This is a genomic window from Paenibacillus sp. GYB006 (assembly GCF_036577645.1).
In the GTDB taxonomy this organism is placed as follows: domain Bacteria; phylum Bacillota; class Bacilli; order Paenibacillales; family Paenibacillaceae; genus Paenibacillus.
Map to the genome: position 1 here is coordinate 1 of NZ_JARBDA010000020.1, position 51,082 is coordinate 51,082.

Below are 51,082 nucleotides of genomic sequence, written 5' to 3' on the forward strand. Positions count from 1 at the left end.
GAAGGTGTATTTTGCAGATCCTTATTCTTCTTGGCAACGAGGTTCCAATGAGAATGGAAACGGCTTGTTACGAGAGTTCTTTCCAAAAGGAAAAGACTTCGCAGAGGTATGTGATGAAGAATTGGAATATGCCCTCCATCTCATTAACAACAGACCAAGAAAATGTTTAGGATGGAAAACAGCCCACGAATCTTTTGAGTATGAAGTGTCGCACTTGGATTGACAATCCGTCAAGATTAAAATAATTTATATTCTGCTATAACTCATATATAATCAAGGCACATGGATTCTTTAACCTGGAGGAAAGGAATAGTGACAATGGATCAGCGAATTAATCTCCACCCCGAGGAGCTGCAGCAGCTCTCCAAAGAATTTGCTCAAGCTTCTCAGAATGGACAAACCATTATTCAGCAGTTGAATACCATTATTCAACAATCGGATGGACAATGGGAAGGCGACCGGCATAAAGAATTCTACCCGCGCATCCAAGAAAGCCTTTCCCTTGTAAAGTCCTATCTGAAGGGACTTCAGGAAACAAGCACGGAACTTCAGCAGACAGCATCACGCTTCCGCGAAGCAGATCAATCCCACTAAAGATAAGAATCGACCTTCAAAGCAAATAAATCCATGGATCTCAGCTTGATACGGAGAACCATGGATTTATTTATTAGGCATCTAATCAGGATGACTCCTTCAGCCGGGAAGAGAACTGTTCTTCCTCTTCGTCGATAAAGCCGGTAAATACGATCTCTTCAATATCCTCATGATTGAAGGCATACGTATAATCAGGATTGATATAACCTTCCGGATACAAACAGCCAATATAGTCAAACGAACGGGGAGGCTCAGTCATCATCATTTGCTTACGTCCATAAATGACTAGCTTCTTACTCCCTTCTTTCAATCGAACGATCGATCCATTGGGGAGAAGCGTTATAGATTCATTCAATGCAGGAAACCTCCTTTATATATGTTGGGGCGGATGTTTTTCTTTTTCTGGTGAGGACTTACTTCCATAAGTTTGCTTAAGCCAATAATAACGATGAAGCTCCAGAATAAAATGAAACATGACAAAGGCCAGCATGGAGTATACGCACATGAGTACGATTGCTACTGTATCTTCGCTTACAAACATTAAGGAAAGATTGGCGAGCAAATAACCGAGACCCGTTAATGCGGTGAGTGTCACCATGGATATACGTGATCCCTCTTCCCTCTTATTACGTGGTAGCTTCAGTTTCCGGATATGAGTGCGGATGTACTGATATAGCGCAAATCCATAGGCCGCAAATGATCCGAGAGCGTACCAAGGAGTCTCAAACCCAAGTCCCTCATAAGCAAATTTCTGAGTTACGATCATAAATCCAAGCGAACAGACGATACCGAACACACCTCTAAACAAGACATAATTCAGTTGAAGCTTTCGGGGAGCAGCTATTAGGGCCATGGCCCATACATTCATGACAGCAAGCGGCAGAAATAGAATATAGGCATATATCGGTTTATACGGCACGCTCATCACAGGGATGATCAAAAACAGATTAAGGAAAAACAGAACCAGTATCCCTGCATTCAGCCTGATGCCACTCACCGGATACATAGAGAGATAGTCCTGAAACGCCCTCCGGTCGTAATTCGTTCCTTCCCAAGTCTTTCCTTTGGCTTCGTTTTTCTTATGATTCGCCATCTATTTGAACCACCCCGAAACAGTAGACCAGGCTTTTTTGGCACCATGCTTGACGACGTCTTTCAAGGAATCATCCTGCCCATCCTTATCAAGATCCACATCCATCTTGATGCCTTCCGCCAAATAGGTCAGCCCTACCGAGACGCCGAATCCTACAGCACCTACCGCCATTACGGGTGCTGCCGCAGGCATAATAGCAGCTGTCAGGAGTGTCGCCCCTACGGTGGTAGCTCCCCCAACGACAACGTTACCAATAACATCTCCGGCAATCTTGTCAGCGGAAGCATGATTATCTATATTTTCTTTCGTGTCCGTAAACACATCTATACCAACACTTGCCCAACCAAGCTTGTCTTTAAGTGCTGTTTTTGCTCCGTAGAAAGGATCAGTCATAGCATAGATCTCTTTAATTTTAGGAGAGGCTGTTCCGTTCTTGATCGCTTTCTCCATCGAATCTAAATAGTAAATTTTATGCTGCCGCGGACGTCCGTTAACCATCGGATTATTTTGTACTGAACTATAGCTGTCTCGTACTAAGATACGCGGGCTTCTTCGATCCAGATTCTGCGTGACCTTATAACCGTTATGCACCCGATAACCTAAACTGGCCACCGCAGCAGCACCCGTTACCGTTCCCATAATATTACCCAAACCATCGATCGGAGCCATCGGATTAAAACCTGTTAGGCCGAATGTTCCTCCCGATTGATCCTTCTGTTCGAATTGTTCTCTAGTTGTTCTTACGAATTGTGAAAGCTGATTCATGCTCTCGGCTGCGGACTGAAAATTCCGCTGATGGGACTGATACATCCCAATAATGACCTCACGGTTAGATGACTGCCATAATGTACCCGTTAGAGCACTGTGAAGCGAAGAATCTATCTGTTGCAGCTGCTGTGAGACCTGTTCGATCTGCCTTGCGAGCGTGTCCAGATAGGATGACTTCATTACGATCCGACTCATGCTTCTCCTCCTCGGCTTTATTTTTTAGTAGCAACAATGCTAAACCGGGGCAAGTACTTTTAATGTCCCTGCGGCAATTAAGTACAAAGTTTGAATCAGTTCAGGTTCCGTCAAAGAATAACCTTGCATGAGCCTTTCTTCATTCTGAATAAATATCCAGTTTGCAGCTGTACTTCCGATAAAATAGACGGACCGAGAACGAAGATCTGTCCCTCGAATAACCGCGTCAAATGTACCCCACTGCTGAATAGAATGGCAAGATTGCATCAAAGAAGCAACCGTGGATGCGTCTGTCTGCGCCGCTGGGTCGCTCCTCAAAATAGACTCATACGCATTCATATTTTTTGAACCCCATTGTTCCTGGAGCTGTATCAGTGTCGCAGGCTGCAGACAAATACGAACATCCTGTGCAGTGACGTCAGGCAGCTGAAGTTCCTCCCCTATTAGGGATAACAACTCTTTGAGGCTCTCTTGAAATGAAGTAAGTACGACTTTATCTTCAGCTGAACTCCAAATCATACGAACAATCTGGCCACCAGATATAAAAGTATAGGAAACCGAAGATCTGTTTTCTAAACTGCTTGATTGAAGCAGCAGAACTGCACTGCTGTACTTGCAGGCTTGTAAGAGATTCAGCAGGCCGGGTTCAAGCGTAATCTCTTTTTCGGCGGATTGAAGCAGTTCGGCTTCCTCCAGCTGTTTTATCAAATTCTGTTGATCAGTAAATATAACTTCCTTGGATGCATTAGCACCAAAAATAACAGGGAGTGTTTCTCCCTCCGGAATACCCATCAGCTGAAATAATAGTGCTGCTTCATTAACCGTTAATTGATACAAATACGGTAATGCCAACGATTCCTCCTCCTTATTATGAGTACTTAATTATTTTGATTTTTCCGATTTCCATTATAAACCAAATGTTACATGTTTCATATTTCAAAATAAGGAACCCTATCAGCTGATTTGATTACATATTCGTAACTCTTCTCTCCTCTACCCGGTTCACTGCGCCCCAAGGAAGATAGAAGAAAAGTACATACAGCATAAGAAAAAGAATAAGCGCTAGTATTTCTTCCATTACGATATAAAACGGATAGGGACCCAGCAGATCCAGGATAGATGGCGTATCCGGCTTATGTGAGAGGAACATGTAATTCGCTCCTGTCATCTGATTGATCAGCCACACGAAACCGGCCGCCACATTGAGCATGACAAAACCGATCGGTACCGATGTAAATGATAATTTTTCATTCTCGATCCACGACATATAAAGAGCAGACAAAATAATCGCTCCATGGGCGATAAAAAATTGAATAAACCGGAAATGCGGAAAAGCATAAGCTAAGTTAGGGGTGAGCAAGGCAGCCAGTGCTCCGCATATTCCCGCATAAAACACAAAAATATACAGGATTCTGCTTTTTGTGACCAGCATCAGAATCGATAAAATAAGCGTAAGGCTGCATAGTTCAAGCGGCAACGTATTTTTTATATCCCATAGTCCAAATCCTTGATACCATATTTCTAGCGTGAGTTGCGATAATATTAAAATGGCAGCAAGACTCCACCTTAACAGTTCTTTCAGCAGAGGTGATCGGCGTAACCGAAACCTAAATAAGAACAATAATAAAAGCAGCGCGAAAATAATGAGAAGCACAGTAACATGAGAACCTGACATATACTCAAACGTCCCGGCATGAAAGGGATCAAATATAGACAAACCACGTGAGATGAAATACACTCTGCTCCCCCGATCTTTTATTTACATTGGAATAAGTCTCTGAGAGCCAACCGAAGTAACAGAACAGATCATTCGTTTGTTCGCTAAAGGGAATATTACACAAATAATTGATAAATTGGAATCGATTCAGTCCCTTTTTTGTTATTTGACGAAGTATGTATATCTATGAATTAGGCGGTCTGGTATCCTCGTCACTTTGGTAGATTCATTGCATATCATATTTTATAGAGATAAAAAGACTGCGCTTTCATTTTATTTCCAACTTTAGGTCTGATTGATGTATACTATTATTGCTTGGTGGAAAGATGATATTTTACAATAAACTATCGCAAGCTATATTTTACATCATAATAGCTTCCTACTGGAGGGAACGTTTGTGTCTGAAACGGTAAGAGTTGAACGAGATTTTATTGGTGAACTGAGTATTCCTGCGTCTGCCTACTATGGCATTCAAACGATGCGGGCGGTAGATAATTTCCCTATTACCGGAGTACCTATTGAAAAAGAACTCATATTTGCTCTCGCCGCTGTGAAGAAAGCCGCAGCGATGGCTAACATGGATATGAAAATGCTGCCGCCGAAAATCGGAGAAGTGATTATCAAAGCAGCAGAAGAAGTAATGCAAGGTCAACTTCTGGATCAGTTTATCGTTGATTCCATTCAGGGTGGTGCAGGCACCTCCATTAATATGAATATGAATGAAGTCCTTGCCAATCGAGGACTTGAGCTTCTATCTAAAGTGAAAGGCGATTATTTTCACTGTAACCCGAATAACCATGTAAATATGTCCCAATCTACCAATGATGCAATCCCAACAGCCCTGCGGATTGCAGCCTATCGTCATGCAATGACGCTTTTACAGACGATGGAGCAGCTTCACGGCGGGTTTGTCCAAAAGCAGGTAGAATTCGATGATGTAGTCAAAGTGGGAAGAACGCATCTGCAGGATGCTGTTCCGATTAGACTGGGACAAGAATTTGGCGCCTATGCGAAAGTGCTCTCTAGAGATATGGAACGACTTCAAGAAGCGTCCAAACGTCTTCTTTCCATTAATATGGGAGCAACGGCTGTTGGTACGGGGCTAAATGCAAAAACGGCGTATATCCAAAAAGTGACCGAACATCTCGGTGCGATTACAGGCTTACCTTTATATACTGCAGAAGATCTGGTAGATGCTACACAAAATACGGATGCGTATCTGGAGATGTCCGCTGCACTCAAAGTATGTGCCGTTAATATGTCCAAGATTTGTAACGACATTCGGCTTATGGCCTCCGGTCCAAGAGCAGGTTTCTCAGAACTTCTGCTTCCGGCAAGACAACCAGGTTCCTCCATCATGCCAGGTAAAGTAAATCCCGTGATGGTTGAAGTCATGAACCAGATTTCATTCCAGGTCATCGGTAACGATCATACGATCGCGCTGGCCTGCGGTGCAGGACAGTTTGAACTAAACGTAATGGGTCCGGTTATTGCCTTTAACCTGTTACAATCGCTCAAGATTATGAATAACGGAATGGATGTATTCCACCGGTTTGCCATTAAGGAACTGGATGCGAACCGTGACCATATCAAGCGAGTGCTGGATCAAAGTTTCACCATGATTACCGCTCTAAATCCGCATCTTGGGTATGATGTAGCGGCTGGAATCGTAAAAGAAGCGCTTCGTACCAAGCAGACGATTACCTCCATTATTTTAGAGCGAGGACTGCTGACAATCGAAGAGCTCCAAGAAATTATGCATCCGGAACAAATGACGACACCAGGTATTGCAGGTGAACGTTTCCTTCATATGGGATAGCTCACGCTAGAATGAATAGTAAGAAGCCATGTTTCCTCTGTAGAGGGCATGGCTTCTTTTTTACTCGGGTTAGATTAGGAATTTAGTATTTCTCAGAGACAAGTTTGGCTTGTGTGAACAAAAGCAAGTAATCCCGTCCGCCTGCTTTGGAGTCTGTTCCCGACATATTAAATCCACCAAAAGGATGCACGCCTACTAATGCGCCCGTACATTTTCGGTTGAAATACAAGTTACCTGCAAAAAACACGGATCTGGCTTGTTCTAGATGAGTCCGGTTTCTGGAGAATACCGCACCGGTCAGTCCAAATTCCGTATTGTTCGCATACCGCAGTGCTTCTGAGAAGGATGAAGCCTTCGTAAATGCCACGACAGGACCAAAAATCTCTTCTTGCGATACACGCGAAGTAGGACTTACCCCCGCAATAATCGTCGGTTCGATGAAATACCCATCATTAATCTCTGCCTTTCCTCCAAGCACAATCTCCCCTTCTGTTCTTCCGATCTTGATGTAGTCTTGAATTTTTCGAAAAGCATGCGGATCAATCACCGGTCCGACGTTTGTCTCCGGCTGCAGCGGGCTGCCTACTTTGAGTTTCCGAGTAAGCTCAATGACCTTGGAAAGCACTTCATCATATACGCTCTCATGAATAATCGCTCGTGAGCAAGCAGAACACTTCTGACCTGCAAAACCAAATGCGGAGGCAGTAATGGCTTCTGCCGCGGCAGTGAGATCACTCCCTTCATCTACGATAATCGCATCCTTGCCGCCCATTTCCGCAATCACTCGCTTCATCCATCTCTGTCCGGGGGCTGTTTTTGCAGCCCGTTCATTGATCCGCAGCCCCACTTCTCTTGAGCCTGTGAAACTAATAAACCGGGTCAGTGGATGATCGACAAGGTAGTCACCGATTTCGCTCCCCGCCCCGGGTATGAAATTCACAACCCCGCTTGGTACCCCTGCTTCGATCAGGAGCTGTACAAACTTTGCGGCAATAACGGAAGTCGTACTGGCTGGTTTCAACACCACCGTATTGCCCGATACAATAGCAGCCGTGGTCATGCCTGCCATAATCGCAAGCGGGAAGTTCCAAGGGGGAATGATCACTCCTACCCCCAGCGGCACGTAGTATAGCTCATTATCTTCCCCTTCAATATGAACCAGCGGCTGCGGCTGCGCTAGACGCTGAGCTTCCCTGGCGTAGAATTCCATAAAATCGATGGCTTCTGCCGTATCTGCATCTGCCTCCCCCCACGTTTTCCCCGCCTCATATACCATCCAGGCAGAGAATTCATGCTTTCTCCGGCGAAGCAGTGTTGCTGCTTTGAATAAGTATCTCGCCCTCTCCGTGAAAGTCGTATAGCGCCAATGTTCAAATACCGCTTGGGCTGTGACAATCGCTTGCTCTGCCTGCTCCTCACCCGCCTGAGATAAACTCCCAATCACCTGATCTTTCTGGGAAGGATTTATGGAGATGGCTTTTGTTTTGGTCTCCATTTCCTTACCGCCAATGATCAGCGGATAATGCTTGCCAAGTTCGGATTCAACCAGCCTTAGCGCATTTTTAAACAATGTCTGATTTCCTTCAGCACTAAAGTCAGTAAAGGGTTCATTTTGAAATGGAACGGGCATATTTGTTCCTCCTTCTAATTACTGGTCAGGCTTGTTCTCAATTGGCTAGCGTGTGAGCACCCTGCTTTGTTGTAAGCGAAATGAGAAGAGTTCTGTATTTCATATGTATTCATCTTGACTTTCCCCCATACATATGAAACGTAGAAGGAGAGTTGATACCCATGAAAATTGGAACCGAACTATACCGAAAAACCTTGCTCACCGTCTCCGGTAATCCGCTGGTGGAGAAGTTGACCTTACGATACGGCAAGTCCTTGGCGAGAAAATTCATTGCCGCAAGTGATTTGGAAGGAGCCATTGAAGAAGTAAAAAAACTAAACAGTAAGGGAATCATGGCCACATTAGACCATTTAGGGGAAGGAATAACAAAGCTTGATCAAGCGTTGAGCTATCGTAACGAATACATTCGGCTTATCAAAGCAATTGCGGACTCTCGGGTAGAGGCGAATGTATCTTTGAAACCAACGCAAATGGGTCTCGCTCTAGATAAAGAGATTGGTTATGAACATATCCGTGCCGTGGTTCGGGAAGCAAAATACCACCGGAATTTTGTCCGGATTGATATGGAAGATTCGCCATACACGGATGCTACTTTAGAAATCGTATGGAAGCTCCACAAGGAACAGTTAACGAATGCAGGCACCGTCATTCAAGCTTACTTGTACCGTTCGGAACAAGATGTAGAGGATTGTATAGATCAAGGCATTCCCCTCCGGCTTGTAAAAGGAGCTTATAAGGAATCCTCTTCCATCGCCTATCAGAATACGAAGGATGTACTCTGGCAGTACAAACGAATCATCCAGATGCATCTAGATCACCATGTCTACACGGCTATCGCTTCTCATGATGACAAGATCATAAGATGGACGAAACAATATGCTCTCGAACATGATATTCCGAAGGACCGTTTTGAATTTCAAATGCTGTATGGACTTCGTATGCAGGAACAAGTGAAACTAGCAGAGGAAGGATATCGGGTGCGATGTTATGTACCTTACGGAACGATGTGGTATCCCTATTACACTAGGAGACTCGCAGAAAAGCCAGCCAATTTAATGATGGTACTAAAAAATATGGGAAGGTAAGTCATGGATATTTTTAAAATGCGGCATAACAAAAAGCGTACGTTCTCCCACAAACTGTACGCTTTTTGCATTCTCTTCATATAAATTTCTTTTATTTCATGACTCATTTCTACTATTTATCTCCAGAATTTGAATGTAACTCTTCATTTAATTTTCGATCCAACTTCTCATTTAAATTTTCGTTTAATTTGTTCAGTTTCTTAAAATGAGGCTCTAATTGTCCTACTACATGGGGTTTAGCAAGTTCTACAGCATATATAGAATTAATAGAAGAAGTATGGTTTTCTTTAAGAATATCAAGTGTTTTCTCCATAGAACGCAGTTCATCGGCAAGTAATCGTAAATGTTCACGTGCCTTATCATTAATAATTTTGGGGGAAGATTTCCAATAATCATAACTAATCGATCTTATAACCCACCATATCCCGCTGTCAGCTGACAGATATATATTAAATTGTTCCTCCGTATTCATGACCGTATGATTCACGACAATTTCAGGACTTCCATTTTCCGAATAGTCGTCACTGAATTCAATAAGTGCCTGCAGTTGCTCATCCATATGTGCTACCTCTTTTTTAGCGGTTTCAATAAGCTGCACAACTTTGGTAGGACTTTCGTCTTTTGCTGTATTGCTGATCGCTTCTAATGTTTCAGCTAGTGGGATGACAGAATCTATATTCTTCAATATGTACGCGAAGCCAGAATCATTTTTCATTTGATACCGTGACTTTAGATTGTCGTACTTCTCTTCAGACTCTTTATATACCATCGTAAAAACTACTGTATTCACACCCAAAAGTATGATTAATCCGATAATCGTAAATTTCGATACCTTTGACATCGTATGATTTTCCTTTCTGCATAAGACTATCTTGTAAAATCTGTAGATTGATCAACGATAAAGAAGTCTGTGATCTGACCGTCGTTGTCCTTATCCAGCAATCCTCAAATCCGAATAAAAATCTTGGTTCAATTTATCTATATTTAGAATAAAAGGCTGTATTTCTTTTAAAAGATATCTTTTTACGTTACTTGGATAATTTGAAGAAGAAGCCATCGAAGTTGCCATCTCTTTTGATTCGGAAAGTTTTTCATTCATAGATCGCAGCTCACCTGCTAACGATAATAAATATTCACGAGTTCTATCATCTATTAATTTGGGATTCGATTTCCAATAACCATAACTAATGGTTCGAATGGGATTCCAGGTCAATCTATGAGTTAAAAAAGATAGATCTGGATCATCAGATTTTGTATCCGTTTCTCCACCCGTATTCATATATTCCTCAATAAATTTATCATTATACCCACTAAATTTTATAAGCAGAAATAACTGCTCATCAATCTCTGTCGCTTGAATTTTGGCAGTTTCAATGAATTGTTGAACATTAGCAGGTCTCTCATTTTTCTTCGTGTTGCTTATAGATTCTAATGTGTCGGCAAGTGGAATGGATGATACCGTATGTTCCAGTATGTATAGAAAGGCAGTATCATCCTTTTCTTTGTACAAAGACATCAGAAGTTCATGCTTTTGGTTATTCTTTATTTCGGCATCTTTATATACCCTTGTGTAAATCATTGTGATTACACCCAAAAGTATAATAAATACGATAATGTATGATTTCTTTGACAACTTGTCTTCCTCCTGAGGTAAATTTACCCTGTTAAGGCTAACTTATTATCAGCCAAAAACAAAGCCAATATTTTCTATATCATTACCTATTCATTCTAAGAACGAAGCACTTTTGTTTACTAAAATGCAAAAAAACCGAGACAAGATAAGCTCTTGATCCCGGTTTGTGTAACGTGGATTATTTAATTTATATCGGTTTTTACAGGCACACATATTTCGCAATAATCATCCAGGATCATATCACCCTTGTATCTTTCAAGCACGGGTTTGTTATCCATAAGATATCCTCCGCTCTGTATCGCAGGGAAGATTTGATTCCAAGCTTTCTGAATATCTTCTGCTGTATGTTTTATTTTAAAAATAGCATAGTCACCACAAGGCAGCTCACTTTCACTAATGATATTATTCATTTGATAATCTCGGGGGATGACAATGCAAGCATCATATCGGCATTGTTCAGGAGGCGTTGTTTCGGGATTATCCTGTGAAATTCCGAACAGGACCGCAGATTCAGTAAGCAGATTTTCTTCCTTTGCCCACTCCTTTAATCTTTGCATTCCCTGGTTGTTATCAGAACCATATGGGCCTACTTGTCGTACATAGGCAATGCGAACACTTGGCAGAGTCTCAATATCAAAATTCATTTCTTCTTTCCTCCTCTTTCAACTATATTAGGTGCATTTCGAATGCTATCATGATATAAAAATTTATTCATATGTTTTTTTGAATGAATTGAATTTTCCTAAAGCCTGGGGGCTGATTACATCCACTTAAGTACATAGGTAAAATAAAAAAAAGACTGCAGGCAACTAGTTTAAACTAGTTTGTCTACAGTCTATTGCACACCTCATGTAAGAGGTGCCCTGTCATTTTAATACCAGTCAGTTAATCGGGTTTGATCAAAATCAACGCCGTACACCACATCATTTTCTATGATCTTCCAAGATTCCGCATTGACTACACAATGAATAAATGTAGATTTAAACACTTCAATCGTTGCAGGTACGGCCTTGATGACTCTTTCGATCGGTGAACCTTTGCCTGAATGGAAAGCTTCCACAGCCACTTCATTCGCTGCATTAGAAGCGAGGTCAAAGCAACCTTGTAATTCATTTATTATAAATTGATCCAAATGGTTTGGAAACTTCATATATGCATAGATCGTTAGTTCAGAGTCACGTCTTTTTAAACAAGGGTAAGTGAATTTCACTTTGCCAAATGGGGTTTTAAAAGCATTTTTACATGCTGCAATTTTAAATTCTGGAACTTTGATGGCAAATAACCTCTTATTGATCTGTTCTATTTCCGTTAATGGCTGAAGGGCAGGAAGAACGAACTCACTTTCATTAGGTACCAATTCATACTCGATATGTTCGGGGTCTGGCGTCGTGATAAAAAATTGCGGCATCGCCGCCTGAAGTTCTTTTTGAATATCAGAAGGCAGATCAATCAGATCAACTGCATCTCCGTGGTCTTCCACTTCCTCATAAGGAATCGGTTTATCTGATCGATAAAAATTGTAGGCCCACTGCGCTTTTATACGGTTCATGTATATCCTCCTCGTGCTTATCTCTAGGCTAATGTATGCACTCTCGACGCCGTATGTGAATGATGTACAGATAGATGGTTTGCTATGGTACACTTAAGCAGAAGGAAAAGATAGGAAGTGTTATTATTTGACCGGTTTTATTGGATTTTTGTTCATCATTTCAGGACTCATTGCAGCAATCTCTCCTTATTCAGCATGGTATTTATCTTATGGTTGGAGATTTAAAGATGCAGAACCGAGTGAGTTAGCATTAAGTACAGAGCGAATTGTCGGCATTGTCCTCGTAATCGCCGGGTTTATTACGGTGATATCCAGCTGTTCTGCGGGAAGCGCGGATCGAAATTGGCCAGATCAATTCAAAGAGAAACTTGCTGCAGGCGAGGTTCAAGAAATATCCATTGGTTTCGTAACTCCTGTAACCCTGACAACTGAAGAAACAACCGAAGTGGTCCGTATGATGGAGGAAGCAGAACTCATACCTATGGATTCAAGTAATGTGTATGGGGCAAACAATTCGGGTTTCATTAAGTTCACAAATCAGACCACTGTAGAAATCGAGTTTTTCGGTAATTCTGGCAGGATTGAGTTACACCCAAATCATATGGATAAAATATATATCATTGATAGCGAAGATCTAGAAAAGTGGTATACGGCGAATTATTCAAACAAGTAATCGTGCAAAACTGTTGCAAACTTTAACTCATTGGTAAATAGCGGTACACTAGAGAAGAGAAATGTAGTAAAACGGATCGCAAAAAAAGGAGATGGCCCGATATGGATTTTCAAACCAAGCTAAATAATTATGCAGAACTACTCGTGAAAGTCGGGGTAAATGTACAAAAAGGGCAAACCGTCGTCCTGAACATATCCATTGAATTACCTGAACTGGCTCGTGCTATCGTCAAAAAAGCATACGAAGCGGGTGCCTACAAAGTGAAAGTCAACTGGTCAGATGATGAAGTATCCCGTATTCACTATGATATGGCATCTGAGGAGTCTTTCCTGGATGTACCAAAACATACAGCAGCAGAACGTATCGAACAAGCAGAGAATGGTGCTGCTTTTATTACAATCAAGTCCGATGATCCTGATCTGCTCGCAGGTGTATCTTCTCAAAAAATCATTAACGCGAACAGAACACTCAGCACGGCACTGACACGTTTCCGTCAGCTGACTCAATCCTTTAAGGTAAGCTGGTCCCTTGGAGCTGCTCCTTCTAAGGGATGGGCTGCTAAAGTATTCCCTGACCTGCCGGAAGATCAGCAAATTGCGAAGCTATGGGACGTTATTTTCCAAATGGTGCGTGCCGATCAGCCTGATCCGGTTGGTGCTTGGGAGAAACATATCGCAACACTCAAAGAAAAAAGCAATTACCTGAACCAAAAACAATATAAAAAGCTGCGCTACGTTGCTCCAGGTACAGATCTTACGATGGAACTTCCAGAGAATCATATCTGGCTTGGCGGTAATAAGGAAAACGAAAAAGGCGTCTGGTTCGTACCGAACCTGCCGACAGAAGAAGTCTATTCTGCTCCGCTGCGTACAGGTGTGAACGGAAAAGTATCCAGCACGAAGCCGCTCAGCTACAGCGGGAACATCATCGACAACTTTACGTTTACATTTGAAAATGGACGTGTCGTTGACGTGACGGCAGAAAAAGGGGAAGAAACGCTGAAAGGTCTCGTTAACATGGACGAAGGCGCTCATTATCTCGGTGAAGTTGCCCTTGTACCGCACCATTCTCCGATCTCAGACAGCGGAGTCCTTTTCTACAAAACACTGTTCGATGAGAACGCAAGCTGCCATCTCGCGATCGGAAGTGCCTATTCTGCATGTATCGAGGGTGGAACCGAAATGACTCCTGAGCAGCTGAATGAGCATGGTCTGAACACGAGTACAGTTCACACCGACTTCATGATCGGCTCTGCCGAACTCGATATCTATGGTGTTACTGCGGACGGAACAGAAGAACCTGTATTTAAAAAAGGAAACTGGGCGTTTTAATTCACGCACATAACAAAGAAGAGGTTGTTCCTATTCACCGTATGGTGATTTCGGGCAACCTCTTCTTTTTATTTCAACACCCTATACTTCAATATTTAACAATGTAAGGGACAATACTTTATTTAGAAAGGAATTGTTCTCAGACTCTTTCGCAATCCATAGTAAAGTGTATGATCTACACTCTGGATAGCCCCGCCTTCGTTAGAGAGATCGATGCATTTTTAAAAGATGCTCCCCCAGTTGTATCGGCCTTGAAATCCTCTACTCCCTCTAGCATAATCAGAGGCTGAGATCGTTCTGCCATTGTACGGAGCACATACCAAAATTCCAAATCGCCCATGCCCAATTGATGAAGCGTATTGCCTACTTTACGAAATAGACCATCAGGAGAATGCTCTCCAGCAGCAATCTCTTTCATTACCTCCCGCTCCACACTCCCTATTCCATCAGGTTCTGACGACAGGCGAGAAAGGTAAGCAAGATACGCTTCTTTTGCAAAAGGTAAAGCCGAGGTATCGCCGTCCAATAACTGCCGCAGCTCATCTAAATCTCTTGATGCGTATGCTTTCCATAGTGCATCACCTAGCTGAAGTTCCTTGCTGCTTACCAATTGCCACGTACCGGATAGTGTCAGCAGCTGTTCAGTCGTTAACTGACCTAAGCCGCGGAACCGCTCAATACCTGGAAATTCGCCAATCGTAAGCAGATTAAGCTTCGTATTCCCCAGATCTTGATGAGCGAAAAAGGACAACAGATAACAAAGCATCGTCTGATCGAATAGATCATGTTCGAACCATAATACTACCTCGTCGTATTGCCGGAACTTAGCAAGTTGCTCTTCCTGCTGCTTAGAGGTCATCCTATATTGTTCAGCTGGAATGCCTAAATTCTGCTCTAAGTACTTCGCCCGCACAGTGAGATGAGCATCCGTATTCATCTCCTCGAATACAGGTCCAACCGTATAGATCTCTCTCCAGACCAGAATATCACCTTGTAACGACCCTTGCTTCAGCTTCTCTGCAACGACATCTCCATTCACAATATGCAGCATTTTTCTTCCTCCCTCATACAAGCTTGAAATACAGAGCTTTTGATAACTCACCGCATGGGCCATCCCGCTGAAATATCGCACGAGCTCCTAAAATGCTTCCGGGTCACCCTGTTGCACCTTTATTATCCGTGATTGCAAAATGAATCTCCTCTCCTGACGTCATTCTCCTGCTAGTTTTCTAAATAATAGACATTATATAGGATGCATTTCCACACCCTCCCACATAAAATTGTAATATAGCTACCACACATTATGGAATCTTATAAATGAGGTGATTCCCATGATTATTGGAGTACCGAAAGAAATAAAAAACAATGAAAATCGTGTTGCTCTCACCCCGCAAGGAGCGGCTGAATTCGTTCGCAAAGGACATCAGGTTTACGTGGAATCTAGTGCAGGTATAGGCAGTGGATTTACGGATGCAGAATATGTTGCTGCAGGTGCTGAACTGACGGATGTAACCTCTGTCTGGAATCAAGCGGACATGATTATGAAAGTAAAAGAACCTCTAACCAGTGAATATGGATACTTCAGACCTGGGCTTGTTTTGTTTACCTATCTTCACTTAGCGGCCGAGCCTTCCCTAACCCAAGCGCTGATCGATAGTGGCGTTACCGCCATTGCTTATGAAACGATCACGGCAGGTGGAACACTTCCGCTGCTCACACCGATGAGTGAAGTGGCAGGCCGTATGGCTGCGCAGATCGGTGCACAGCTGCTTGAGAAAAATAAAGGTGGAAAAGGAATTCTCCTATCCGGTATCCCTGGTGTAAGCCGCGGGAAAGTAACGATTATCGGCGGAGGTATTGTAGGAACAAATGCGGCCAAAATCGCCATCGGACTTGGAGCGGATGTTACGATCATCGATTTAAATGTAAATCGATTACGAGAATTGGACGATCTGTTTGGGAACAGCATTCACACCTTGATATCTACGCCAGCAAATATTGCTGATGCGGTTGCTTTTTCTGATCTGCTGATCTGTGCGGTACTCATTCCTGGCGCAAAAGCTCCTCGTCTCGTTACCGAAGACATGGTTAAACGCATGAGCCCAGGTTCCGTTATTGTCGATGTAGCGATAGACCAAGGCGGCATTGTGGAGACCATTGATCACATAACTACTCATGATAACCCAACGTATGTTAAACACGGCATCGTTCATTATGCTGTTGCGAATATGCCTGGTGCGGTCCCTCGTACTTCTACCCTCGGTCTTACCAATGCGACTTTACCCTATGCACTGAAGCTCGCAGACCACGGAGTCCTGGAAACGTTGAAGCTTGACCCTGCCGTACGTGCCGGACTTCATGTTTTCCAAGGACAAGTTACTTTCGAAGCAGTAGCAAGAGATTTAGGTTATGATTATACGCCGGCAGACAAAGCGATCACTAATGCATCTTCAACTTAATAATGCTGTCTTTACAGAAAAAAAGAGATTGCTCTCGTAGAATTCTACGTAAACAATCTCTGATTTGTTTCTGCTATCGAATCATTATATCCCCTATTTTACGATGACATGTGTGTCCCGGAAGCAGAAAGTTCTTCTTCTCTCATTAGAGTACTTGCGTTCATCTGCATTCCCTGTTTACGATCTAGACGATGAGACACCGCAGTAATCACAAGGGCAATGAGCGTAAACCCGGCGGCTACCCAAGGTAATGCCCTAAGCCCGCTAATATCAATCATTAAACCGCCTATAAAAGAACCGATCGCTATCCCCAGGTTATTTGCTACCGGCATGAGTGAGGTCGCGAAATCCTTTGCTTTTGGAACATACATGTAGGCAAGATCGATTAAATACAGCTGCGTGGAAGCATTCAGAATATAGGAAGTCAGCGCAATAAGAATCAGACTAATTAATCCGATGACCGGCAGTGCAGCCGTCAGCCCGAATAGAATAAAAATAACGGCTTGCAGGATAAATACAATCCTCAGCTTTCCTACATAATCCCCGGAAGCAATTCTTCCGCCAATTAGATTACTTACAATCGTAACTAGACCATAGGCGAATAACACCGTACTGAACAAGCTGCTTGGCAGCTGCATGACCTTACCCATGATCGGTGTAATATAGGTAAATACGGTAAAGATCGCTGCGGTACCCATGGCCGGAATAAAGAACGCAAGCAGGATCCGATAGTTAGTAAGGAGAACGAACTGTTCTTTCGCCGATACATTCACGATGGGTATATCTCTCGGTATGTAGATCCAGTTCAGTAAGAGGGCACCTGCCCCAAGAATGGAAACCAGAATAAATGTGGCTGGCCAGTCAAAATGTTGACCTACAAGGGTACCGATCGGTACACCAAATACATTTGCAATCGTAAATCCGCCAAGGATATAGGAAATTGCTCGTCCACGCCTTGCTTTTTCCACGTAATCACTTGCCACCGAAATGGCGAGCGATAAAGAAAGTCCGCACAAAATGGCAGTCACTACCCTCGTCCCCATGAGGAACGCAAAAGAGGTAGAGACCGCACTCAGCATATTTAGCACAATAATGAGCGTAATTCCTGTTAATAGAAGCAATCGTTTAGGCAAATGACCTAAGACACTCAGGATAAGCGGTGTCCCAATCGCATAGGCAAGCGCAAAACCAGAGATCAAAATACCTGCTGCTGCAAGTGTTACCCCAAAATCACCTGCAATTTCACTTAAAAGCCCCACGATGACATATTCCGTCGTTCCCAGAATAAATGCCATGAAAGTGAATGAAAATATCAATCCTTTTTCCTTTGGATATGGCATGGTTTTCTCCTTTATGTATCTAAATCTGTTCTTCATACAGCTTACGGCGGTAGTCTTCGATTCACAATGAAACATATTGCTCGTTTTTGTTACAATGTTATATATCTTGCTATTTTAGAGAGGAACGGATTACAAATGACTGACATGAATGCGGGGATAACCGGAACCTATACAGTAGAATTGGATGATCGCCTGCTGTATACAGGACACGTGAGCAATAACCCGGGCTGGCAGTTTCCAAGCCATAAGCATGAAGATCTGTTTGAGATACTGGTCATTAAAGAAGGAGAAGGCAAGTTCACCATTGGAGATATAGAGTATGATGCAGCCGAAGGTGACATCCTTATTTACAATAAAGGGATTCTCCATGCCGAGAAGTCTTCCAAAGACAAACCCATATATATTTGCTATTGCGGCTTTCACTCCAAAAAGGAATGGATCATTCCGCCGGATCGTGACCCTGTTATTCGTGCTAACAGCTATTCCGCTGAAATGATCACCCTGATGGAACTCCTATTCGAAGAATCTACGATTCGGGACGAAGGGCATGAACAGATCTGCCAGCACTTGCTGCAGTCGATCCTACTTCTTGTTTCTCGTATGCTAAGTAAGCAGACCCGTTCGCCAGACACCGGCAGACAACAAATAGTCCTTGATATTAAAGAATATATAGATATGAACTATACCCAGCCTCTGACTCTCAAAAAAATGGCTGACCATTTTAATATAAGTCCGTATTATTTCGCTCATTTATTTAAAAACCGTTACTCCACCTCCCCCATTCATTACATGATTCAGCGAAGGATGGGAGAAGCAACACGGCTCCTTGTACAAACAGAGATGAAAGTATGGGAAATTGCCAAATTAACAGGATACGAAAATGCGAATTATTTTTCCATACTTTTCACGAAAGTGGTAGGCATGTCCCCTCGTCAGTATCGCGATAACCATAAGAAAACTTTATCTTACCCCTCCAGAGAGTAGCCCTCTTGCTTCGCTGTAGGTAGAATAAACAACGACATCGACATACCAAAAAGACACTGGACATCATCCAGTGTCTAGTCACTACACCGCCCGCGAGCTGCAGATTTCACGAAAATTACATTCTCCGCATACTCTTCTTGACGGCATCGGTGTAAAGAAAGAGATGTCTTTGGGACGATTATAGTAATCATCAGCAAGACAGGATTTCATTTCTTCAATATATCGTAAGGTCGATGCAGATACTTTATCAATATCTTGCTGCGTAGCCTGATAGGTTTCACACTCGCCTGTAAGCAGATATTCAACTCGCATCTCGATGTGTTCGTACGGAACATTATAGTGCTCATGAACATAAAGCGCATAGAGATATAGCTGATCTGTAAAATCATTCTCTTTGCCAGTCTTCCAGTCTACAATGACAATATGTCCCTGCTCATTCCGGTACAGGACGTCCATCTTCACGTACACCCTCGTATCATGCAAAATCATATGATCCCATTTCTCGATCTCCATAATATGGGCCGCGCCGCTCTCTACTTCTTTCCATGTTCTCGTATGATACAGCTTGTCAACAACCGTTTGTATACGGGACTTAATAGAAGAAATTCGGTCTTTCAGCTTGTCATCTTCATCATAATAGATTTCGGATAACATGGTTTGATATTTAGGACGAAGATGCCAGCCGGTCACATCTTGCGACTCTTTGTACGCCTGGTTAAGCAGTTCTCTCATCTTTTGGTATAAAAAAGAAGCCTCCGGAACCTTGCGTTCCTTATCCCAGCTGCGAATCACGGACTCGCACATCTGATGAGCCAGATTCCCAAATACGAGATAAAGATTGCTGAGCTGTTTTAAACGGTAGGTCTGGACTTGGTCCGGTTCTGCCGTCTCTAATTTCCACCCATTATGAGAACCGTAATAATGGTAATAATATTTACGAAGACAATCATCAAATATGGCGGCTCTAGAACCAGAGTATGACCAAGGAGGATACGTTGTTATCATAAGCATCTTCTGCCTTTCTTTGCAATCTGTCATCGCTTTGTTGTATTGTATTTTATCATAGAATAGAAACAGAAACCTACGGCGGCCTACTCCTGTTTACACCGTTACTAAACAGAACAGGGCTCGAAATATGAAGGGGTTGTCACGTACATGGATCGTTACCCAAATCACTATTTGGAATTACCCGATCTAGAGAAAATTGATTCTCTCTTGAGTCAGGTTGATATCATCGGCAGCGATGATAATGAACTTGTGAGTATTACAAATCAAGCTGCTGGTGTATATTGTATCGGCGTTGGAACCGACGCAGCTGTATTTACAATCGAAGCATATCCGCAATTTGCATTTAAAATATATTCTCCTGAAGCGATGGAGAAGAAGACGATTGAAAAATCAGTCTACGACCGGCTTGCCGGTTCTCCCTTTTTCGCTGTCTGTTATGGAGAAGGTGATCGTTACCTGGTGCTCAGTATGGAAACAGGACCTACACTGGAAGATTGTCTTATGGAGGGAATTCCCGTTCCTGAACAGGTCATTCTTGATGTAAAAGAAGCCCGTGCGTATGCGGTAAGTGTAGGGCTTAACCCGAGAGACATCCACCTAAAAAATGTACTGAATCAGAATGGACGCGCCAAAGTCCTCGATGTTTCTGAATATGTAAAAGAAGGGGATGACCAGCGGTGGGATCATCTCGTTTGGGCTTATTACCATGTGTATCCACGGTTTAACCAGGTTAAGGTCCCGCGGTGGGTAATTGATACGGTTAAAAAGTGGTACCATCGCCGCAATAAAGCCTCGATGAATCTAGAAGATTTCGCTGCACGAGTAACTCGTTTATACGATAAAATGTCACGTAAAAAATAATTTTAAATCCCTGTAGCAAAAAGACTCCCTTACTTGGTTTAAGGGAGTCTTTTTGGCGCATATCGCAGGAGCATGTCCTACTAGATCAAAAGCCGAAATGTAATGTCTTTCCTGTCTCTGCGAGGGTTTTAATGTTACTAAGAATCATCCACCAGTGACTCTTTGTACTTTCGTAAGAGGGATGGTTTTCACTCCACTGATCATTAATTAAAGTCAGCTTCGTGCAGTCCCCAACCGGCTCAAACAGATACGTCATTCGTGAGGCAAGCTCCTCGTGATTCTCCTTGTAAGACGGACCCGGATGTTCTAAGCAGCTAAACTTAACTCCAGGTTCATATGACAATACCTCTCCATATAGATGAATGGTCCTCTCCCCGTCCTTTCCCGGACCTACATATTGAAAGGAAGACCCGGTCTCAAAAGAGGATTCAAGCGTACATCCATAGAATATTTTCTTAGTATTTTCAGGCTGAAACAGGGTATCCCATACTTGGTCTGGGCTTGCTCCAATATAAAACTCGTAATGCAAAACTTCCACTATAAATCACTCCCTATCTCATTTTTCACACAGCAGTGTAGTCCGCTTTTTGTCGTTATTTCTTTGAAGTTGTACTTCCATCTTACTCGCTTGATCTACTAAAAGTATTGTAAAAACGCGACTCTTCGCTGGAGGAGAACCTTATGTCTAAATCAATAGATCAGCGCTCTCTCGGCCTGCTTCATCATGAATACGGCAAGCAGCACTTTACTCTGAAACGTTACCATCCTCATGAAGAACTCAGCCGGTTTATTAAACATTACTGGATCGTAGAATGGAACCTCCCTCCTGGAGACATGTTTACTCAAGATGTCATTCCTAATCCTTGTGTAAACTTGGTCATTGAGCGAGGACGCACCTTCTTTTTTGGTCCTTCATCTACGAAGTATGGTCATCAGCTAAGAGAAGAAGGCTGCGTATTTGGCATCAAATTTAAGCCGGGCGGCTTCTATCCGTGGATTCAAAAACCGATCATGGGTTTAACTCATGCCCCTATTCCTGCTGAGTCTCTGCTTCCACACTCTAATCAGGAGCTGGAGTCTATATTTCTAAACAGACAGGTATCCCATAATGAACTTGTCCAGCAAATGGATCAGCTGCTCCTTCCCTTGCTGCCGTCTGTAGACGAGATGGGTCTCGAAGTAGAACGTATTACGACCTATATACAAGATCATCAAGAAATCACGAAGGTAGATGATGTGTGCACTTGTTTTCAAATCAACAAACGAAAGTTACAGCGTCTTTTTCAGCAATATGTCGGTCTGAGTCCCAAAACAGTCATACGACTCTACCGACTACAAAATGCAGCAGAAATATTAGGCCAGGGAGACACTCTCCAACTTCTGAAGCTAAGTATGGATCTTGGCTATCACGACCAGTCTCATTTTATTAAAGACTTTAAAGCCGCTGTTGGAACGACACCAGAAGCTTATGTACGCAGAGAACAAAAGAGGGTCACCCGGTCCTAGCCGGTGTGACCCTCTTTGTTTTTTCTGTTACTGCGCATTTTTTGTTAAATCTTTTACTGCGCGTACTTTTTGTTATAATCTGTTACTGCATACCTATAGTTACATTACCGTCCCTGTAATACTTGTTCCGCTTTTTTTAATTTTATAAGAGATAACCTCTCCGCTCCAGAAATGGAATTTTAAAATCACTTCTCCGTCGTTTACTTCATTGAAGAAATCGGGTTTGAGCGTGATTTTTCCAGAATCATAAGAAGGACTGAATGTATATTCGAACTCCTTATAGGAAGTCCAGTTCTGCGGACCTGCGTTTCCTCCACTCGTATAGACCGCTTCCATCGTAGCAAGCAGATCTCCGTTAAAAGCAGTAGGAATGGCAAAATCACTCGTTGTTCCTTGTTTATTTTGCAGCTGAGGTTTCGCGTTCACGATCACCCGGAAGTTCCAGTCTGCACCCTTATTGAACTTGGCTTTGATCACGGCATTAACCCCATAGTTCCCTGATGAAGTCAGCTTCGTTAACTGGCTAGCTTTTATCGTAAGAAGCTCGCCGCTGAGCGTGTAATCTTGACCAGATACCAGCTTTTGCCCATTCACACTCAGTTCGCTAAGCGTGTTGCCGTTAAGACTCAGCTGAATTTTCTTGTCCTCTACTGTCGCTCCTTTTTTCACGAATATGAGATCGGATGCCGCTGTAGAAGAACGTGTTGTAACTCCTGCTTTAATTGTGTTGTAGAGATCTTGGTCTGACCAAGTATAAGCCGTTCTGCTAAAGTGCTGTCCATTATCCCACAGCATATGTGTAATGTTCTTCTGTTTTAAGTAATTTGTAAGATATTCAAAAAATTTAAGTTTTTCTCCTTGTTCAATGACATTCGTATTTTTGTCAAAACCAAGGAGCCCATACTCACCTACAATGACAGGAATTCCTTTTGCAACAAAAGTGTTATAAACGTTATCAAAAGTTTGTTTAATGTCATTCTGGGAGTCTGTCTCAAAGCGTGTATATCCAGCAATGTTTACACTAAACGGCCAAAAGCCGTAGTAATGAACTGTCGCAATAATATTCGTGTCATTCAGCTTGGAGATTGTACTGTACAGTGCACTCATTCGCTCCTGAGTTGGTGATGCCTCAAGTGTTGATAACACGAGCGGACGTGCCGCATTTCCCCCTCCAGACTGACGGATAATCTTATGGAACGAAAGATTCAGCTCCTCTAGCATCTGTAGTTGCTTCTGCTCATCCGTTGTTCCGCCGTCGGTGAAGCGGGGTTCATTCACACTTTCAAACATTAGCTTGTTCGACGAATTCTTGAAACGATCGGCAATTTGAGTCCATATTGCATTGTATTTGGCTAGAACCTGATCATGATTTTTCTCCATATGGCTGATCCAGACCCAAGAATCGTGATGAACGTTAATCATGACGTAGAGTCCTTCGTCCAAAGCCCACTGCGTCACTTCCTGAACACGGTTTAGATAGGAAGCCTCTATCGTATAATTCGGTGCTGCTCCGATGTGGGAATCCCAGGTCACTGGAATTCGAATACTTTTGTACCCCTGTGCTGCAATTTTCTGAATTAATTCTTTCGTAATGCGTGGGTTCCCCCAAGCAGTCTCATCCGCACCTACGGCATCCAAAGAGTTTCCAAGGTTCCATCCGGGCTGCATATCACTTACATAGGACTGAATACTCGTGGCTGCTTGTACCTTATCCATTTTCAAACTAGAAGCAAACAAGGAAAAGACGAGAGTAAATGCCAGAGATAACATGAGACTGGATTTCCATTTTCGATTCAACCTTATACATCTCCTTTTCGTTTGTAAATTTGTAAGCGCTTACCAAAACAACATAACATATAACACAAATGCTGGATACCGTGTTAATTATCACTATAATCATGTAATATTACGACATTTCTATGAATTTAGTTCATAAGCATCTGTATTTTGAGCCTTAGTGCTTATCTAAAAAAACAAAAAAAGGGCCTCCGGACCGACCCGGTATGACCCTCTTTTGTTAAAAATATTTAGCCTGCTATAAGTCCTGCTTTGTATTACATTACAGTGCCTGTAATCGTAGTCCCGCTCTTATGGAGTTTGTAAGAAAGGATCTCTCCGCTCCAGAAATGGAATTTCAAAATGACTTCTCCATCTTTCACTTCGTTAAAGAAATTAGGTTTCAGCGTAATTTTTCCATCCTCATAAGAAGGGCTGAATGTGTATTCGAACTCCTTAAAGGAAGTCCAGTTTTGCGGACCTGCATTGCTTCCATCTGTATAAACAGCTTCCATCGTAGCAAGCAAATCGCCGTTGAATTGAACCGGAATTGCAAAATTATCCGTTGTTCCTTGTGCTTTCTGCAGCTCAGGTGTACTGTTTGTGATTACACGGAACTTCCAGTCTGCGCCTTTGTTGAACTCCGCAGTAATTACGGCATTCACTCCATACTCGCCTGAAGCTGTCAATTCTGCTAATTTTGCTGCTTTGATGGTGAGTTTCTCGCCAGAAAGGACATACTCTTTCCCTTTTTTCAGGTTCTTTCCATTGACACTCAGTTTCGTTAACCGATTGCCGTTCAAGTTCATTTGGATCTGCTGATCTTGCCCAGCTGCGCCTTTCTCCACAAAAATTAGATCCGTTTCAGCGGTAGCCGAACGTGTCTTCCGTCCTGCTTTCATCATGTCAAAAAGGTCCTGATCAGACCATTTGTATTCCGTTCTGCTAAAGTGCTGTCCGTTATCCCACAGCATATGTGTAATATTTTTTTCTTTTAGAACATGCGTAAGGTATTCAAAGAACTTCAGTTTTTCACCTTGTTCAATCGTATTCGTACTTTGGTCAAAACCAAGCAGCCCGTACTCACCTAAAATTACGGGTATACCTTTGGCTACAAAGGTGTTGTATACGTTATTAAAAGTTTGATCGATATCATTTTTTGTATCCTCTTCGAAACGAGTGTAGCCGGCAATGTTCACACTAAATGGCCAGAAGCCATAGTAATGAACGGTTGCAATGATGTTCTCATCGTTCAGTTTTGTAATTGTGCTAGACAGTGCGTCCATACGCTCTTGTGATGGAGATGCTTCAAGTGTAGATAATACGAGTGGACGAGTAGCGTTGATCCCGCCGGACTCACGGACTATTTTATAAAAAGATAAATTCAGTTCTTCGAGCATCTCTAGCTGTTTCTCTTCATCCGTTGTTCCGCCATCCGTAAAGCGAGGTTCGTTCACACTTTCAAACATCACCTTGTTAGACTGATTCTTAAAGTGGTCGGCAACTTGCGTCCAGATCGCATTATATCTAGCAAGCACTTCGTCATGTTTTTTCTCCATATGGCTGATCCAGACCCAAGAATCGTGATGAACGTTAATCATGACATACAGCCCTTCATCAAGAGCCCACTGGACTACTTCCTGAACACGGTTCAGATAAGCAGGTTCCACGGTATAGTCTGGCGCTGCTCCGATATGGGAATCCCAGGTCACTGGAATTCGAATACTTTTATATCCTTCATCTGCAATATTCTGAATTAATTCTTTCGTGATGCGCGGATTGCCCCAAGCCTTCTCATCTGCACCTACGGCATCCAGAGAGTTTCCAAGATTCCATCCTGGCTGCATATCGTTTACGTAAGATTGAAGCTTAGATTTGTTGCCTTTTGCTGCGTCAGCTTGTGTAGGGCTCAAGGTAGAAGAAAACAGGGAGAGAACAAGTGCAAAAGCCAGAGAAAGCGTAAGCGTAGATTTCCATTTTCGATTCAACCTTATACATCTCCTTTGGTTACACATATTTTGGAAGCGCTTCCCAAAAAGAATAACATATCCATAAATTCTTCACTACCCTGCGAATTGGTGACCATTTCATATGTTAATTAGTGGAATTAATTTCAAATCTCTTTAGTTATGTATTCAATTATGCCTATGTAACTAAAAACAAAACCCTTAGATCATCGTAATTCTCATTACGTGGTCTAAGGGTTTGAGTAGCTATATTCTAGTAAAACAACTCGAAAGTTCTAGTGTTCGAGGAACACGAGCTGGATGAAGAACAAAATTGCAAAAACATAGAAGATCGGATGTACATCTTTCCCTTTCCCGCGCAGCAGTTTCAGCAGAGGGTAGAAAATAAATCCTACGCCGATCCCTGTTGCAATACTGTGCGTAAGCGGAGTGAGAATAATGATGAGAAATGCTGGGAAAGCTTCCTCTACATCAGACCATTTAACCTGGCTGATTGCATTAATCATAAAGTAACCTACAATAATAAGCGCCGGAGCGGTAATGGCGGAAATGCCGGATAATACACCGATCAGCGGCGAGAAGAACAAGGTCAGTGCAAGCAGGATACTTACCACTACTGCAGTAAGACCCGTACGGCCGCCTGCTGCTACCCCTGTGCTGGATTCAATATAAGCTGATGTCGGGCTTGTACCGAGCAAAGCTCCTGATGTTGTACCTACCGCATCCGCCAGAAGTGCTCCGCGTGAACGCGGGAATTTACCCTCTTTGATAAGGCCCGCCTTCTCTGCTACCCCAAGCATGGTGCCTGTTGTATCAAACAAAGTAATCAGTAAGAAAGTAAAGATAACGGTGTAAAGTCCACTGGAGAATACACCTGCAATATCAAGTTGGAAAGCGGTTGATGACAGCCCTGTCGGCATCGATACGATGGATTCTGGCATCTGAAGCAATCCCATAAACCACGCAATAATGGCCGTAACTACCATCCCGATAAATAAGTACCCTTTTACGTTATATGACATAAGCACCACGGTAATGAGTAGTCCAATAATCGTAAGCATGGTCATTGGATCTGATAAATTACCTAGTGCAATTAGATTCGATTCGGAGGCAACAATAATTCCTGCATTTTGAAGTCCAACCGTAGTAATAAAAAGTCCGATCCCTGCCGTTATGGCATGTTTGAGGCTGCCCGGTATGGCATCCAAGAGCATATATCTAAAGGAAGTTAGCGACAAAATAACAAACAGCATTCCGGCAATGAATACTGCACCAAGTGCTACCTGCCAAGAAACTCCATATCCTGCTACGACACTGTATGCGAAAAACGCGTTAAGCCCCATTCCTGGCGCAATGACGATCGGATAATTCGCACCAAGTCCCATAATAAGTGTACCAATAATACTCGCAAGCACGGTTGCAATGAATACACCGTTAAAATCCATTCCCGTACTGCTGAGCATACCCGGATTCACGATGACGATGTAAACCATTGTAAAGAAGGTCGTAAGCCCCGCAATGATCTCCGTCGGGATGGTCGTGCCTCGTTCTTTTAATTTAAACCATTTTTCCATTGAAGCTGTGCCTCCATGACTTGTATTGTCATTCGAATCAAAACAAAAAATCCTAATTCTTCATATAGGATGACAAAATATAGGCTCCTATATTCGTAAGTAGGATATAAGTTACGAACGACTGAAGTGTAAATCATTATTGTATTGATTATATATTCATTTATCCTGTCTACATTGTGTAAAAGGACAATAACAAGAATATTAAATATAACAAAAGAAGTCAACTATTTCACAAAAAAATCACGGTTAATCCCGAACTTTTACAACCCCATATGCTTCCATTATTCGCTTTTGATGGAGGTTCGGATGAAAGAAGGCGGTACTTGTTTATATTTTTTAAACGTCCGGCTGAAGTAAGAAATATCATTGTACCCTGAAGCAAGGGCCACCTCTGATATGGTCATTTCTGTATTGCGAAGCAGATATTCTGACTTATTAATTCGGAACTGATTGATATACTCGGTCACTGTCTTGTTCGTCAGTTCACTGAATAAGCGGCTGAAATGAAAACGGGATAACCCTGCCTTATGAGCCAGCAGCTCCACCGATAGTTCCTCCAGATAATGTTCCTCGATATATTTAAAAATGGGAGCAAATCTCGTTAAATTTTTGGTGCGGCTATTATATTCAGCACTCGGCATGTACTCTGCTATATGTCTACGGAACAATATCGTCAGCATCCGGTACATACTCGATTTAATGGCCATTTCATACCCAAGTTCTTTCCCCTGGAACTCTTGAAGAATTTGTTCAAATGCGGTGCGCAGTTCAGAATCATCAGGAATGTGGTTTTTGAACATGACATTATTTTGGGTCATCGGAGTAATGAACTTCGTCCCCACTGCATCAGGCGATGGGCTCTGTAGTAGAGACAGATCCGTGATCAGCGCATTATACAGTACGTGGCCCGATACATTGATTCCGTGGTGCAGGTCATTACTATTGAGGATGATAAGGTCCCCTTCTTTGACCTGTGTTTGCTCCGAATTGCATTCGATAATCGCTTCGCCTTGCGCAAAATATAAAATTTCCATATGTTCATGAAAATGAGGATGAAATAAGATTTGCCCTTTTTCGGTCGACTCACAATAATGAAGCTTCAGTGGAAACTGCGGATCAGGCATATCCATCGGTTCCCGTAAAGCAGCGTCTCTAAGCATAGGCCATCCCTCCACTCATCGCACATTTGTTCAAATAATCAGCAACGCTCTACATGGCTTTCCCCGCAGGGTCTCACTACAATAAAGGTAATTCTAGATGATAGAAAAAAGGAGATAATCCTTACACTTCTGTTGTCTAGTATATCCTATTCTAGAATTTGAAGGGAGCACAAATTTACATATGACAACACTTAAAATTGGTGTAATTGGTGCTGGGAGCATCTCGCAATATCATCTAACACCTTACAAAAACAATCCAAATACGGTTCTTCATGCGGTATGCGATATGAATGCCGAGCGGGCCAAACAAACCGCTGATAAATACGAAGCACCACATGCCTATAGTGATTACAATGAACTGCTTGCTAATGAAGAAATCGATGCCGTCAGCATCTGTACGTGGAATGATACCCATGCGGAGATCGCCATTGCAGCTCTGAAAGCAGGTAAACACGTTCTGGTGGAGAAACCGCTTTGCCGTACAGTAGAGGAAGCTTATAAGATTCAACAAGCAGTACAAGAATCGGGTAAGATTCTGCAAGTCGGCTTTGTTCGCCGCTATGATCCTAACGCACAAATGCTTCGCTCTTTTATCGATAATGGAGAATTTGGTGAAATCTATTATGCCAAAGCATCTTACATTCGCAGACTCGGCAACCCAGGCGGCTGGTTCTCTGATTCAAGACGTTCCGGCGGCGGACCGCTGATTGATATCGGTGTCCACGTGATTGACCTCTGCTGGTATATGATGGGCAGACCAAAAGTGAAATCGGTTACAGGTAATACCTACCGCAAGCTAGGAGATCGCTCTAATATCAAAAATCTTTCTTCCTATAAAGCAGCCGACTATAACCCGAATAATCAAGATAATGATGTAGAAGATTTAGCAAATGCACTCATTCGTTTTGAGAACGGCTCTACCCTAATGGTTGATGTCAGCTTCACTCTTCATGCAAAGGAAAATGAAGGTTCAGTGAAACTATACGGAGAAAAAGGCGGATTCGAGATCGATCCAGAAGTCGTCATTGTTACCGAGAAGCATGACACAATCATCAACATCAGCCCGCAAACCGACAGCAAAGGATTCCAATTTGAAAAAGCATTCCAAGCAGAAATTGATCATTTTGTAGAATGTGTTCAGACAGGTAAGCAGCCGATCAGCCCTGTGGAAGACGGCGTAGAAGTCATGAAAATTCTTCGTGGTATTTATGAATCCGCAAGTACAGGAAAGGAAGTATACCTATGAAACTCGGACTCAGTTCCTACAGCTTGTATCAAGCACTCAAAAAAGGAACGATGACGATTGCAGATGTCATTGATTTCACAGCCGATCATGGCGGAGAACATATAGAAATCGTACCGCTTGGTTATAACCTGACAGAACAGCCTGAACTAATTGATCTTATCGTAGCGAAAGCTGCGGAGCGCGGTATTGAAATATCCAACTATGCCATTGGCGCCAATTTTCTTGTAGATAGTGAAGAAGCCTACCAGCAAGAAATTGCACGCGTGAAAAATGAAGTCGATATTGCAAACAGGCTCGGCGTGAAGCTGATGCGTCATGATGTAGCTTCTTCTCCCGATGTATCTATCGCCAATTTCAATGCAAATATAGACCGGCTTGCTGCCGCTTGCCGGGAGATTGCGGAATACGCTGGCAAGTACGGTATTACAACAAGTGTAGAGAATCACGGCTATTTCATTCAGCACAGTGACCGGGTTCAGGCCCTGATTCACGCAGTGAATATGCCTAACTTCAAAACGACACTCGATGTAGGTAACTTCCTATGTGCAGATGAACAACCGCTCGCTGGTGTGAAGAACAACCTTCCTTATGCATCCATTGTGCATATTAAAGACTTCTATGTACGCCCTGCCGGCCAGAATCCAGGCGATGGATTTTTTAGATCCACTGCCGGTAACTACCTGCGCGGAGCAGTGGCGGGTCAAGGCGATATTCCGATGCGCGATGTTATTCAATTGGTAAAGGCCTCCGGTTATGACGGATATCTCAGTCTTGAATTCGAAGGCGTTGAGGACTGTGAATTTGGTGCACGAGTGGGCCTTGCCAATGTGAAGAGATTTTGGGACGAAGCTTAAGCATTCGTAACTCACGGAATAAGTACAATCAATAAGGAGGCTTCAGTATGTCTTTTACAAATAAAATCGGCGTTATGTCCGACAGTTTTCAGGTCGGACTGCGAGAAGGTTTGAAGAAGTCCAAAGAAGTTGGTGCAGAAGGTGTACAAATCTATGCCGTATCCGGCGAGATGTCACCCGAGAACCTTTCTACTTCTGCACGTAAAGAACTGAAAAGCTATATTGCAGATCTCGGACTTGAAATATCGGCTCTCTGCGGTGATCTTGGCGGTCATGGATTTCAAGATACAGCGGCTAATCCTGAAAAAATTGAAAAGTCCAAACGCATTCTTGACCTCGCTGTAGAACTAGGAACAAATGTGGTCACAACACATATCGGTATTGTTCCTGATGATGTAAACGGTCCGATCTACGCTGCGATGCAGTCTGCCTGTGAGGAACTTGGTCTCTATGCGAAGAGTATGAACGCCTACTTTGCCATTGAGACGGGACCTGAGCGCTCTGCTCATCTCAAAAACTTCCTTGATACACTCAGTACGAACGGCGTATCCGTTAACTTTGACCCGGCAAACATGGTCATGGTAACAGGCGATGATCCCGTGGAAGGCGTCAAGATCCTGAAAGATTACATCGTCCATACCCATGTGAAAGACGGCAGACAAATAAGACCTATTGATCCCAAAGAGGTCTATGGTTACCTTGGATATGAAGGCATGACACATGAGAAAATTGCAGAAATGGCTTCTTCCGGCGCCTCTTTCCTGGAGGTTCCACTAGGCGAAGGCCAAGTTGATTTTGATGCGTACTTTGCTGCGCTGCAAGAGATTGGATACAAAGGCTACCTCACAATTGAGCGTGAAGTGGGTGCTTCACCAGAAGAAGATATTCGGAAAGCCGTTCAGTTTATTAAAAAGTACCGCGGGTACTAAGGAAACCATGTTAGGATGCTGGCTTTTAGGCGCGCTATTTGGGCAAAGGGTCTCAAGCGAATCACTCTTTGCTCCTTTCGTCTACTTCGCCGTGAACATTTGTAGATACAATAAAGAGATCTGTCCATCACGGGCAGATCTCTTTATTAATATTCTTAATAGAACCGATAGAGACGTACCCCATGTGGCGGCACAGTGGCCCGAAGCACACCTGCCGTAAGTTCGGCTGGTGCTCCGCTCCACAGTTCAGTGCCAGCAGTGCTGCCTACCAGGCCAATTTGCTCAATATCCAAGTCTAGCGAAAGCAGACTCTCACCGATATTAAATAGGGCAGCGTAGCGAATGCCTTCGGTGTCTTCGGCCGTCCAGACGATGAGATCTCCTTGGTGTAATGCTTCTTTGGCTCCGCGGCTCTCCTGGTGCATGCGCAGAACCTCACGGTTCGTAAGCAGCGACAGTGTCCAGTCGTCGCAGTCTCGTAATTCGCCCCCAAAAATGAGCGGTGAGCGGAAGATGCTCCAAAGCGACATCATTGTTAACTGTTCGTCGCGAGTAAACCGGGTCCAGCGGTCCGCTCCCCCCCCATCTACCGAGCGGATACCGATGTGACCGAGCGGCAGCATGTCGCAGTCAGGCCAGGAACCTGCCTCTGGTATGCCCTGCCATACCCGGCAACGATCGAACATGTCCAAAAGGAGCGGCCACTGGTCCCAAAAATCATCTGTGACACGCCACATGTTCGCATGCGAGGTAAAAAACTCTGCATATTCCACCGGAGCAGGCCCAGGAGATAGGCTTAACACCATGGGCCGACCGCAGTTCTCGATCGCTTTTGCGATCATAGCGATCTCCGGCTGATGGGTGTCGTACAGCCTGGAAGCCGCAATATCATCCACCTTTACCAGGTCAACGCCCCACTCTGCGTACAATTCAAAGAGGGAATTGTAATAAGCCTGCGCCCCTTCCTTCGAAGCATCCACGCCATACATATCCGTATTCCATGGACAGATCGAGTTCGTATGCGCAATATCCCGTGCGGTCGCCGCCGTACCGAGAATGGAAGTGCCAGCGTGGACCGCTTGCCGAGGAATGCCGCGCATAATATGAATACCAAATTTAAGTCCAAGGCTGTGTACATAATCGGCTAACGGCTTAAATCCTTGTCCGCCTGCCGCAGATGGAAAGCGGTTCTCAGCAGGCATGAGCCGGGAATACTCATCCATTACGAGTGGGACAAACGGCCGGTATTGTGAGGAGTTCGCATGAGGCTCGTACCACTGAATGTCGACGGTAATGTAGCTCCATCCGTATGCTTTGAGATACTGTGCCATGTATTCCGCATTGCCCCGAATTTCTTCTTCTGTTACGGCTGCACCGTAGCAATCCCAACTATTCCAGCCGAGCGGCGGCGTAGGCGCTGCAAGCTTATGATCCATTTTCAAAAGCTCCTTTACTGTTTAATATTGCTCTTGTTACCTCTTGCTATGTTTAGCATAGTAAAGGAGATTCGTAATATCTACAGTAATCTTGAAAGCCGAATAGTAAAATATTGCGGTCAGTCAAAAAACAATTTGCGATAAGCAAGACAGTCGCCCCCACTTCGAAATTCTCCCGGTGTAAGGCCTGCCACGCTGCGAAACGCTTTAATGAAATAACTTCCGCTGGAGTAGCCAATCCGCTCGGCAATCGCCTCCATGCTAAGGTCGGTTCCCCGAAGCAGCTCCATCGCTTTCTCCGTACGGACACGCGTCAAATAAGCACCTGGCGTCAGGCCCGTGCTAGCCGAAAATCGGCGGATCAAGTGATATTTCGACAGAGACACATACTCGGACAGCTGATCGATACTGATCATCTGTGAATAATTGGCTTCAATAAATTCAGCTGCATACCTTACATTTTCAGGCCAGTTGTCCCTGTTCCGCAAAGTTGTTACCTGCAGTCTAGCTAGTTCTGTCATGAACTGATAGACGCAAGACGATGCGATCAAGGGATCGGTAATTCTGCCCGCTGCTGCATCCGCCACGATCATTTGTAATATCCGAACGGGCGCACAATCCATAGGCAGATAAGGAGTCTCCCCCGCTTCACCCAGAAATTTATGCCAGTGGGGTAATATCAGATTGGGCCGGAACAGCAGGAATAGAAAATCCCAAGGCTCTTTTGATTTCGGGTGATAATAATAGCGGTGAGGTCCTGGAATTTCAGCGAGAAAAGCTTGTCCAGCGGTGATATGGTGAGTTTGGTTCCCAGACTCATATACCCCTTCGCCATTAATCGTATACTGGAACAGCAGGAGAGGCCCATCGGTCCGCTTCTGTCCGTCCCAATGATAAGAAGGATCGGTGATCGAATCATAACCGGCTGCAAATAACACGCACAGCTGAAGCTCCTTATCTTCGGCGAATCGAAAACCATAGGTACCTTTGGGAATGTTCATAAATATCCTCCTTATAGCGAAGATGCTCTAGTAGTAAGAAACAGTATGTAACTAATCATATGACGTAATCTTTGTTGTCGCTATAAAAATACACTATAAGCAAAGATGTTAAGAGGTCCTCAAGGCAATCGTTCCATTTCTAATATGGCAAATAAACAATCTATTTAAGGCACTATAAATAACGAAGATATTTATAGTATGTATAATTATGGTAGAGTGTTATTGATAGAATCAACTTCACAACTCATTAAAAGGAGGAAAACTGATGCGTATGTCATTTACCGTCCTGATTCTTTTGTTCACTCTCATCCTGTCTGCCTGCACATCTAATGATAGAGATTTAGACGAAGCGATAAAAGTAGCTAAAGTATATAAAATCGCCGAGCTTGAAGCCAATCAACCAAAACCAAATGGAGAAATATCAATGGAGGCTATTGAAGCCAAGGAAGAGGCTATTAAACCGCTGACGAACACTAAATTCTTTGAATCAAATAAGATGAGCCGAGTGTATTCTCGTTCACTCCTCATTGCAAAGATCAAAGAAAGCAAAGTTGTGGTAAGTGATTTGAAATTCACCTCGAAAAATCAGTCGGAGAATGAAATAGAACTCGAGTATTCCGGTCTTATGTCATTTGCCAAAGAAAAAATTGAACTTGAAGGGATTATTACATTATTAAAGGAAGAAAATGAATGGAAAGTAAACAATGATGTGTACAACTTCGAGGATCTAATATCGATCATTGACGAAAATATAGATAATTAAGAAAGGTAGATTATATGAGCCGCTCTGTTTTGTACTATCTGTGGGTAGCTATCATCGGATATCTCTCCGGACCTACCCTCTATACAGCTGTACTGCGATTCTTCTACCAGGAGCCGCTTAGTCAGCAAGAACTGTCAGCTCTTCTAACTTGGTCCATCCCTACCTTCTTCACCGTAGGAATCTTGTTATATCTACTATCCATCATCCTTCTCCGCTCCTTACGTATCTATAATCTACTCACCCAGACGGTGCTGTTTATTCTGGTTGGTATTCTGCCCGCTGCTCTGTTTACACTTGGTGCAGGAATGTTTAGCTATGCGGAGATCTCCTCACTTATCTCTCCAGAAGGTCTGCTCTTTTTACTATTCTTCTCGGGTATTGGAGTGGTCTGCTCCTATGGTGTGTGGGCCCGGCACAAGAATCTTAGTAAATCCCCCTTCTATGCTTTATCCGGGTTGATCATCATTGCTTTTGTAGTCCTTATCGTTGTACCTCTTGGGTAAAAAAAGGGGGTATCCCTTTGCTTCTACGTATCTCTTGTTTACAATGGATACGTTAGTATCAAGAAGTAAAAGGAGGTAGTCCCTTGAATATCCTCATTGCCGAAGATGAACCCCATATTGAAAAGCTGCTTATCTCCTGTGTTCAGGAAGTCTCTCCTTCCGCTGATATTTATACAACAGGGAGGTCCAGCGAGGCGCTCAACATCGCCCGCAACCGAGCAATAGATCTATTTATTCTGGACATTCAGTTAGAAGATTACAAAGGGACACTGCTAGCTCATGAACTCCGTTCCATGGAACGTTATTCATATACACCTATCGTATTTGCAACTGCGCTTGCGAATGAGGAGCTGACTGCATATCGGCAAATCAAATGCTACAGCTTTTTGATCAAGCCTTTTACGAAGGAGGAAGTGATAAACGTACTGCATGATACCATCCGGTACAGCCAGCATTTTGCCTTAGAGCAACGCGTGAAACCTAAAATGCTACATATCGAACAAAAGAGTCATATCTTCGAATATGAACAAGATCTTATTGTATACATTGAATCATTCGGTAAACATCTAGAACTGCATGTGAAGTCTGCACAAGAAAGCTCCATCAGATCTGACCGCATTTCGGGATTATCTCTTAAAAAAATGAAGGAAATGCTCGGTAATGGCACTTTCGTTCAGTGTCATAAAAGTTATATTATTAACACTTCGTATATTTCTAAAATTGATAAGTCCGAAGGCTTTGTAGAACTGACGGGTATAAATTCAGCCATACCAATTGGCAATAAATTCAGAGACGCGCTGATGAACAGAGGCAGCGTATGATTTATTTTCAAATTCTGCTCGACACCATTATTATGCTTGTACTCTGTTATGCACTGGCGGGACAGCCGCTTCGGCTTGAAAAAAAAGTCCTAATGTGGTTCCTTTGCTTTCATGGACTATGCGTATTATTTCGATATCAAGGCTCGAGCATTCCAGGATTTGAGATCAACAATTATGATTTGTTGCCTGTGAATAATCCCTTACTGTTATTTTTGCTATTCCTAGGTGTCTTAATCCTCAACAGTTCTCTAATTCAGCCCTTATCCGATATGAAAACGATCGTGGTGACGTTCCTCAGTTTCCTAACCTGGATTCTGATTCGTACGTTTAGCATTGCTGCTACAGAATTCGTAATAGATCAAGAGGCAGCGTTATTCCCTTATGTCCACCGAGGGGGCACGCTGTTTATAGCGTTAGTGATCTACTATGTTCTCATCATCAAAAGAGGAAATTCTTTTCTTGGAGATTATAGCGGCGTATTTACCAAAATAATGTTGATTCAGTCTGCGCTAGTCGTCTTTGTGATGATAACTTATGCGAATTTTGAAACCTCATTTGTGACTCAGAATTTGTTGTTCATTCTGATTATCTTCTCCCTCGTCATCAGCATGAATCTCTGGATTATTTACGAGCAGAATAAACGATCCCGTCATGAAAAAAGAGTCTCTGCCATAGAACAATACCTCCCCGTCATTGATGAACTGGTATCCGAGGTGAGGGCAAGACAACATGAGTTTCATAATAAGTTGCTAGCTATTCACAGCATTGTGGAGACGGCTCCCTCTCTTCCAGAAGTCCGCTCCCAAATTACGGCCTATACAAAAGATGTCATGATGCAAACCGAGATACGTGAAATCCTACAGCTTGATAGTAAAGTCATCGGCGGGTTTCTGTATACTAAAATAAAGATTGCTGAGCTTAAGAAGATAACACTGACGCCGCATGTTCATACCCTATTTTCTCAGGTGCAGACCGAGGAGCATCAGTTGGTTGAAATCTTGGGTGTTCTGATTGATAATGCAATCGAAGCTTCCTACCCGGGAGATGAGATCGTTGTTAGTGTTACACGGAATCAAGAAAAATCCTTTACGGAAATTACCGTCATGAACCCTCACCCACCTAAATCTAGTACACAACTCATGCAAATGTTCTCAAAGGGGTATACCACCAAAAGTCAGGCACACGGCAATCGCGGATATGGCTTATATAATGTGAAGCAGATTGTTTTACAGCAAAAAGGAAAAATCATTACACGTAATATAGAAATAGAAGGGATCCCTTATCTCTGCATTGGTGTTCAAATTCCATAGAAATGTTAAAGCATAAACAAGGGTTTTACGGGAACGAAAAACGTTCATTCCTGTAAAACCCTTGTTTGTTCCTAATCTATTGAACCTGATCTGTGGACAAGCTATATTGTAGACACTTAAGGAGGTAAGCGCATGAAGAATTTATTGCTTTTGGAGTGGAGAAAGCTGCGATGGCCTGTTCTTCTTAGTATGGTGGGTCTCACCATAACTATTGCTATTTTGAGCGGAACAATATATAAAAGCTACTCGCTTGAACATGATTTAGAAGCTTGGGAAGTGGGAATTGCCATCATCGTTTTTCTATTTCCCTTGATCTCCGTTCTCCCTGTAGGCTGGCTGATGTATTTTGAGAGGAAAGATCAGTTTTTAATGTACACTCTTCCAAGAGTGAAAAAAAGCCGCTATCTGTTATCCAAATGGATCGTCGTTGCAAGTAGTTCATTTCTGATCATGTTCGTTGCTATGTTCATCGGTGTCATTACAGCTCTCTATATTAAACCTAACATTGTACCCGAGTATGGTTTGATAAATCCAGATACGGGAGAGCTCATGCCCAGGCTGGAAAGTCAGCATTTCATGGGGGCCATGTTTGTACATCATCCCTTAACTTATGGATTTTTACTTAGTTTATGGCAAGGGTTATTATCAGCGATTATTGCCACGCTTGGCTTTATCTTGTCTCTATTTATCAGCAATATATTTATTATTCTTACAGGACCCTTCATCTATGTCATTATGGAGAATTTCATCTTTCAGATTCAGCCTCTTAGAAACTCTCTTAGAATCTACCGAATCTATCTTAGTTTTAGCCCTGAATTTTACGATACAGCCAAATACGGATATTGGCCGCTCTTGATCGGACCACTACTTGCTCTGCTCTTCACAGCATTCATTGCATTATATTGTAGAAAAATCAAAAAAATTACGGTCTATCCGTCGTAGGAGGGATTCCGTATGAGAGCTATTTTTCTAAGAGATATTCGTCGTTTTTTATCTGTGAGACTCCTATTCCTGATGCTCGGATGTACTCTATTCAGCCTTGCGAAACGCCGAGGATTCTCACAGTCTTACGATAGCTTTGTGCTATCTATGCTGTCTGATCATTACTACATTACTTTTTTTATGGTTCCTGTGTTTCTCTACATCCTGTTTACCCATCTAGAAATGGATATGGAGTATGTACTGATTCGTTCCAAGAAGTTTGCGTATTATTTTATCGCGAAAGCAGCCGCTATAACTATGAATGTGTCCATTTTTGTTCTGCTTCAACTTGTCGTGTTTCTGGTTGTTGGGATCGGGCTGGAGGTAAACTCTATTTTTCCTTCACCTGATTCGCAAAATTCGTCACTTGAAGTGCTGATTATGCTAAGTCACTATTTTCATTATCCATGGCAAGCTGCGATCGTAACCACACTTTACATGATAATGGGACTCAGTATACTTAGTATTTTTTTCTGGGCACTCCATCACTTTCTGGAGAAAAGGACATTCGCAATCCTTATCATTACACTTTATTTTCTAATGGTGTTTGCCATGAAATCCAAAATTACAGGACTCACCCGAATTCCTTTCATCTTTATTAATAACTACATTATCTTTATGTACAATCTAACGTACCCTTATGGATTGCAAATCAGCTTGATAACACTGGCTATGATTGCCGGAGTTACAGCTTATGTGATTAAGAAACACTGGAATAAGCGTCCTGAATGGAAAATAGCCCTACGAATACCAAGCGGTATTACTTCTTACTACGGTGCTCAGCTCTTTTCAGCTAAAAATGGGGCTATTCTTCTTGCATTCGTTATAGGGTTTGGACTATGGAAACTGCTACAAGTACAGACTATGCCGAATAGTACACAAACTGATTACTTAATCTATGCCTTCTGGGGACATGGACATGGATATATGAACATGCTGGATTGGATTGCGATGATCCTGATCAACGGGGTACCCATTTATCTGCTCGCCCATTTTCTAGAGAACGAGAAAAAAGATCACAGCATTTTACTAACGATACGTCTGCGTTCAAAATGGCACTGGGGAGCCGCAATATTTGGAGTCAGCACTCTCTTCTTACTCATGTATACACTATTGCTAACTGGCGGGCTTCTGCTTCTAGCAAATGTCGGGGGATTCCCTGCGGGTGAAGGCACCCTTATTCCGGGTCTATCGATCGGTATGAATGAACTTATGCTGTATCTTATAGGATCCAAACTACTTGATCTGTTATTTCAGTTCCTATTCCTATTTGTTATCTTTCTATGGACCCGACACATCATCGTTGCCTTCATCGGTATTTTAGTAATGTATGCTCTATACTTATTTCCTTTTTCATGGACAACTTATATTCCAGTCGGCTTATCGAGTCTTGCACAAAATCTCAATTTCACAGCACTCGCTGATTCTTCTATTCCTGGGCTGCCGGGTAAAATAATCATGCTCCTGCTTGGGAGCCTTGTCATCATACCAAGCCTATATGTACTCCTCTTTGGGTACAAGAAACGCTTTCAGTAGAATAAGTGCACCAAATGAAAAATAAAAACAACGAAGAGGTGATATAAAGTGTCAGAGATTCGCGTTGAAGGCGTATCAAAAGCTTTTCATGGTATTAACGTACTATCCGATATCCATCTGGAGATTGAAAAAGGTTCTACCATCGGAATTGTTGGTGCGAACGGTAGCGGAAAATCAGTTCTCTTCAAGATCATCTGCGGGTTCACTGCGCCCGACCAAGGTGCTGTATTTGTTAGGAACAAACGGCTGGGTAAAGATATTGATTTTCCTGAGAATGTAGGTGTCTTTATTAACTCTCCCGGCTATATCGGAATTTACAGCGGATATAAAAACCTGAAATTCCTTGCCGATATCAATCGTAAAATAGGCAGTATAGAAATTAAGAACGCCATGAGACTTGTAGGACTAGACCCTGATCTCAAAACAAAAGTAGCCCATTACTCCCTTGGCATGAAACAGAAACTTGGTATAGCACAAGCTATTATGGAAGGACAGGATATTCTGGTGCTGGATGAACCTTTTAACGCACTAGATTACCAAACCTACAACGATATGAAAGAGATTATCATCAGGTTAAAAGAAGAGAACAAAACGATGCTGTTAACGAGCCATAATTATGAGGACCTCGAGTCTCTATGCGATACGCTCTATATTATCCAAAACGGACAGATGGAACTGTTGACAGAAGAACGTAAAGCCATGTATTTTAAAAGACGATAGATTGATCATTTGAAGTGAACCCTATTGAGTAGACACTTTTTAAAAAAAGGGATACGCCGTATTTAAGCGGCAATGAGATGACTTCGGTATGCTGTATGCTGCAGAAGTCATCTTTTTTATGGGTGTAGAGAATAGAAAAACCCCGAATAGGGCCACTTTCTTAAAGTGTCTACTATTCAGGATTCTGTTCAATGTATGAAACGATTACTTTTCTTTTATGTGGGGGTAATATCGCAAAATAGTGCAAATCCTATTTAATGACTAACCTATTTTGCTGGTTTGCTCGTAAATTTCTAACCCTTCTTCTTCATGATTACCAACAATAAATTGTATATGATTCTGAGAAACAATTAGACTATGCGTTTGCATTTCTTTTTTCTCATTGATTTGTTTTACCCCATCCAAGATAATTCCTTCTGTGACACCTGTTGCACTAAACAAGCAGTCTTCTGATTTCACTATTTCATCAAGTAACCAAATATGCTTTGGATCGCTAACTCCCATTTGTAGGCAACGTTCATATTCCTGCTCGGTTTGAGGCAGAAGCTGCCCTTGAAAATCACCATTAAATCCTTTTTGTGCAACAGCTGCAATTACACCTTCTGGCGCACCGCCAATCCCAATAAATAGGTCAACTTCACATTGTTCTATCGATGTAGCCAAAACGCCTGTGATATCCACTTCAGAGAATAGCTTAACCCTTGCACCTTCTTCGTGTACATCATCAATCCATTGTTGATGGCGCGGGCGGTCTTGAATCATTACTGTTAACTCGTTAACCTGTTTACCTAATGCCTTTGCAACCCGGTGCATATTATCTTTAAGTGAATCTTCTAAGCAAATAGCTCCCTTTGCTTTCTTGCCACATGCTATCTTTTTCATGTACATATCTGGAGCATGCAGCAGTGTCCCTTTAGGCGCAACTGCTAATACAGCTAGGGCTCCATGCATCCCTTTAGAAACAAGGGTGGTTCCTTCAATAGGATCAACAGCTAAATCTACTTTTAATTCTTTACCTGCTCCTAATTCTTCACCTATATAGAGCATCGGTGCCTCATCCATTTCACCCTCACCAATGACAACGGTGGATGCAATCGGTAATTGATTCAACACGTTGCGCATCGCATTTGTTCCCGCTCGGTCTGCCTCTATTTTATTTCCACGACCTATCCATGAATACGTATGAAGTGCAGCCATCTGTGTAACTTTCATAAAATCATTAGTAAAATGCTTAATTTGTACAGTCATTTTCCTCATTCCTTTCAAAAAAGACAATAAAAATCACCCATCCTTAAAAGTATGTTTTGAAACATCATTCAATTAAGGATGGGTGACGACAAAATTACACACATGAATCAATTTCATAACTCGTTAAATCAATTTATAACTCATGAAAAGATATTATGAAATTGATTCACATACAGAAGATTTTACGGTTTGCAGAAATACTTCTAGAATGGCTGCTGCTGATGTTGCTCCTGGATCTTGTGCACCAATCGAACGTTCACCTAAACGACTGGAACGGCCGCGTTTTGAAAGCATATCCTTTGTAGAAGCTGCACCATCTTTAGCGGATTGCACAGCAAGTTCGAACGATTTTATAAAATCGCCTTCTTGCTCAAATGCATCTACTAATGTATTACGTGCTGGAATTAAAGCATCCATCATCGTTTTATCTCCAAGTTCCGCTTGACCGCGCTCTTGAACCCCGTCTACGAATGCCACCCAATACTCCTTCCATGCCGTATCATCTAATACTTCTTTCCCTTTTAGCGCTTTTGCACCACGCATAAAACCTGTAGCATAAAGCGGGCCGACAGATGAACCCACAGCACTCAAAAATGTACGCCCTGAAGTCGAACTTAATTTCACACAATCTTGTTCCTCTGCTAACGGTCCTTCAAGCTGTTCCTTTACTGCTTGCCAACCGATTGACATGGTTACACCATGATCTCCATCACCAAGCTTACGATCAAGCTCGCATAAATAATCTTTTTGTTCTTCTATCATCTCTACTACATTAAATAAGAATTGTTTAAATTGAGTTGCTGATATTTCCATTATTTGCTCCCCCTATCGTTGTACGTACATCGGGCAATCTGCCGCAAAGTCTATCATTTCTGCTAATTCATCATTCAATTTGGCAATGGAAACAGATGCACCCCCCATTTCTAAGGATGTGCTGTAGCTTCCAACAAAAGAACGATGAATATGAATGTTCTTACTCGATAAAATTTGCTCAACTCTTCGGAACATAATATATAGCTCCATATTCGTTGTTGAACCTAAACCATTCACCAGAACAGCCACCTTGTTACCGCTTTCAATAGGCATATCTTTTAAAATATCTTCCACCAAACGATCTACTACTTCATCAGCCGTTTGTAATTTACCCTTTTCAATACCAGGCTCTCCATGATGCCCTAAGCCGATCTCCATCTCATCTTCTGCTAGTTCAAAGCTAGGCATCCCTGTTTGTGGTAATGAGCAAGGTGACAGGCCAACCCCCATTGTCCGAGTCACATCGTTCATCTGTTTAGCTACACGAACAACATCCTCAATGGAGTAACCTTTCTCAGCCGCTGCTCCTGCTGCCTTAGTTACAAAAAATTCTCCTGCAATACCACGGCGCTTATGCATCTCCTCTTTAGGTGCTGAGGCCACATCATCCGTGACAATCACGCATTCTACTTTAATATCTTCCTCAAGATCAGCAATTTCTGCTGCCATGCCGAAGTTCATTAAATCGCCTGCATAATTTCCATAAATATAAACGACACCTTGTCCGTTATCTATTTTTTTGGTTACTTCAACAATGGGATCAGGTGACGGGGATGCAAAAATATTTCCTACAGCCACACCATCAGCCATTCCATAACCGACATATCCCATAAAAGCCGGCTCATGTCCTGAGCCTCCGCCAATCAGTACACCTACTTTGTTTGTTTCATCTTGGCGAACGGCTACTAGTGCTCTTTTATTTTCCTCTAATTGCTTCACATAGTTAGGAAAGGCTTTCACATAACCTTCGATCATCTCATCGACAACATTCGTTGGGTTGTTCATTAATTTTTTCATTACAGCTAAACCCTCCCGTTCATGTAGATCTTTTCTTGTTCCGAAATCTGCTGCACTTTACGGGCAGAATTTCCTCCAGGGAACGTTGAGCTTAAGTACATTTCAACCACTTTTTTTGCTGCTTCAATACCGATTACTTTTTCACCTAAAGTAATAATTTGTGCGTCATTACTTTTGCAAGCTCTCTCTGCAGAATAAACGTCATGAGTGGTAGCGGCTCTAATTCCTGGTACTTTGCAAGCTGCGATGGCCATTCCTAATCCGGTGCCGCAAACAAGAATCCCTCTGTCCAGTTTATTCGCCATGATGTCTGTTCCTACCTCAAATGCAACCCCAGGATAATCAATGGCTGTACAGTCATCTTGTGAGCCGTAATCTACAACTTCATGCCCTAATTCTTCGATATATTCCCATAAAGCCTGTTTTAAACCATGTGCATTATGATCTGAACCTAAGCCAATTTTCATGATACGTCCCTCCCCTTCATTCCTATCTATTTATTTATCTTTTTGTTTTCCAATAATTACAACACCATTTTCACATAATATTCTTTCATTTGTCAATTTTAAACTTTCGTTTACTTTCGTTTGTTATCGTTACAAGGATATAGTCTTGAATGTTCTTGTATTTCTATGTTAATGAGCTGCAGCTACTTCTGCAGATATTTCTTCTTGATGTACATCTTTAGGCAGCTTCACAAAAATCATAATGAACGTGCTAATCACATGCATTGCTATATATGCCCAAATCACACCTGACGCACCTAAACTTCCAATGAGTGCACCAGCAATAGCGGGTCCTAAAAATGTACTTAATCCAGCCCCTAAATTTAGAATAGACATGGCTGCTCCGCGATTTTCAGGTGCGAGCGACGGTACTAATGCAGAAAGCGGTACATAAGCGGCCAAACACGAACCAAAACAAATGGCTGCAGTGATCGTTAACAAGTAATTTGCACCGAAGAAATAAGGAATATAGTAAAGACAAGCCAAAGATACAGCGCAACCTATACCTCCGATCCACATCACTGTAAATTGCCAACCAATTCGGTCAGCAGCTGCGCCCCAAATTAGATTAAAAACGACATTACTTGCCCATAGCGCTCCATAAATTTGAAGCCACTGCGACATCGTAAATCCTGAATCAATCATGTAAGCAGGTAGAAATACGACCAGCCCATATGCGCCGGCTGTATTGATCGCGCGTACAATTCCACCTAGTCCAACTTTTGGACGTTCAAAAGCAATGGTGATCCCCTTAGTTATTTGCTTTAACGCCTGTTTTATGGTTAACTCTGTTTTCTCAATATCAGTCTTGCATAATACAATGCCAAATATAGAGCCGATTGTTGTAAATATCAGTGCGCTCCAAAGGGTATTCATTTCACCTAAGATAGGTAACGCAAAACTAGAATAATAAGCTCCGAGCATATTTAATCCGCCTGCAAAGGACACCCAAAACCAACCTACAGCCGTACCCAGTCTTTCCTCCGGTGCATAGTAAGTAATCCATACTAGAAATGAATAAGCAAATAAAGGATAACCAAGACCACGCAAAGCATATGTTGGTAACATGACCGATAAATTCATCGTTGGAATGCCAACGGTTAAAAAAACCAAGGTTCCCAGTACGAATAGGACAAGCCCAGTAATCATCATTTTACGCGGACCATATATTTCAGCTAATACTCCCGACAGCCAAGATGCAAAAGCAACTGCAATACCATAAAAACTTAATAAGGTTGCTACCTCTTGTACTGTCATGTTATTTTGGGTCAGATAGGTTGAAAGCCAACCTTGTTCTAATCCATCACCGATCATAAAAATCAAAACACCCAAGTAACCCATCATCATTTTTCTGTCCATACCGAGTTTTCCAACTGATACAGCTTGCAAGTTCGATTTCATACAAGGTTGCCTCCTAAGATGTGCTGGTTTATAGATTTGGATTTAAAACAACCTTTAACGAATCGCGTCCACTCTTCACTAATTCAAATCCTTTTTGATACTCTTCCAGAGGTAAAATATGGGTTACAACACCTTCTGTTGGTAAATCCCCGTTTGTAATCCCTTTAATAACTGGTTCATAGCAATATGGACCAAGATGAGATCCCAAGACATCTAACTCTTTACGGTCTGAAATAATGGACCAATCAACCGTTACTGGGTCTTTAAATACACTAAATTCAACAAAACGGCCTAACTTACGAATAAGCTTCAGTCCTTGTTCAACCGATTTTTGAGCACCAGTTGCTTCAATATATACGTCACATCCATACCCATCTGTTAAATCGTTAATGATCGTATAGATATCATCCTTCGCCGGATTCAATACCATATCTGCCCCAAACTGTTTTGCCAATTCTAAACGATCTTCAAATAGATCAAGTACAATTAACTTGGATGGTCCTGATTTTTTTATGGCACCAATCATTCCTAGACCTAAAGTACCTGCACCTGCTAAAACAACTACATCTTCCAATTCAATTTTGGCTCTTTGTACTGCATGATAAGAACACGCATAGGGCTCTATTAAAATAGCTTTTTCGATAGGCAACTCGGTAGGAACTTTATAGTTAATTCCTTCCTTCGTAAATTTCATATATTCTGCCATACCGCCATTTACATTATTTTGGAACCCATATAGATCATGTTTTTGACACATCCAGTATTGACCACGCTTACAAAAACGACATTCTTCACAAGGAACGATCTGTTCCGAAATGACGCGATCACCTAATTCAAAATCATCCTTCACATTCTCTCCGATAGCTACAACATGACCAATAAACTCATGCCCTGGAATCATCGGTGCTTTAATATATGCCGGCTGATCCGCATCACCCCAGAAACTTGGTGCACCGTCATACGCTTTTGCATCACCTGCACAAATACCGCATGCTTCTACTTTTATTAAGATCTCACCTTCTCCAACTTTCGGTACCGGAACTTCCTCTAAACGATAATCACCAGGTTCATATGCAACAACTGCCTTCATTGTTGTAGGGATATCCTTCACACTTTTCACTACTTTTTCAACTTCGACTTCATTGGTTTTAATAGTACTCATTTATTTTCTTCCTCCTTCGTATGATTAAAAGCGCTTTCATTCTTTCGCTTGCTTTATATTACCATTTATTTTTTCGTATTTCAATCATTTATTTTTGTTTTCTTTTGTTTATTTTCTTTTGTTTGCATAATAAAAGAAATCGTTTACAGTATATATAGACCTATTTTTACTTTTAAGTTCATTGACGTGTTTATTCAAAATAACGTTTTCTTATTCTATTTGGCAGGATCATCATATTTAGGGGGGTGTTTAATAGATCACTGTTTTTCCATACAGACTCTGTATATATTTATGATGAATCTCTGTTTTATCTTATTTTAAGACTAGAGTATGGTATGAATATGTTGTAAAATGATTTATGCAGAGACTTTTTTTGTAATTTAATTATGTACACGAAATATTCCCGTTCTCTTTTGTTTCCGCTGTATTGACTATGTTATTATGAAAAAACAATAATAAATAATAAAAAACAAAAGGTGAGATATGAAAAAGATTTTTGCTCAGGAACGTCATAAAATGATTTTAGATAAATTAGCGCAACAAAGTAGTGTCACTATTAAAGAACTTGCTTCTTCATTAAATGTATCCGAAGCAACATTGCGTACGGATTTAACCAAATTAGAACAACAAAATCTATTACGCAGGACGCATGGTGGTGCTATTCTCGTTGATCCTAATGAACTAGATACTAGCTTCTCAACAAGACAAATGAAAAATAAAGATGAGAAAGTTGCGATTGCAAAAGCTGCGATGAAAACGATTTTAAACAATCAATGTATTATGTTAGATGCCAGCTCTACTGCATTAGAACTTGCACATCAACTAAAAGATTCACCTTATCGACTCACCGTAGTGACAAGCGGCTTAAAAGTAGCGATGGAACTCAATGATTCCCCTCAGATTACAGTCATTTTATTAGGAGGGATCGTTAAACAAGGTTCTTGTTCACTCGAAGGGACACTCGGAGCGGAAATATTAAATAAAATCCATGTGGATCAACTTTTCACATCTGCCAATGGTTTTTCAGAAGAAGCGGGGTTTACAGACTTTAGCGTTTACGAGGTAGAACTGAAAAAAAGAATGGTGAAGGCTGCAACGAAAACAACCGTTTTACTTGACCATACGAAGATTGACCGCAATTCCATTGCCGCCTTTGCCGAAATCACGGATATTGATACTTTCATTACAGACGAACCTGTTTCCGACAAATATTTAGAATTATTTAAGAAGCATCATATAGAACTCATTGTTACTGATTAACTCATTACTTAAAAAGCGAGGGATTACTATGAAATTCACGGGATATGACAAAAGCTTTAGCATTGAGGATAAAGTAGCTATTATTACAGGTGGAGCAAGTGGTATTGGTTATGCTGTTGCTCAATTATTTTTAGAAAAAGGTGCTTCTGTTGCACTCTTGGATTTAAAAGACGATGTTTCAGAAATTGCGACTGCTTTACATACCTCAAAGGCCATTGGTCTATCATGTAATGTGACAGACAATCAAAGTATGGAAGAAGCCATTCATCACGTGCAGTCTCATTTTGGTAAAATTGATATTCTTGTAAACTGCGCTGGCGTTGTCTTTTTAGATGATGCAGAAAATATTTCAGATACGTATTGGCAGAAAACATTAGATATTAATGTAACAGGTACTTTTAAAATGGCACAAAAAGTTGGGAATATTCTCATCAAGCAAGGCACCGGTGGGAAAATAATCAATTTAGCATCACAAGCCGCTTTAATTGCACTAGATAATCATGTTGCTTATTGTGCAAGCAAAGCCGCTGTCTTGGGCATTACACGTTCTCTTGCATTTGAATGGGCACAATTTAATATTAACGTGAATGCAATTTCACCAACCATTATCTTAACCGAACTCGGGGAGAAAGCTTGGGCTGGAGAAGTAGGCGAAAAAGCGAAGAAAGAAATCCCTCTCGGTCGTTTTGGTTATCCTGAAGAAGTGGCAGCTGTAGCATTGTTCTTGGCATGCGATGCCTCCAATATGATTACGGGTGAAAACATCGTCATGGATGGAGGTAACACTATTAAATAAAGATAAACAATAAACTTTTCTGCTCATTTGAAATGCAGCAAAGATCAGTAAATCAAATAATGAATTTTACCGCATAAAGAGGCTTATCCAGAAAATAATTCTAACACTTCTGGATAAGCCTCTTTCTTTAGATATTTACTTCATTCTTTCGAATGTCTCGCAGGAAGCTCCTCTCTACACAGCTACAGTACGATTCATACGATATACCGAGGTCTTCATCATCGCTAGCACCTTATGTATCGTCATGCAAGAAAAAAAGATTCAGCTCTCGGTAAATCTCGATAATCTGTTTCATCGGCATACGCACTAGCCCGCTTGAAGAAGGTGCCACGAATTCATGCATCCCGGCTAAAAAAGACTCTGGCTGAAACCCCCAATTGACTTTCGTCCTTTTCGTGTACTGCGTGTATACCCCTTTTCCTACAAAACAAGCCACTTCTGGACGATACTTCTCAAGCTTCTGCTTCAAAATTTCCCGACCTTCTGCATACTCTTCCTTCGTTATATCATCTATGCCGACGGTTGGTCTTGCCACAATATTGGTAAAACCATATCCCAACTTCAACAGATCCTGATCTTCTTTTGCCTCATACAGGCGCGGGGTCAGTCCCGATTGATGCAAGATCCGGTAAAAGTTATTTCTCGGATTGGCATAATGATGTCCGGTCTCGCCTGACTTAATACTCGGATTAAAGCCGATAAATACAATCTGAAGCCCATGCTCCAGATGATCGGATATGGGTTCCATCTGATATCCCGCTCCTTTATTTCTTGAGTCTGATTGATACATCCTGATGTTAATAGATTACCCAAGCAAGTCTAATGATAACGTAATTCGTTGATTAATACTTACAAAGAACCGTTCATTTCCCGTCCCACAATTCTAACAAGATGCTATAATGTAACAAGTGTTTCTGAAATATTCAGAAAAATTGTGAACCTTTTTATAGAAAGAAGCTGACAAACTCATGATTTTAGACATCTTGCTTGAAGTTGTCCTGCCCGTATTTGTACTGATTGGTGTAGGCTCATTAATGCAGCGTGTGTTTGAACTCGATCTATATACACTCGCCAAAATTAACTTTTACTTTATTACTCCGGCTGCCGTGTTTATGAGTATGTATTTATCGGAAATGTCCGGTGAACTGCTTGGAACGATAGCCCTCTTTTATGCAATGTACTCCCTTATTCTCTATTTAATCGGCTGCATTGTAGCGAAATCATTCAAGTTCAACAAAGGAATGAAAGCTGCTTTTAACAACAGCATCATGCTGGACAATGCAGGAAACTACGGAATGCCCATTAGTGCACTTGTATTCAAAGGCGATCCGCTTGCCGCTTCGATCCAGGCTTTTATTATGTCGATGCAGAGCTTGCTGACGTTTACATATGGGGTGCTTTCGATTCAAGGGGCGCAGCTAAAAGGAAACTACCGCAGTCTTGTTGTCGGGTTCCTCAAAATGCCTGTCCCTTATGCTCTATTACTCGGTATTCTATGGAACGCACTGGATGCACCGCTCCCTACTTTTCTGTCGATGCCGTTAACTTACGCTCAGCAATCCATGGTTGCCGTTGCTCTGTTGACCCTTGGAGCACAGATTGTAAAATATCCGCTTAGACTAGGACGGATCACCGTGTATGTCAGTATGTTCATTCGTTTGCTAATCGCTCCTGTAATCGGGATTACGCTTGTATATCTTCTCGGTCTGGAAGGAATGACAGCACAGGCCCTGATCATTGCTTCGGGTATGCCGACTGGCGTTAATGCTTCTATCCTGGCAGAAGAGTACCGGAATGAACCTGACTTTGCTGCTCAAACCGTTCTCATCTCTACACTGTTTAATGTCGTAACGCTGATTGGACTCATTGCCATTGCTCGTACTTTTTAATCGCTTGGCAAGCTCGTTTGCATCAGGCCATTGGCTTGTAAAATCGAGTAGGAGGCTACCCATTAGAAGAGTAGCCGACCTCTCACACCACCGTACGTACCGTTCGGTATACGGCGGTTCAACCGCATAAGTGCATTTTACGTAGACGCTCGTACTGCGCAGGAAAGT

At 42.2% G+C, this 51,082-nt stretch carries 50 protein-coding genes; 23 read left to right on the plus strand and 27 right to left on the minus strand.

What is annotated here, in order from left to right:
• Nucleotides 1–223, plus strand: a 223-nt coding sequence (locus tag PV403_RS22390) for an IS30 family transposase (RefSeq protein ID WP_332086031.1), incomplete at its 5' end; no start/stop codon positions are given.
• Nucleotides 224–318: 95 nt separating this feature from the next.
• Entirely contained in the window at nt 319–594 is a 276-nt protein-coding gene (locus PV403_RS22395) for a WXG100 family type VII secretion target (RefSeq protein WP_332086066.1), read from the plus strand.
• Between the two features lie 85 nt (nt 595–679).
• Here the strand turns inward: PV403_RS22395 and PV403_RS22400 are convergent, their stop codons facing one another.
• The 5 genes from PV403_RS22400 to PV403_RS22420 form a co-directional block, all read right to left on the minus strand.
• Nucleotides 680–949 carry a DUF4176 domain-containing protein gene (locus PV403_RS22400; RefSeq protein WP_332086032.1) on the minus strand — a complete coding sequence of 90 codons (270 nt, stop codon included), beginning with the start codon at nt 947–949 and terminating at the stop codon, nt 680–682.
• Nucleotides 950–964: 15 nt separating this feature from the next.
• Nucleotides 965–1,687 carry a hypothetical protein gene (locus PV403_RS22405; RefSeq protein ID WP_332086033.1) on the minus strand — a complete coding sequence of 241 codons (723 nt, stop codon included), beginning with the start codon at nt 1,685–1,687 and terminating at the stop codon, nt 965–967.
• Nucleotides 1,688–2,650, minus strand: a complete 963-nt coding sequence (locus PV403_RS22410) for a WXG100 family type VII secretion target (protein WP_332086034.1) — start codon at nt 2,648–2,650, stop codon at nt 1,688–1,690.
• 39 nt (nt 2,651–2,689) lie between these two features.
• A complete protein-coding gene (locus PV403_RS22415; protein ID WP_332086035.1) occupies nt 2,690–3,502 on the minus strand; it encodes a hypothetical protein in 813 nt (270 codons plus the stop codon).
• A 115-nt stretch (nt 3,503–3,617) separates the two neighbouring features.
• On the minus strand, nt 3,618–4,325 hold the full coding sequence (locus PV403_RS22420) for a YwaF family protein (RefSeq protein ID WP_332086036.1): 708 nt from the start codon (nt 4,323–4,325) through the stop codon (nt 3,618–3,620).
• A 439-nt stretch (nt 4,326–4,764) separates the two neighbouring features.
• On the opposite strand from PV403_RS22420, the gene PV403_RS22425 reads away from it, so the two are divergent.
• On the plus strand, nt 4,765–6,186 hold the full coding sequence (locus PV403_RS22425; protein ID WP_213532816.1) for an aspartate ammonia-lyase: 1,422 nt from the start codon (nt 4,765–4,767) through the stop codon (nt 6,184–6,186).
• Between the two features lie 82 nt (nt 6,187–6,268).
• Here the strand turns inward: PV403_RS22425 and pruA are convergent, their stop codons facing one another.
• Nucleotides 6,269–7,816, minus strand: coding sequence for an L-glutamate gamma-semialdehyde dehydrogenase (gene pruA, locus PV403_RS22430; protein ID WP_332086037.1), 1,548 nt, complete (start codon nt 7,814–7,816; stop codon nt 6,269–6,271).
• A 161-nt stretch (nt 7,817–7,977) separates the two neighbouring features.
• On the opposite strand from pruA, the gene PV403_RS22435 reads away from it, so the two are divergent.
• Nucleotides 7,978–8,901, plus strand: coding sequence for a proline dehydrogenase family protein (locus PV403_RS22435; RefSeq protein ID WP_332086038.1), 924 nt, complete (start codon nt 7,978–7,980; stop codon nt 8,899–8,901).
• A gap of 112 nt (nt 8,902–9,013) precedes the next feature.
• Here the strand turns inward: PV403_RS22435 and PV403_RS22440 are convergent, their stop codons facing one another.
• The 4 genes from PV403_RS22440 to PV403_RS22455 form a co-directional block, all read right to left on the minus strand.
• The gene (locus PV403_RS22440) at nt 9,014–9,742 is read right to left on the minus strand and encodes a hypothetical protein (protein ID WP_332086039.1); all 729 of its coding nucleotides are present in this window, start codon (nt 9,740–9,742) and stop codon (nt 9,014–9,016) included.
• A 90-nt stretch (nt 9,743–9,832) separates the two neighbouring features.
• Nucleotides 9,833–10,534: a hypothetical protein gene (locus tag PV403_RS22445; RefSeq protein ID WP_332086040.1), complete on the minus strand. Its 702-nt coding sequence runs from the start codon at nt 10,532–10,534 to the stop codon at nt 9,833–9,835.
• Nucleotides 10,535–10,716: 182 nt separating this feature from the next.
• A complete protein-coding gene (locus PV403_RS22450) occupies nt 10,717–11,178 on the minus strand; it encodes an AraC family transcriptional regulator (RefSeq protein WP_332086041.1) in 462 nt (153 codons plus the stop codon).
• A 227-nt stretch (nt 11,179–11,405) separates the two neighbouring features.
• Entirely contained in the window at nt 11,406–12,083 is a 678-nt protein-coding gene (locus PV403_RS22455) for a hypothetical protein (protein WP_213532810.1), read from the minus strand.
• A 127-nt stretch (nt 12,084–12,210) separates the two neighbouring features.
• On the opposite strand from PV403_RS22455, the gene PV403_RS22460 reads away from it, so the two are divergent.
• Together PV403_RS22460 and PV403_RS22465 are read left to right on the plus strand one after the other, a co-directional pair.
• The gene (locus PV403_RS22460) at nt 12,211–12,756 is read left to right on the plus strand and encodes a DUF6199 family natural product biosynthesis protein (RefSeq protein ID WP_332086042.1); all 546 of its coding nucleotides are present in this window, start codon (nt 12,211–12,213) and stop codon (nt 12,754–12,756) included.
• 101 nt (nt 12,757–12,857) lie between these two features.
• On the plus strand, nt 12,858–14,087 hold the full coding sequence (locus PV403_RS22465) for an aminopeptidase (RefSeq protein WP_160032419.1): 1,230 nt from the start codon (nt 12,858–12,860) through the stop codon (nt 14,085–14,087).
• A 175-nt stretch (nt 14,088–14,262) separates the two neighbouring features.
• On the opposite strand, the gene PV403_RS22470 is transcribed toward PV403_RS22465, so the two are convergent.
• A complete protein-coding gene (locus PV403_RS22470) occupies nt 14,263–15,138 on the minus strand; it encodes a DUF1835 domain-containing protein (protein WP_332086043.1) in 876 nt (291 codons plus the stop codon).
• A gap of 280 nt (nt 15,139–15,418) precedes the next feature.
• On the opposite strand from PV403_RS22470, the gene ald reads away from it, so the two are divergent.
• Complete coding sequence (gene ald / locus PV403_RS22475) at nt 15,419–16,546, plus strand: alanine dehydrogenase (RefSeq protein WP_332086044.1); 1,128 nt, start codon at nt 15,419–15,421, stop codon at nt 16,544–16,546.
• Nucleotides 16,547–16,644: 98 nt separating this feature from the next.
• Here ald and PV403_RS22480 read toward each other — a convergent pair whose 3' ends face one another.
• Nucleotides 16,645–17,886: an MFS transporter gene (locus tag PV403_RS22480; RefSeq protein WP_332086045.1), complete on the minus strand. Its 1,242-nt coding sequence runs from the start codon at nt 17,884–17,886 to the stop codon at nt 16,645–16,647.
• 135 nt (nt 17,887–18,021) lie between these two features.
• On the opposite strand from PV403_RS22480, the gene PV403_RS22485 reads away from it, so the two are divergent.
• Nucleotides 18,022–18,870: a helix-turn-helix domain-containing protein gene (locus PV403_RS22485; protein WP_332086046.1), complete on the plus strand. Its 849-nt coding sequence runs from the start codon at nt 18,022–18,024 to the stop codon at nt 18,868–18,870.
• Between the two features lie 81 nt (nt 18,871–18,951).
• On the opposite strand, the gene PV403_RS22490 is transcribed toward PV403_RS22485, so the two are convergent.
• Nucleotides 18,952–19,872 carry a PD-(D/E)XK nuclease family protein gene (locus tag PV403_RS22490; RefSeq protein WP_332086067.1) on the minus strand — a complete coding sequence of 307 codons (921 nt, stop codon included), beginning with the start codon at nt 19,870–19,872 and terminating at the stop codon, nt 18,952–18,954.
• 153 nt (nt 19,873–20,025) lie between these two features.
• Between PV403_RS22490 and PV403_RS22495 the strand changes: the two genes are divergently transcribed.
• A complete protein-coding gene (locus PV403_RS22495; protein WP_332086047.1) occupies nt 20,026–20,739 on the plus strand; it encodes a serine/threonine protein kinase in 714 nt (237 codons plus the stop codon).
• An 85-nt stretch (nt 20,740–20,824) separates the two neighbouring features.
• On the opposite strand, the gene PV403_RS22500 is transcribed toward PV403_RS22495, so the two are convergent.
• Nucleotides 20,825–21,277, minus strand: coding sequence for an SRPBCC family protein (locus tag PV403_RS22500; protein ID WP_332086048.1), 453 nt, complete (start codon nt 21,275–21,277; stop codon nt 20,825–20,827).
• Nucleotides 21,278–21,420: 143 nt separating this feature from the next.
• Here PV403_RS22500 and PV403_RS22505 point away from each other — a divergent pair, with 143 nt between their 5' ends.
• On the plus strand, nt 21,421–22,245 hold the full coding sequence (locus PV403_RS22505) for an AraC family transcriptional regulator (RefSeq protein ID WP_332086049.1): 825 nt from the start codon (nt 21,421–21,423) through the stop codon (nt 22,243–22,245).
• Nucleotides 22,246–22,344: 99 nt separating this feature from the next.
• Here the strand turns inward: PV403_RS22505 and PV403_RS22510 are convergent, their stop codons facing one another.
• The 4 genes from PV403_RS22510 to PV403_RS22525 form a co-directional block, all read right to left on the minus strand.
• Nucleotides 22,345–24,015 carry a cellulase family glycosylhydrolase gene (locus PV403_RS22510; protein WP_332086068.1) on the minus strand — a complete coding sequence of 557 codons (1,671 nt, stop codon included), beginning with the start codon at nt 24,013–24,015 and terminating at the stop codon, nt 22,345–22,347.
• A gap of 284 nt (nt 24,016–24,299) precedes the next feature.
• Nucleotides 24,300–26,036 carry a cellulase family glycosylhydrolase gene (locus PV403_RS22515; protein WP_332086050.1) on the minus strand — a complete coding sequence of 579 codons (1,737 nt, stop codon included), beginning with the start codon at nt 26,034–26,036 and terminating at the stop codon, nt 24,300–24,302.
• A 227-nt stretch (nt 26,037–26,263) separates the two neighbouring features.
• Nucleotides 26,264–27,562, minus strand: a complete 1,299-nt coding sequence (locus PV403_RS22520) for an NCS2 family permease (protein ID WP_213532799.1) — start codon at nt 27,560–27,562, stop codon at nt 26,264–26,266.
• 281 nt (nt 27,563–27,843) lie between these two features.
• Nucleotides 27,844–28,722, minus strand: coding sequence for an AraC family transcriptional regulator (locus tag PV403_RS22525; protein WP_213532798.1), 879 nt, complete (start codon nt 28,720–28,722; stop codon nt 27,844–27,846).
• Between the two features lie 181 nt (nt 28,723–28,903).
• Between PV403_RS22525 and PV403_RS22530 the strand changes: the two genes are divergently transcribed.
• From PV403_RS22530 to PV403_RS22540, 3 genes are read left to right on the plus strand one after another with little or no spacing between them, the layout of a single operon-like run.
• Entirely contained in the window at nt 28,904–29,968 is a 1,065-nt protein-coding gene (locus PV403_RS22530) for a Gfo/Idh/MocA family protein (RefSeq protein ID WP_332086051.1), read from the plus strand.
• On the plus strand, nt 29,965–30,822 hold the full coding sequence (locus tag PV403_RS22535; protein WP_332086052.1) for a sugar phosphate isomerase/epimerase family protein: 858 nt from the start codon (nt 29,965–29,967) through the stop codon (nt 30,820–30,822). Before PV403_RS22530 ends, PV403_RS22535 begins: the two co-directional genes overlap by 4 nt.
• A gap of 47 nt (nt 30,823–30,869) precedes the next feature.
• Nucleotides 30,870–31,751, plus strand: coding sequence for a sugar phosphate isomerase/epimerase family protein (locus PV403_RS22540; protein ID WP_332086053.1), 882 nt, complete (start codon nt 30,870–30,872; stop codon nt 31,749–31,751).
• Nucleotides 31,752–31,906: 155 nt separating this feature from the next.
• Here PV403_RS22540 and PV403_RS22545 read toward each other — a convergent pair whose 3' ends face one another.
• Both PV403_RS22545 and PV403_RS22550 read right to left on the minus strand, forming a co-directional pair.
• A complete protein-coding gene (locus tag PV403_RS22545; RefSeq protein ID WP_332086054.1) occupies nt 31,907–33,187 on the minus strand; it encodes a glycoside hydrolase family 27 protein in 1,281 nt (426 codons plus the stop codon).
• A 119-nt stretch (nt 33,188–33,306) separates the two neighbouring features.
• The gene (locus PV403_RS22550) at nt 33,307–34,188 is read right to left on the minus strand and encodes an AraC family transcriptional regulator (RefSeq protein WP_332086055.1); all 882 of its coding nucleotides are present in this window, start codon (nt 34,186–34,188) and stop codon (nt 33,307–33,309) included.
• 265 nt (nt 34,189–34,453) lie between these two features.
• Between PV403_RS22550 and PV403_RS22555 the strand changes: the two genes are divergently transcribed.
• From PV403_RS22555 to PV403_RS22585, 7 genes are all read left to right on the plus strand, one after another.
• Complete coding sequence (locus tag PV403_RS22555; RefSeq protein ID WP_213532792.1) at nt 34,454–34,951, plus strand: hypothetical protein; 498 nt, start codon at nt 34,454–34,456, stop codon at nt 34,949–34,951.
• A gap of 14 nt (nt 34,952–34,965) precedes the next feature.
• Nucleotides 34,966–35,454 carry a hypothetical protein gene (locus PV403_RS22560; RefSeq protein ID WP_213532791.1) on the plus strand — a complete coding sequence of 163 codons (489 nt, stop codon included), beginning with the start codon at nt 34,966–34,968 and terminating at the stop codon, nt 35,452–35,454.
• An 83-nt stretch (nt 35,455–35,537) separates the two neighbouring features.
• Nucleotides 35,538–36,275: a LytR/AlgR family response regulator transcription factor gene (locus tag PV403_RS22565; protein WP_213532790.1), complete on the plus strand. Its 738-nt coding sequence runs from the start codon at nt 35,538–35,540 to the stop codon at nt 36,273–36,275.
• Entirely contained in the window at nt 36,272–37,585 is a 1,314-nt protein-coding gene (locus PV403_RS22570; RefSeq protein ID WP_213532789.1) for a sensor histidine kinase, read from the plus strand. Before PV403_RS22565 ends, PV403_RS22570 begins: the two co-directional genes overlap by 4 nt.
• Before the next feature lie 132 nt (nt 37,586–37,717).
• Nucleotides 37,718–38,527 carry a hypothetical protein gene (locus tag PV403_RS22575; RefSeq protein WP_213532788.1) on the plus strand — a complete coding sequence of 270 codons (810 nt, stop codon included), beginning with the start codon at nt 37,718–37,720 and terminating at the stop codon, nt 38,525–38,527.
• A gap of 12 nt (nt 38,528–38,539) precedes the next feature.
• Complete coding sequence (locus PV403_RS22580; RefSeq protein WP_332086056.1) at nt 38,540–40,102, plus strand: hypothetical protein; 1,563 nt, start codon at nt 38,540–38,542, stop codon at nt 40,100–40,102.
• 48 nt (nt 40,103–40,150) lie between these two features.
• Nucleotides 40,151–40,822: an ABC transporter ATP-binding protein gene (locus tag PV403_RS22585; RefSeq protein ID WP_213532786.1), complete on the plus strand. Its 672-nt coding sequence runs from the start codon at nt 40,151–40,153 to the stop codon at nt 40,820–40,822.
• A 261-nt stretch (nt 40,823–41,083) separates the two neighbouring features.
• Here the strand turns inward: PV403_RS22585 and glpX are convergent, their stop codons facing one another.
• The 6 genes from glpX to PV403_RS22615 form a co-directional block, all read right to left on the minus strand.
• Nucleotides 41,084–42,097 carry a class II fructose-bisphosphatase gene (glpX, locus tag PV403_RS22590; protein ID WP_332086057.1) on the minus strand — a complete coding sequence of 338 codons (1,014 nt, stop codon included), beginning with the start codon at nt 42,095–42,097 and terminating at the stop codon, nt 41,084–41,086.
• A 126-nt stretch (nt 42,098–42,223) separates the two neighbouring features.
• Complete coding sequence (gene dhaL, locus PV403_RS22595; protein ID WP_213532784.1) at nt 42,224–42,883, minus strand: dihydroxyacetone kinase subunit DhaL; 660 nt, start codon at nt 42,881–42,883, stop codon at nt 42,224–42,226.
• A gap of 12 nt (nt 42,884–42,895) precedes the next feature.
• Nucleotides 42,896–43,900, minus strand: coding sequence for a dihydroxyacetone kinase subunit DhaK (locus PV403_RS22600; RefSeq protein WP_332086058.1), 1,005 nt, complete (start codon nt 43,898–43,900; stop codon nt 42,896–42,898).
• A gap of 5 nt (nt 43,901–43,905) precedes the next feature.
• The gene (locus PV403_RS22605) at nt 43,906–44,367 is read right to left on the minus strand and encodes an RpiB/LacA/LacB family sugar-phosphate isomerase (RefSeq protein WP_332086059.1); all 462 of its coding nucleotides are present in this window, start codon (nt 44,365–44,367) and stop codon (nt 43,906–43,908) included.
• A gap of 168 nt (nt 44,368–44,535) precedes the next feature.
• A complete protein-coding gene (locus PV403_RS22610) occupies nt 44,536–45,807 on the minus strand; it encodes an MFS transporter (RefSeq protein WP_332086060.1) in 1,272 nt (423 codons plus the stop codon).
• 28 nt (nt 45,808–45,835) lie between these two features.
• Nucleotides 45,836–46,969, minus strand: a complete 1,134-nt coding sequence (locus PV403_RS22615; RefSeq protein WP_332086061.1) for an MDR/zinc-dependent alcohol dehydrogenase-like family protein — start codon at nt 46,967–46,969, stop codon at nt 45,836–45,838.
• Between the two features lie 483 nt (nt 46,970–47,452).
• On the opposite strand from PV403_RS22615, the gene PV403_RS22620 reads away from it, so the two are divergent.
• On the plus strand, nt 47,453–48,229 hold the full coding sequence (locus PV403_RS22620; protein ID WP_332086062.1) for a DeoR/GlpR family DNA-binding transcription regulator: 777 nt from the start codon (nt 47,453–47,455) through the stop codon (nt 48,227–48,229).
• 28 nt (nt 48,230–48,257) lie between these two features.
• The gene (locus PV403_RS22625) at nt 48,258–49,025 is read left to right on the plus strand and encodes a GolD/DthD family dehydrogenase (protein WP_332086063.1); all 768 of its coding nucleotides are present in this window, start codon (nt 48,258–48,260) and stop codon (nt 49,023–49,025) included.
• 232 nt (nt 49,026–49,257) lie between these two features.
• On the opposite strand, the gene PV403_RS22630 is transcribed toward PV403_RS22625, so the two are convergent.
• Nucleotides 49,258–49,773, minus strand: coding sequence for a mismatch-specific DNA-glycosylase (locus PV403_RS22630; protein ID WP_332086064.1), 516 nt, complete (start codon nt 49,771–49,773; stop codon nt 49,258–49,260).
• A 220-nt stretch (nt 49,774–49,993) separates the two neighbouring features.
• Between PV403_RS22630 and PV403_RS22635 the strand changes: the two genes are divergently transcribed.
• Nucleotides 49,994–50,914: an AEC family transporter gene (locus PV403_RS22635; RefSeq protein ID WP_332086065.1), complete on the plus strand. Its 921-nt coding sequence runs from the start codon at nt 49,994–49,996 to the stop codon at nt 50,912–50,914.
• The last annotated feature ends 168 nt before the right edge of the window (nt 50,915–51,082 follow it).

Coding starts and splice junctions, on each gene's coding strand:
- PV403_RS22525 (WP_213532798.1), bottom strand. CDS start 28,722: ATGCTTAGAGACGCTGCTTTACGGGAACCGATGGATATGCCTGATCCG.
- PV403_RS22480 (WP_332086045.1), bottom strand. CDS start 17,886: ATGCCATATCCAAAGGAAAAAGGATTGATATTTTCATTCACTTTCATG.
- pruA (WP_332086037.1), bottom strand. CDS start 7,816: ATGCCCGTTCCATTTCAAAATGAACCCTTTACTGACTTTAGTGCTGAA.
- dhaL (WP_213532784.1), bottom strand. CDS start 42,883: ATGGAAATATCAGCAACTCAATTTAAACAATTCTTATTTAATGTAGTA.
- PV403_RS22420 (WP_332086036.1), bottom strand. CDS start 4,325: ATGTCAGGTTCTCATGTTACTGTGCTTCTCATTATTTTCGCGCTGCTT.
- PV403_RS22575 (WP_213532788.1), top strand. CDS start 37,718: ATGAAGAATTTATTGCTTTTGGAGTGGAGAAAGCTGCGATGGCCTGTT.
- PV403_RS22530 (WP_332086051.1), top strand. CDS start 28,904: ATGACAACACTTAAAATTGGTGTAATTGGTGCTGGGAGCATCTCGCAA.
- PV403_RS22615 (WP_332086061.1), bottom strand. CDS start 46,969: ATGAGTACTATTAAAACCAATGAAGTCGAAGTTGAAAAAGTAGTGAAA.
- PV403_RS22450 (WP_332086041.1), bottom strand. CDS start 11,178: ATGAATTTTGATATTGAGACTCTGCCAAGTGTTCGCATTGCCTATGTA.
- PV403_RS22625 (WP_332086063.1), top strand. CDS start 48,258: ATGAAATTCACGGGATATGACAAAAGCTTTAGCATTGAGGATAAAGTA.
- PV403_RS22515 (WP_332086050.1), bottom strand. CDS start 26,036: ATGTGTAACCAAAGGAGATGTATAAGGTTGAATCGAAAATGGAAATCT.
- PV403_RS22405 (WP_332086033.1), bottom strand. CDS start 1,687: ATGGCGAATCATAAGAAAAACGAAGCCAAAGGAAAGACTTGGGAAGGA.
- PV403_RS22510 (WP_332086068.1), bottom strand. CDS start 24,015: ATGTTATCTCTGGCATTTACTCTCGTCTTTTCCTTGTTTGCTTCTAGT.
- PV403_RS22520 (WP_213532799.1), bottom strand. CDS start 27,562: ATGGAAAAATGGTTTAAATTAAAAGAACGAGGCACGACCATCCCGACG.
- PV403_RS22620 (WP_332086062.1), top strand. CDS start 47,453: ATGAAAAAGATTTTTGCTCAGGAACGTCATAAAATGATTTTAGATAAA.
- PV403_RS22395 (WP_332086066.1), top strand. CDS start 319: ATGGATCAGCGAATTAATCTCCACCCCGAGGAGCTGCAGCAGCTCTCC.
- PV403_RS22635 (WP_332086065.1), top strand. CDS start 49,994: ATGATTTTAGACATCTTGCTTGAAGTTGTCCTGCCCGTATTTGTACTG.
- PV403_RS22545 (WP_332086054.1), bottom strand. CDS start 33,187: ATGGATCATAAGCTTGCAGCGCCTACGCCGCCGCTCGGCTGGAATAGT.
- PV403_RS22540 (WP_332086053.1), top strand. CDS start 30,870: ATGTCTTTTACAAATAAAATCGGCGTTATGTCCGACAGTTTTCAGGTC.
- PV403_RS22580 (WP_332086056.1), top strand. CDS start 38,540: ATGAGAGCTATTTTTCTAAGAGATATTCGTCGTTTTTTATCTGTGAGA.
- PV403_RS22435 (WP_332086038.1), top strand. CDS start 7,978: ATGAAAATTGGAACCGAACTATACCGAAAAACCTTGCTCACCGTCTCC.
- PV403_RS22560 (WP_213532791.1), top strand. CDS start 34,966: ATGAGCCGCTCTGTTTTGTACTATCTGTGGGTAGCTATCATCGGATAT.
- PV403_RS22440 (WP_332086039.1), bottom strand. CDS start 9,742: ATGTCAAAGGTATCGAAATTTACGATTATCGGATTAATCATACTTTTG.
- PV403_RS22600 (WP_332086058.1), bottom strand. CDS start 43,900: ATGAAAAAATTAATGAACAACCCAACGAATGTTGTCGATGAGATGATC.
- PV403_RS22555 (WP_213532792.1), top strand. CDS start 34,454: ATGCGTATGTCATTTACCGTCCTGATTCTTTTGTTCACTCTCATCCTG.
- PV403_RS22610 (WP_332086060.1), bottom strand. CDS start 45,807: ATGAAATCGAACTTGCAAGCTGTATCAGTTGGAAAACTCGGTATGGAC.
- PV403_RS22550 (WP_332086055.1), bottom strand. CDS start 34,188: ATGAACATTCCCAAAGGTACCTATGGTTTTCGATTCGCCGAAGATAAG.
- PV403_RS22630 (WP_332086064.1), bottom strand. CDS start 49,773: ATGGAACCCATATCCGATCATCTGGAGCATGGGCTTCAGATTGTATTT.
- PV403_RS22605 (WP_332086059.1), bottom strand. CDS start 44,367: ATGAAAATTGGCTTAGGTTCAGATCATAATGCACATGGTTTAAAACAG.
- PV403_RS22505 (WP_332086049.1), top strand. CDS start 21,421: ATGTCTAAATCAATAGATCAGCGCTCTCTCGGCCTGCTTCATCATGAA.
- PV403_RS22570 (WP_213532789.1), top strand. CDS start 36,272: ATGATTTATTTTCAAATTCTGCTCGACACCATTATTATGCTTGTACTC.
- PV403_RS22535 (WP_332086052.1), top strand. CDS start 29,965: ATGAAACTCGGACTCAGTTCCTACAGCTTGTATCAAGCACTCAAAAAA.
- PV403_RS22465 (WP_160032419.1), top strand. CDS start 12,858: ATGGATTTTCAAACCAAGCTAAATAATTATGCAGAACTACTCGTGAAA.
- PV403_RS22470 (WP_332086043.1), bottom strand. CDS start 15,138: ATGCTGCATATTGTGAATGGAGATGTCGTTGCAGAGAAGCTGAAGCAA.
- PV403_RS22485 (WP_332086046.1), top strand. CDS start 18,022: ATGACTGACATGAATGCGGGGATAACCGGAACCTATACAGTAGAATTG.
- PV403_RS22455 (WP_213532810.1), bottom strand. CDS start 12,083: ATGAACCGTATAAAAGCGCAGTGGGCCTACAATTTTTATCGATCAGAT.
- PV403_RS22495 (WP_332086047.1), top strand. CDS start 20,026: ATGGATCGTTACCCAAATCACTATTTGGAATTACCCGATCTAGAGAAA.
- PV403_RS22410 (WP_332086034.1), bottom strand. CDS start 2,650: ATGAGTCGGATCGTAATGAAGTCATCCTATCTGGACACGCTCGCAAGG.
- ald (WP_332086044.1), top strand. CDS start 15,419: ATGATTATTGGAGTACCGAAAGAAATAAAAAACAATGAAAATCGTGTT.